Origin of the sequence: Achromobacter arsenitoxydans SY8, from assembly GCF_000236785.1 — a bacterium.
In the GTDB taxonomy this organism is placed as follows: domain Bacteria; phylum Pseudomonadota; class Gammaproteobacteria; order Burkholderiales; family Burkholderiaceae_B; genus Achromobacter; species Achromobacter arsenitoxydans.
Genome location: NZ_AGUF01000104.1, coordinates 1 through 53,475 on the forward strand (window position 1 = coordinate 1; position 53,475 = coordinate 53,475).

The 53,475-nt window shown below is 63.8% G+C and carries 64 protein-coding genes (1 of these 64 only partly in view); 49 read left to right on the forward strand and 15 right to left on the reverse strand.

Annotated features, from left to right (window positions below; genetic code table 11):
* The 13 genes from KYC_RS27925 to KYC_RS27985 all read left to right on the forward strand — a co-directional run.
* Positions 1-314 (forward strand): EF-Tu C-terminal domain-related protein (locus KYC_RS27925; protein ID WP_008157758.1); only part of this gene is annotated, 314 nt, incomplete at its 5' end.
* A gap of 74 nt (positions 315-388) precedes the next feature.
* Positions 389-700, forward strand: a complete 312-nt coding sequence (gene rpsJ, locus KYC_RS27930; protein ID WP_003806903.1) for a 30S ribosomal protein S10 — start codon at positions 389-391, stop codon at positions 698-700.
* Positions 701-1,111: 411 nt separating this feature from the next.
* Entirely contained in the window at positions 1,112-1,801 is a 690-nt protein-coding gene (gene rplC, locus KYC_RS27935) for a 50S ribosomal protein L3 (protein WP_008168945.1), read from the forward strand.
* A gap of 4 nt (positions 1,802-1,805) precedes the next feature.
* Entirely contained in the window at positions 1,806-2,426 is a 621-nt protein-coding gene (gene rplD, locus KYC_RS27940; RefSeq protein ID WP_008168948.1) for a 50S ribosomal protein L4, read from the forward strand.
* Positions 2,423-2,719 carry a 50S ribosomal protein L23 gene (rplW, locus tag KYC_RS27945; protein ID WP_006216557.1) on the forward strand — a complete coding sequence of 99 codons (297 nt, stop codon included), beginning with the start codon at positions 2,423-2,425 and terminating at the stop codon, positions 2,717-2,719. The genes rplD and rplW overlap by 4 nt, the downstream gene beginning before the upstream one ends.
* Positions 2,720-3,547 (forward strand): 50S ribosomal protein L2, encoded by an 828-nt coding sequence (gene rplB / locus KYC_RS27950; RefSeq protein WP_008168949.1) that lies wholly within the window; start codon positions 2,720-2,722, stop codon positions 3,545-3,547.
* Positions 3,548-3,559: 12 nt separating this feature from the next.
* Positions 3,560-3,835 carry a 30S ribosomal protein S19 gene (gene rpsS, locus KYC_RS27955; protein WP_006216555.1) on the forward strand — a complete coding sequence of 92 codons (276 nt, stop codon included), beginning with the start codon at positions 3,560-3,562 and terminating at the stop codon, positions 3,833-3,835.
* Between the two features lie 3 nt (positions 3,836-3,838).
* Complete coding sequence (rplV, locus tag KYC_RS27960) at positions 3,839-4,168, forward strand: 50S ribosomal protein L22 (RefSeq protein ID WP_006216554.1); 330 nt, start codon at positions 3,839-3,841, stop codon at positions 4,166-4,168.
* Between the two features lie 9 nt (positions 4,169-4,177).
* A complete protein-coding gene (gene rpsC / locus KYC_RS27965; RefSeq protein ID WP_008168950.1) occupies positions 4,178-4,969 on the forward strand; it encodes a 30S ribosomal protein S3 in 792 nt (263 codons plus the stop codon).
* A 2-nt stretch (positions 4,970-4,971) separates the two neighbouring features.
* Positions 4,972-5,388 carry a 50S ribosomal protein L16 gene (rplP, locus tag KYC_RS27970; protein ID WP_006389610.1) on the forward strand — a complete coding sequence of 139 codons (417 nt, stop codon included), beginning with the start codon at positions 4,972-4,974 and terminating at the stop codon, positions 5,386-5,388.
* Positions 5,389-5,399: 11 nt separating this feature from the next.
* On the forward strand, positions 5,400-5,591 hold the full coding sequence (gene rpmC, locus KYC_RS27975) for a 50S ribosomal protein L29 (RefSeq protein WP_003806912.1): 192 nt from the start codon (positions 5,400-5,402) through the stop codon (positions 5,589-5,591).
* 2 nt (positions 5,592-5,593) lie between these two features.
* Positions 5,594-5,875, forward strand: a complete 282-nt coding sequence (rpsQ, locus tag KYC_RS27980; RefSeq protein WP_006216549.1) for a 30S ribosomal protein S17 — start codon at positions 5,594-5,596, stop codon at positions 5,873-5,875.
* Between the two features lie 106 nt (positions 5,876-5,981).
* Positions 5,982-6,578 carry a hypothetical protein gene (locus KYC_RS27985; RefSeq protein WP_008168953.1) on the forward strand — a complete coding sequence of 199 codons (597 nt, stop codon included), beginning with the start codon at positions 5,982-5,984 and terminating at the stop codon, positions 6,576-6,578.
* On the opposite strand, the gene KYC_RS27990 is transcribed toward KYC_RS27985, so the two are convergent.
* From KYC_RS27990 to KYC_RS28015, 6 genes are read right to left on the reverse strand one after another with little or no spacing between them, the layout of a single operon-like run.
* Positions 6,575-7,681, reverse strand: coding sequence for a branched-chain amino acid ABC transporter permease (locus KYC_RS27990; RefSeq protein WP_008168954.1), 1,107 nt, complete (start codon positions 7,679-7,681; stop codon positions 6,575-6,577). The genes KYC_RS27985 and KYC_RS27990 overlap by 4 nt on opposite strands.
* 11 nt (positions 7,682-7,692) lie before the next feature.
* Positions 7,693-8,703, reverse strand: a complete 1,011-nt coding sequence (locus tag KYC_RS27995) for a branched-chain amino acid ABC transporter permease (RefSeq protein ID WP_008168955.1) — start codon at positions 8,701-8,703, stop codon at positions 7,693-7,695.
* A complete protein-coding gene (locus KYC_RS28000; RefSeq protein WP_008168956.1) occupies positions 8,700-9,452 on the reverse strand; it encodes an ABC transporter ATP-binding protein in 753 nt (250 codons plus the stop codon). Before KYC_RS28000 ends, KYC_RS27995 begins: the two co-directional genes overlap by 4 nt.
* Positions 9,449-10,219, reverse strand: a complete 771-nt coding sequence (locus KYC_RS28005; RefSeq protein ID WP_008168957.1) for an ABC transporter ATP-binding protein — start codon at positions 10,217-10,219, stop codon at positions 9,449-9,451. Before KYC_RS28005 ends, KYC_RS28000 begins: the two co-directional genes overlap by 4 nt.
* Positions 10,220-10,232: 13 nt before the next feature.
* Positions 10,233-11,405 (reverse strand): substrate-binding domain-containing protein, encoded by a 1,173-nt coding sequence (locus KYC_RS28010; protein ID WP_008168959.1) that lies wholly within the window; start codon positions 11,403-11,405, stop codon positions 10,233-10,235.
* Positions 11,406-11,420: 15 nt separating this feature from the next.
* A complete protein-coding gene (locus KYC_RS28015; protein WP_008168960.1) occupies positions 11,421-12,314 on the reverse strand; it encodes an alpha/beta fold hydrolase in 894 nt (297 codons plus the stop codon).
* Between the two features lie 159 nt (positions 12,315-12,473).
* On the opposite strand from KYC_RS28015, the gene KYC_RS28020 reads away from it, so the two are divergent.
* Entirely contained in the window at positions 12,474-13,448 is a 975-nt protein-coding gene (locus KYC_RS28020; RefSeq protein WP_008168969.1) for an AraC-like ligand-binding domain-containing protein, read from the forward strand.
* 133 nt (positions 13,449-13,581) lie between these two features.
* Here the strand turns inward: KYC_RS28020 and KYC_RS28025 are convergent, their stop codons facing one another.
* Entirely contained in the window at positions 13,582-15,009 is a 1,428-nt protein-coding gene (locus KYC_RS28025) for an NAD-dependent succinate-semialdehyde dehydrogenase (RefSeq protein ID WP_008168970.1), read from the reverse strand.
* A 191-nt stretch (positions 15,010-15,200) separates the two neighbouring features.
* On the opposite strand from KYC_RS28025, the gene KYC_RS28030 reads away from it, so the two are divergent.
* From KYC_RS28030 to rplQ, 19 genes are all read left to right on the forward strand, one after another.
* Complete coding sequence (locus KYC_RS28030; RefSeq protein ID WP_008168973.1) at positions 15,201-15,953, forward strand: aspartyl/asparaginyl beta-hydroxylase domain-containing protein; 753 nt, start codon at positions 15,201-15,203, stop codon at positions 15,951-15,953.
* Positions 15,954-16,289: 336 nt separating this feature from the next.
* Complete coding sequence (gene rplN, locus KYC_RS28035) at positions 16,290-16,658, forward strand: 50S ribosomal protein L14 (RefSeq protein WP_006216531.1); 369 nt, start codon at positions 16,290-16,292, stop codon at positions 16,656-16,658.
* 11 nt (positions 16,659-16,669) lie between these two features.
* Positions 16,670-16,990, forward strand: coding sequence for a 50S ribosomal protein L24 (rplX, locus tag KYC_RS28040; protein ID WP_008168975.1), 321 nt, complete (start codon positions 16,670-16,672; stop codon positions 16,988-16,990).
* Between the two features lie 12 nt (positions 16,991-17,002).
* Positions 17,003-17,542, forward strand: a complete 540-nt coding sequence (rplE, locus tag KYC_RS28045) for a 50S ribosomal protein L5 (RefSeq protein ID WP_008168978.1) — start codon at positions 17,003-17,005, stop codon at positions 17,540-17,542.
* A gap of 12 nt (positions 17,543-17,554) precedes the next feature.
* The gene (gene rpsN / locus KYC_RS28050) at positions 17,555-17,860 is read left to right on the forward strand and encodes a 30S ribosomal protein S14 (protein WP_006227037.1); all 306 of its coding nucleotides are present in this window, start codon (positions 17,555-17,557) and stop codon (positions 17,858-17,860) included.
* Between the two features lie 10 nt (positions 17,861-17,870).
* Positions 17,871-18,266, forward strand: coding sequence for a 30S ribosomal protein S8 (gene rpsH / locus KYC_RS28055; protein WP_008168981.1), 396 nt, complete (start codon positions 17,871-17,873; stop codon positions 18,264-18,266).
* 12 nt (positions 18,267-18,278) lie between these two features.
* A complete protein-coding gene (gene rplF / locus KYC_RS28060) occupies positions 18,279-18,812 on the forward strand; it encodes a 50S ribosomal protein L6 (protein ID WP_008168983.1) in 534 nt (177 codons plus the stop codon).
* A gap of 21 nt (positions 18,813-18,833) precedes the next feature.
* Entirely contained in the window at positions 18,834-19,199 is a 366-nt protein-coding gene (gene rplR / locus KYC_RS28065; protein WP_008168985.1) for a 50S ribosomal protein L18, read from the forward strand.
* 15 nt (positions 19,200-19,214) lie between these two features.
* Positions 19,215-19,736 carry a 30S ribosomal protein S5 gene (rpsE, locus tag KYC_RS28070; protein WP_008168987.1) on the forward strand — a complete coding sequence of 174 codons (522 nt, stop codon included), beginning with the start codon at positions 19,215-19,217 and terminating at the stop codon, positions 19,734-19,736.
* A gap of 3 nt (positions 19,737-19,739) precedes the next feature.
* The gene (rpmD, locus tag KYC_RS28075; RefSeq protein ID WP_006216520.1) at positions 19,740-19,925 is read left to right on the forward strand and encodes a 50S ribosomal protein L30; all 186 of its coding nucleotides are present in this window, start codon (positions 19,740-19,742) and stop codon (positions 19,923-19,925) included.
* 9 nt (positions 19,926-19,934) lie between these two features.
* Complete coding sequence (gene rplO / locus KYC_RS28080) at positions 19,935-20,375, forward strand: 50S ribosomal protein L15 (RefSeq protein ID WP_008168990.1); 441 nt, start codon at positions 19,935-19,937, stop codon at positions 20,373-20,375.
* Positions 20,376-20,388: 13 nt separating this feature from the next.
* Positions 20,389-21,714, forward strand: coding sequence for a preprotein translocase subunit SecY (gene secY / locus KYC_RS28085; protein ID WP_043519460.1), 1,326 nt, complete (start codon positions 20,389-20,391; stop codon positions 21,712-21,714).
* Positions 21,715-21,722: 8 nt separating this feature from the next.
* The gene (infA, locus tag KYC_RS28090) at positions 21,723-21,941 is read left to right on the forward strand and encodes a translation initiation factor IF-1 (protein WP_003806927.1); all 219 of its coding nucleotides are present in this window, start codon (positions 21,723-21,725) and stop codon (positions 21,939-21,941) included.
* A 34-nt stretch (positions 21,942-21,975) separates the two neighbouring features.
* On the forward strand, positions 21,976-22,089 hold the full coding sequence (rpmJ, locus tag KYC_RS29180; RefSeq protein ID WP_003806928.1) for a 50S ribosomal protein L36: 114 nt from the start codon (positions 21,976-21,978) through the stop codon (positions 22,087-22,089).
* A gap of 43 nt (positions 22,090-22,132) precedes the next feature.
* Positions 22,133-22,498 (forward strand): 30S ribosomal protein S13, encoded by a 366-nt coding sequence (gene rpsM, locus KYC_RS28095; protein WP_008168996.1) that lies wholly within the window; start codon positions 22,133-22,135, stop codon positions 22,496-22,498.
* A 15-nt stretch (positions 22,499-22,513) separates the two neighbouring features.
* Positions 22,514-22,915, forward strand: a complete 402-nt coding sequence (gene rpsK, locus KYC_RS28100; RefSeq protein WP_006216516.1) for a 30S ribosomal protein S11 — start codon at positions 22,514-22,516, stop codon at positions 22,913-22,915.
* Between the two features lie 11 nt (positions 22,916-22,926).
* On the forward strand, positions 22,927-23,550 hold the full coding sequence (gene rpsD, locus KYC_RS28105) for a 30S ribosomal protein S4 (protein ID WP_008169000.1): 624 nt from the start codon (positions 22,927-22,929) through the stop codon (positions 23,548-23,550).
* A gap of 214 nt (positions 23,551-23,764) precedes the next feature.
* A complete protein-coding gene (locus KYC_RS28110; RefSeq protein WP_008169002.1) occupies positions 23,765-24,751 on the forward strand; it encodes a DNA-directed RNA polymerase subunit alpha in 987 nt (328 codons plus the stop codon).
* Positions 24,752-24,937: 186 nt separating this feature from the next.
* A complete protein-coding gene (gene rplQ / locus KYC_RS28115; RefSeq protein WP_006216513.1) occupies positions 24,938-25,330 on the forward strand; it encodes a 50S ribosomal protein L17 in 393 nt (130 codons plus the stop codon).
* A 147-nt stretch (positions 25,331-25,477) separates the two neighbouring features.
* Here rplQ and KYC_RS28120 read toward each other — a convergent pair whose 3' ends face one another.
* The gene (locus KYC_RS28120; protein ID WP_008169004.1) at positions 25,478-25,915 is read right to left on the reverse strand and encodes an HIT family protein; all 438 of its coding nucleotides are present in this window, start codon (positions 25,913-25,915) and stop codon (positions 25,478-25,480) included.
* 122 nt (positions 25,916-26,037) lie between these two features.
* On the opposite strand from KYC_RS28120, the gene cutA reads away from it, so the two are divergent.
* The 3 genes from cutA to KYC_RS28135 all read left to right on the forward strand — a co-directional run bounded on the left by cutA (position 26,038) and on the right by KYC_RS28135 (position 29,345).
* Positions 26,038-26,385 (forward strand): divalent-cation tolerance protein CutA, encoded by a 348-nt coding sequence (gene cutA / locus KYC_RS28125; protein ID WP_008169007.1) that lies wholly within the window; start codon positions 26,038-26,040, stop codon positions 26,383-26,385.
* The gene (gene dsbD, locus KYC_RS28130) at positions 26,385-28,268 is read left to right on the forward strand and encodes a protein-disulfide reductase DsbD (protein ID WP_043519461.1); all 1,884 of its coding nucleotides are present in this window, start codon (positions 26,385-26,387) and stop codon (positions 28,266-28,268) included. Before cutA ends, dsbD begins: the two co-directional genes overlap by 1 nt.
* 198 nt (positions 28,269-28,466) lie before the next feature.
* Positions 28,467-29,345, forward strand: coding sequence for a DMT family transporter (locus KYC_RS28135; protein WP_008169010.1), 879 nt, complete (start codon positions 28,467-28,469; stop codon positions 29,343-29,345).
* 58 nt (positions 29,346-29,403) lie between these two features.
* Here the strand turns inward: KYC_RS28135 and hemB are convergent, their stop codons facing one another.
* Together hemB and yihA are read right to left on the reverse strand one after the other, a co-directional pair.
* Positions 29,404-30,420 (reverse strand): porphobilinogen synthase, encoded by a 1,017-nt coding sequence (hemB, locus tag KYC_RS28140; protein WP_008169012.1) that lies wholly within the window; start codon positions 30,418-30,420, stop codon positions 29,404-29,406.
* The gene (gene yihA, locus KYC_RS28145; RefSeq protein WP_008169015.1) at positions 30,417-31,040 is read right to left on the reverse strand and encodes a ribosome biogenesis GTP-binding protein YihA/YsxC; all 624 of its coding nucleotides are present in this window, start codon (positions 31,038-31,040) and stop codon (positions 30,417-30,419) included. Before yihA ends, hemB begins: the two co-directional genes overlap by 4 nt.
* Positions 31,041-31,302: 262 nt before the next feature.
* On the opposite strand from yihA, the gene KYC_RS28150 reads away from it, so the two are divergent.
* The 3 genes from KYC_RS28150 to ccsB all read left to right on the forward strand — a co-directional run bounded on the left by KYC_RS28150 (position 31,303) and on the right by ccsB (position 35,557).
* Complete coding sequence (locus KYC_RS28150; protein ID WP_043519477.1) at positions 31,303-32,004, forward strand: c-type cytochrome; 702 nt, start codon at positions 31,303-31,305, stop codon at positions 32,002-32,004.
* 119 nt (positions 32,005-32,123) lie between these two features.
* On the forward strand, positions 32,124-34,202 hold the full coding sequence (locus KYC_RS28155; protein WP_043519463.1) for a cytochrome c biogenesis protein ResB: 2,079 nt from the start codon (positions 32,124-32,126) through the stop codon (positions 34,200-34,202).
* 8 nt (positions 34,203-34,210) lie between these two features.
* On the forward strand, positions 34,211-35,557 hold the full coding sequence (gene ccsB / locus KYC_RS28160) for a c-type cytochrome biogenesis protein CcsB (RefSeq protein ID WP_008169021.1): 1,347 nt from the start codon (positions 34,211-34,213) through the stop codon (positions 35,555-35,557).
* Positions 35,558-35,575: 18 nt separating this feature from the next.
* On the opposite strand, the gene KYC_RS28165 is transcribed toward ccsB, so the two are convergent.
* Genes KYC_RS28165 through KYC_RS28185 form a run of 5 tightly spaced genes read right to left on the reverse strand, consistent with a single transcriptional unit; the run spans position 35,576 to position 42,483 of the window.
* Positions 35,576-35,959 (reverse strand): DUF4150 domain-containing protein, encoded by a 384-nt coding sequence (locus tag KYC_RS28165; protein ID WP_043519465.1) that lies wholly within the window; start codon positions 35,957-35,959, stop codon positions 35,576-35,578.
* Positions 35,960-36,003: 44 nt separating this feature from the next.
* The gene (locus KYC_RS28170; protein ID WP_008169025.1) at positions 36,004-37,062 is read right to left on the reverse strand and encodes a pentapeptide repeat-containing protein; all 1,059 of its coding nucleotides are present in this window, start codon (positions 37,060-37,062) and stop codon (positions 36,004-36,006) included.
* Positions 37,059-39,680 (reverse strand): DUF2169 family type VI secretion system accessory protein, encoded by a 2,622-nt coding sequence (locus KYC_RS28175; protein WP_008169026.1) that lies wholly within the window; start codon positions 39,678-39,680, stop codon positions 37,059-37,061. Before KYC_RS28175 ends, KYC_RS28170 begins: the two co-directional genes overlap by 4 nt.
* A 6-nt stretch (positions 39,681-39,686) precedes the next feature.
* A complete protein-coding gene (locus tag KYC_RS28180) occupies positions 39,687-40,088 on the reverse strand; it encodes a hypothetical protein (RefSeq protein ID WP_008169029.1) in 402 nt (133 codons plus the stop codon).
* Positions 40,089-40,095: 7 nt separating this feature from the next.
* The gene (locus KYC_RS28185; protein ID WP_008169030.1) at positions 40,096-42,483 is read right to left on the reverse strand and encodes a type VI secretion system Vgr family protein; all 2,388 of its coding nucleotides are present in this window, start codon (positions 42,481-42,483) and stop codon (positions 40,096-40,098) included.
* A 518-nt stretch (positions 42,484-43,001) separates the two neighbouring features.
* On the opposite strand from KYC_RS28185, the gene tssA reads away from it, so the two are divergent.
* The 10 genes in view from tssA to tssH are tightly spaced (at most 49 nt apart) and all read left to right on the forward strand, a layout consistent with a single transcriptional unit that may run on beyond the window.
* On the forward strand, positions 43,002-44,039 hold the full coding sequence (gene tssA / locus KYC_RS28190) for a type VI secretion system protein TssA (protein WP_008169032.1): 1,038 nt from the start codon (positions 43,002-43,004) through the stop codon (positions 44,037-44,039).
* Between the two features lie 40 nt (positions 44,040-44,079).
* Positions 44,080-44,619, forward strand: coding sequence for a type VI secretion system contractile sheath small subunit (gene tssB, locus KYC_RS28195; protein ID WP_043519467.1), 540 nt, complete (start codon positions 44,080-44,082; stop codon positions 44,617-44,619).
* 31 nt (positions 44,620-44,650) lie between these two features.
* Positions 44,651-46,153 carry a type VI secretion system contractile sheath large subunit gene (tssC, locus tag KYC_RS28200; protein WP_008169036.1) on the forward strand — a complete coding sequence of 501 codons (1,503 nt, stop codon included), beginning with the start codon at positions 44,651-44,653 and terminating at the stop codon, positions 46,151-46,153.
* Positions 46,154-46,202: 49 nt separating this feature from the next.
* Positions 46,203-46,688 (forward strand): Hcp family type VI secretion system effector, encoded by a 486-nt coding sequence (locus tag KYC_RS28205; RefSeq protein WP_008169038.1) that lies wholly within the window; start codon positions 46,203-46,205, stop codon positions 46,686-46,688.
* A 12-nt stretch (positions 46,689-46,700) separates the two neighbouring features.
* Entirely contained in the window at positions 46,701-47,516 is an 816-nt protein-coding gene (locus tag KYC_RS28210) for a type VI secretion system accessory protein TagJ (RefSeq protein ID WP_008169040.1), read from the forward strand.
* Positions 47,516-48,067, forward strand: a complete 552-nt coding sequence (gene tssE, locus KYC_RS28215) for a type VI secretion system baseplate subunit TssE (RefSeq protein WP_008169042.1) — start codon at positions 47,516-47,518, stop codon at positions 48,065-48,067. Before KYC_RS28210 ends, tssE begins: the two co-directional genes overlap by 1 nt.
* Complete coding sequence (gene tssF / locus KYC_RS28220) at positions 48,067-49,971, forward strand: type VI secretion system baseplate subunit TssF (RefSeq protein ID WP_008169044.1); 1,905 nt, start codon at positions 48,067-48,069, stop codon at positions 49,969-49,971. The genes tssE and tssF overlap by 1 nt, the downstream gene beginning before the upstream one ends.
* Before the next feature lie 31 nt (positions 49,972-50,002).
* Positions 50,003-50,659 carry a DUF3540 domain-containing protein gene (locus KYC_RS28225; protein WP_050814963.1) on the forward strand — a complete coding sequence of 219 codons (657 nt, stop codon included), beginning with the start codon at positions 50,003-50,005 and terminating at the stop codon, positions 50,657-50,659.
* Positions 50,634-51,770, forward strand: coding sequence for a type VI secretion system baseplate subunit TssG (gene tssG, locus KYC_RS28230; protein ID WP_081478129.1), 1,137 nt, complete (start codon positions 50,634-50,636; stop codon positions 51,768-51,770). The genes KYC_RS28225 and tssG overlap by 26 nt, the downstream gene beginning before the upstream one ends.
* Before the next feature lie 14 nt (positions 51,771-51,784).
* Positions 51,785-53,475: the 5' portion of a type VI secretion system ATPase TssH gene (gene tssH / locus KYC_RS28235; protein ID WP_043519479.1), read on the forward strand. Its footprint extends 925 nt past the window's final position; 1,691 of the gene's 2,616 nt are visible here — the first part of the coding sequence; the start codon lies at positions 51,785-51,787; its stop codon lies off the right edge, out of view.

Here is a 53,475-nt window from a genome sequence, read left to right on the forward strand (position 1 = left end):
AGGTTCTGGCCAAGCCGGGCTCGATCACCCCGCACACGGACTTCACGTCCGAGGTCTACATCCTGTCCAAGGAAGAAGGCGGCCGTCACACCCCGTTCTTCCAAGGCTATCGTCCCCAGTTCTACTTCCGCACGACGGACGTGACGGGCACGATCGAACTGCCGGCCGACAAGGAAATGGTCCTGCCGGGCGACAACGTTGCCATGACCGTCAAGCTGCTGGCTCCGATCGCCATGGAAGAAGGTCTGCGTTTCGCCATCCGTGAAGGCGGTCGTACCGTCGGCGCCGGCGTCGTCGCCAAGATCCTGAAGTAATTCGGATCTATTAAGCAGCACACAACCAGCGAGGGCGTGATCCCGCCCTCGCATCTCGTTCTTTAGGAAACGCCATGAAAAACCAGAAGATCCGTATCCGCTTGAAAGCCTTCGATTACAAGCTGATCGATCAATCGGCCGCTGAAATCGTCGACACCGCCAAGCGTACTGGCGCCGTCGTCCGCGGTCCGGTGCCGCTGCCCACGCGTATCCGTCGCTATGACGTCCTGCGTTCGCCGCACGTCAACAAGACCTCGCGCGACCAGTTCGAAATCCGTACCCATCAGCGCCTGATGGACATCGTTGATCCCACCGACAAGACCGTTGACGCCCTGATGCGTCTGGACCTGCCGGCCGGCGTCGACGTCGAGATCGCACTGCAGTAATGCCCCTCGAACCTGCTACCTTCGCCGGCAGGTTCGCAAAAGATGGCCGCACTCCCCAGGGATTGCGGCCATTTTGTTTTTTGGCCGAAACGTCTGAACTGGTTGAGTTAGCGGGCGCTCACTATTTGCGCAGTCGCGTGTACCAGGGCGTTGTTCGCTTTGGGCGCACGGACCGTGGCAAAAATGCGCACGCCAGACGCGCCCAATTGGGCTAAGTGCTTGTACTGGCTGGAAAAAACGTGCTAATATGCGAAGCTTGCCATTTTGTGGCAAGTCTGACCATGGACGAAACGCAATCCGTCTGCTTTTGGAACGGTTTGTTCAGTCCAGGTTGAACATAGTCGTAGGGCAAAGGCCGTTACCTTTTGCCTGATTAGCCCCGACCAATCGCAGTCGGGAATGGAGAAAACGATGTCGAATTCGACACCCACGCCCGCCGCTCACCGGCTGGGGCTGGTGGGTCGCAAGGTCGGCATGACCCGCATTTTTACCGAGGAAGGTGAATCCATCCCGGTAACCGTGCTGGACGTGTCGAACAACCGCGTGACCCAAGTTAAGTCGCTGGAAACCGACGGCTACGCCGCGATCCAGGTGGCTTATGGCACTCGTCGTGCCTCGCGTGTGGCGCAGCCGCAAACGGGCCACTACGCCAAGGCCGGCGCCGAAGCCGGTAGCATCCTCAAAGAATTCCGCCTTGATCCCGCTCGCGCCGCTGAATTTGCGGCCGGTTCCGTGATCGCCGTGGAATCCGTGTTCGAAGCCGGCCAACAGGTCGACGTGACGGGCACGACCATTGGTAAAGGCTTTGCCGGTACCATCAAGCGTCACAACTTCGGCTCGCAACGCGCTTCGCACGGTAACTCCCGTTCGCACCGCGTTCCCGGCTCGATCGGTCAAGCACAAGATCCGGGTCGTATTTTCCCGGGTAAGCGCATGGCTGGTCACCTGGGTGACGTCACCCGCACCGTTCAAAACCTCGACGTCGTTCGCGTTGACGTTGAGCGCGGCCTGCTGCTGGTCAAGGGCGCTGTCCCCGGCCACGCTGGCGCCGACATCGTTGTGCGCCCGGCCATCAAGGCCCCGGCCAAGAAGGGAGCGTAAGTAAATGGATCTCAAGCTCCTGAACGACCAAGGTCAGGCCGCTGCTACGTTCAGCGCGCCCGACACCATCTTCGGCCGTGACTTCAACGAAGCGCTGATTCACCAGATCGTGGTGGCTTTCCAAGCCAACGCCCGCTCGGGTAACCGCGCTCAGAAGGACCGTACGGAAGTCAAGCACTCCACCAAGAAGCCCTGGCGCCAAAAGGGTACCGGCCGCGCACGCGCCGGTATGACTTCGTCGCCGCTGTGGCGTGGCGGTGGTCGGACTTTCCCGAACTCGCCCGAAGAGAACTTCAGCCAGAAGGTCAACAAGAAGATGTACCGCGCCGGGATCCGCTCGATCCTGTCGCAGCTGGCTCGCGAAGACCGCATCGCCGTCGTCGAATCGTTTGATCTGGAATCGCCCAAGACCAAGGCTGCCGCTGCAAAGCTGAAGAGCCTGGGCCTGGACTCGGTCCTGATCATCACCGACAGCGTTGATGAAAATGTTTACCTCGCCACCCGCAACCTGCCGCACGTTGCTGTTGTCGAGCCCCGTTATGCCGATCCGTTGTCGCTGGTCCACTACAAGAAAGTGCTGATCACCAAGCCGGCCATCGCTCAACTCGAGGAGATGCTGGGATGAACGCTGAACGCTTGATGCAAGTCATTCTGGCTCCGATCGTGACCGAAAAGGCCACGTTCGTCGCTGAGAAGAATCAGCAAGTCGCTTTCCGTGTCGTGGCTGACGCTACCAAGCCGGAAATCAAGGCTGCCGTCGAACTGCTCTTCAAGGTGCAGGTCGAGTCCGTGCAGGTCCTCAACCGTAAGGGCAAAGTCAAGCGCTTTGGCCGATTCGTTGGCCGTCGCCGTAATGAGCGCAAGGCTTACGTGTCGCTCAAGGACGGCCAGGAAATCGACTTTGCGGAGGTGAAGTAAATGGCCCTCGTAAAAGTTAAGCCGACTTCGGCTGGCCGCCGTGGCATGGTGAAGGTTGTCAGCCCGAACCTGCACAAGGGTGAGCCCTACGCGCCGCTGCTCGAAAAGAAGACCCGTGGTTCTGGCCGTAACAACAACGGTCACATCACCATCCGTCACCGTGGCGGTGGTCACAAGCAGCACTACCGTGTCGTCGACTTCCGTCGCGACAAGGACGGCATCCCGGCAAAGGTCGAGCGTCTGGAATATGACCCCAACCGTACGGCGCACATCGCTCTGCTGTGCTACGCCGACGGCGAACGTCGTTACATCATCGCTCCCCGTGGCCTGGAAGTGGGTTCGACCGTGCTGTCGGGCACCGAAGCTCCGATCCGCGCTGGCAACACGCTGCCGATCCGCAACATCCCGGTGGGTACGACGATTCACTGCGTCGAAATGCTGCCTGGCAAGGGTGCCCAGATGGTCCGCTCGGCCGGCGCTTCCGCCGTCCTGCTGGCTCGCGAAGGCATCTACGCTCAAGTGCGTCTGCGCTCGGGTGAAGTCCGCCGTGTGCACATCGAATGCCGTGCCACCATCGGTGAAGTCGGTAACGAAGAACACAGCCTGCGCCAAATCGGCAAGGCCGGTGCAATGCGTTGGCGCGGTGTCCGCCCGACGGTTCGTGGCGTCGCCATGAACCCGGTGGATCACCCGCACGGTGGCGGCGAAGGCCGTACCGGTGAAGCACGCGAGCCGGTCAGCCCGTGGGGCACTCCGGCGAAGGGTTTCAAGACCCGTCGCAACAAGCGGACGAACAATATGATCGTCCAACGGCGCAAGCGCAAGTAAGAGGCGAACACTATGTCACGTTCGATCAAGAAAGGCCCGTTTGTCGATGCTCACCTGATCAAAAAGGTGGACACGGCCGTCGCGGGCAAAGACAAGAAGCCGATCAAGACCTGGTCGCGTCGTTCCACGATCCTGCCCGAGTTCATCGGTCTGACGATCGCTGTGCACAACGGCAAGCAGCATGTTCCCGTGTACATCAACGAGAACATGGTCGGTCACAAGCTGGGCGAGTTCGCGCTGACCCGTACGTTCAAGGGTCACGCCGCGGACAAGAAGGCGAAGAGGTAAGCGATGGAAACTACTGCCATTATCCGTGGGGTTCACATCTCCGCACAAAAGACCCGTCTGGTTGCGGACATGATCCGCGGTCAGAAGGTCGGCCGTGCGCTGGAAATCCTCACCTTCTCGCCGAAGAAGGCTGCCGTCATCCTGAAGAAGGCTGTCGAGTCCGCCATCGCCAACGCCGAGCACAACGACGGCGCCGATATCGACGAACTGAAGGTCACCACGATTTTCGTGGACAAGGCTCAGTCGATGAAGCGCTTCTCCGCTCGCGCCAAGGGCCGCGGCAACCGTATCGAGAAGCAGACCTGCCACATCACGGTCAAGGTCGGAGCTTAAGGAGTCACGATGGGTCAGAAAATTCACCCCACTGGGTTCCGTCTCGCGGTCACCCGTAATTGGTCCTCGCGTTGGTTCGCCGACGACAAGGCCTTCGGCTCGATGCTGGCCGAAGACATTCGCGTTCGCGAGTACCTGAAGAAGAAGCTCAAGAGCGCCTCCGTCGGTCGCGTGATCATCGAGCGTCCCGCCAAGAATGCCCGCATCACCGTCTACTCGGCTCGTCCGGGCGTGGTGATCGGCAAGCGCGGCGAAGACATCGAAAGCCTGAAGGCTGATCTGCAGCGCCTGATGGGCGTGCCCGTGCACGTCAACATCGAAGAAATCCGCAAGCCGGAAACCGATGCTCAACTGATCGCCGACTCGATCTCGCAACAGCTCGAGAAGCGCATCATGTTCCGCCGCGCCATGAAGCGCGCGATGCAGAACGCCATGCGTCTGGGTGCCCAAGGCATCAAGATCATGAGCTCGGGCCGTCTGAACGGTATCGAAATTGCCCGCACTGAGTGGTATCGCGAAGGCCGTGTGCCGCTGCACACCCTCAAGGCCAATATCGACTACGGCACCTCCGAAGCCCACACCACGTACGGCGTGATCGGCATCAAGGTCTGGGTCTACAAGGGCGACATGCTGGCCAACGGCGAATTGCCGCCGGAAACCGCAGCCCCGCGTGAAGAAGAACGTCGTCCGCGCCGCGCTCCGCGTGGTGATCGTCCGGACGGTGCTCGCACCGGTCGTCCGGGTGGTCGTGGCCGCGCTCCCCGCAAGGCGGATGCTGCTCCGGCGCCTGAAGGAGAATAACCATGCTGCAACCCTCTCGCAGAAAGTATCGCAAAGAGCAGAAGGGCCGCAACACCGGTCTGGCGACCCGTGGCACCCACGTGTCGTTCGGCGAGTTCGGCCTGAAGGCCACGGGCCGTGGCCGTCTGACCGCTCGTCAGATCGAAGCTGCTCGTCGCGCCATCAATCGTCACATCAAGCGTGGCGGCCGTATCTGGATCCGCATTTTCCCGGATAAGCCCATCTCGCAGAAGCCTGCCGAAGTCCGTATGGGTAACGGTAAGGGCAACCCGGAGTACTGGGTTGCTGAAATTCAGCCCGGCAAGGTGCTCTACGAAATGGAAGGGGTTAGCGAAGAGCTCGCGCGTGAAGCTTTCCGCCTGGCCGCTGCCAAGCTGCCGATTTCGACCACGTTCGTCGCGCGTCATATCGGTGCTTAAGGAGTACTAACATGAAAGCTAGCGAACTCCGTTCGAAAGACGCCGCCGAGCTCGGCAAAGAGCTCGAAAGCCTGCTGAAGGCACAATTCGGTCTGCGCATGCAGAAGGCCACGCAGCAACTGGCCAACACCAGCCAGCTGCGCAACGTGCGTCGCGACATCGCTCGCGTCCGCACCTTGCTGACCGAGAAGGCAGGGAAATAAAGATGAGCGAAACTCAAAACACCCAAGTGGCCAAGCGCCAGCGCACGCTGGTTGGCAAGGTCGTCAGCAACAAGATGGACAAGACTGTCGTGGTTCTGGTTGAACGCCGCGTCAAGCACCCCATCTTCGGCAAGATCATCATGCGCTCCGCGAAGTACAAGGCGCACGATGAATCGAACCAGTACAACGAAGGCGATACGGTTGAAATCGCTGAAGGCCGTCCCATCTCGCGCTCGAAGTCGTGGCGCGTGGTGCGTCTGGTTGAAGCCGCACGTATCATCTAAGTAAAAGCAGGACATCTGAACGGTTCGCCGTTCTGATATAAAACGGCAAGGGCTAATCCCCTTGCCGTTTTTTTTCGCCGCTTGGCTGCGGCGAAGCAGAGGAAGCATGCAGCGTTACATGAAATCCCGTCGATCAGCCTGGCTGGCGGCCGGCGCGCTTGCCATGGCAAGCGCCGCTGCGTTCGCCCAGAGCCAGGGGCGGTCGACGCCAGTCCCCGCCGTGTCCGGCACCAGCATTGCCGCGACGGCGCAAACGGATTCCGGCGTAGCGACGCCGAACCACGCCGCGCCGACGCCGGCGTCGGATCCGACGGCGATCGGCCATGCGGTGCTCAACGCCGGGCCGGACCCGCGCGTCAAGTTGGATGGACTGTCGCGTGATCACGCGGCGATCTTCGGCACCGACGATCCGGATGAACAGGCGTTGTTGGACCAGGAGCGTGCGCTGCAGGCGCAACGCGATCAGCTACGGGTGCTGGAGCGAGTGCTGAATGCGACGCCGCAGGGAGCCGATCCGCATCCCCCCGCCATGATTCCGCTGACCTCCGGCGGTCCGATGAATATGCCCAGGTTGGCGCCCACGCCTTCGGGCTCCCAACTGGATCGGGCGGGTGGCAATTCGCGTCAGAGCGTCGACGAGATGCAGCGCCGTGTCAACGCGCTGCGGCGCGATGCGGATGTGCTGAGCCAGGGCGGGCGCTAGCGCAGGCCACGGGATTTCGGAAGCGCGGTATGGCCCGTGGGGCGCCGCGCGAGTTCCCGCAGCCGTCCCGCGATACCCGTAGGAAAGTAATACACCGACAGCACGAACAGAATGCCCAGCCACAACAGCCAGCGGTCTGGTTCGAACAGCAAGGCTAATGGCGGGATGCCCGACACGACCTCGTGCACCGCGTGCAGCCCGTCCTGCAGGTAGCTCTGAGCGAACACGAACAGGGTGGCGCCGACGACCGCTCCGTACATGGTCCCCATCCCGCCGATCACGACCATCAGCAGGATGTTGAGCATGATCTCGAATGACAGGGTTGTGTCCGGGCCGTTGTAGCGCAGCCATAGCGCGTACATCGCTCCCGCCAGCGTTGCGAAAGCGGCCGCCAGCAGATTCGACAGGCTGCGGTACAGCACGGTCCGATAGCCGATGGCTTCGGCGCGGAACGGGTTTTCGCGGATCGCCTGCAGCACGCGGCCGAACGGGGAATTCACGATGCGCAACAGCATCAGGAAGAGCACCAGGCAGACCGCCGCAATCAGGTAGTAAGTGATGATCCGCCCATCCACGGCGACACCGAACAAGGGCTCCGAAAAGGGGCGAAACGCGGGCCGCAGCATTTGCGGCACCTTGAAGTTCAGGCCGTCTTCTCCGCCCGTCAGGTCCGACAGTTGCGACACCAGTGTCTGGAATGCGGCAGCCACGGCCAAGGTGATCATGGCGTAGAAGATGGCGCGCACGCGAAGGCTGGCAAGGCCGATCAGCAAGGCAAAGGCCAGCGAAACCGCCATTCCCCCCGCAACACCCGTAAACACCGCGGTCCACCCCGGCTCCATGCGTATGCTGGCGATCGCCACGCCATACGCGCCTATCCCGAAGAACATGGTGTGCGCGAAGCTCACGATGCCGGTGTACCCCAACAGCAGGTCATAGCTGGCGACCAGAATGATGAAGACAAGGATCTTCGCCGCCACGGCAAGCGCCTTCGGGCCCGGGAACAGGAACGGCGCAGCGGCCAACGCGGCCACAATCGCCATGAGCAGCAGCGCCAGGATCGCGCTGCGTGGAGGGTCGCCGGAAAGCAGGCGAAACGACATGTCGGCGGCTCCTAGCGGTTCGTGACGGGATACACGCCTTGCGGCCGCCACAGCAGGATGGCGACCATCAGCGCAATGTTCGAGAACAGGGCGGCCTTGGGCATCAGAAAGCCGGTGTAGTTCGCCATCAGCCCGACCAGCAGCGCGCCGATGAGACAACCCACGGTGGAGCCCAGGCCGCCGATCATGATGACAATGAAGATCAGCACATTCACCTGCGCGCCAAGCTGGGGAACGATCGACTGCTGATACATCCCCCACAACACGCCGCCCAGCCCTGCCAGCATCGACCCAGCGACGAACACGCCGACGAACAGGTGGCGGATCCGGTAGCCCAGGCTTTCGACCATCTCGCGGTCTTCGACGCCGGCGCGAATCAGGAGGCCGAGCTTGCTGCGATTGAGCACCCACAGCATGCCGCCAAGTACGGCCAATCCGACCAGCAGCGCGACGACACGGTACTTCTCGATGGCGGCATCGCCCAGCAGGAATGCGCCGCGCAGCGACTCCGGCAACGGCAGCGTGATCGTCTGCGGCCCCCACATCATCTTGATGATCTCTTCGCCGATGATCATGCCGCCCATGGTGATGAGAATCTGCTTGAGATGCTGGCCATAGACCGGGCGCACAATGACGCGTTCGAACGCAAGGCCCACCGCGCCCGCCACCAGCATGCCGACGATCATGGCGGGCAGTACTGCGAGCAGATTGGTCCAAAGGCTGCCGGATTGCGTCCAGTCCGCCATGGATCCCAGGACGGTTGCCGCCATATAGGCGCCGATCGCGATAAACAGCCCGTGCCCGAAATTCAGCACGTCCATCAGACCAAATACCAGCGTCATGCCTGACGCCACGATGAAAATGATCATGCCCATGGCCAGGCCCGCGAAGGTCAACGTCACCCAGGTGGAGAACGAGCCGACCAGAGGCAGCGCAATGGCCGCCAGCGCCACGACCAGGAGGGCGGGCAAAAGATCCGCGCGCGCCCGCGGCAGCGGGGCTTCGATGTCTAGCGTATTCATTGGTGGCTTCCCAGTGACAGGCCCAGCAGGCGTGTCTGCAGCGCGTCGTCCGCAGCCAGCTCTTCCATGGCGCCGGCGTGCACGACCTTGCCGTTGTCCATGACCGCGGCATAGTCGCCGACGCGGCGGGCGAAGTTGAAGTTCTGTTCAACCAGCAAGATGGTGGTAGACGCTTGCTTGAGTTCGATGAAAGCGTCGATCATGTTCTGGATGATGGCGGGCGCGAGGCCCTTGCTGGGTTCGTCCACCAGCAGCAGGCGGCGCGGCTCGATGATCGCGCGCGCCATGGCCAGCATCTGCTTCTGACCGCCCGACAGCTTGCCCGCGGGATGAAGCCAGAATTTCCTGAGCGCAGGGAAGAAGCCGAAAATCCACTCCAATCTTGCCGTGTCCAGCTGGCCGGCATTCCTGGCGCCACGCGCTGCCAGCAGGATGTTCTCTTTCACGGACAAGTCGCCGAAGATGCCCATGTTCTCGGGTACGTAAGCCATGCCCATGCGCGCCATGTCCGGCGGCGATGTGCGCGCGCCGGGCCCGCCGATCTGTGCGCCATCGAAGCTGACCTGCCCTTGCGAGGCGCGCCATAGTCCCATGATCGTGCGCAGCGTGGTGGTCTTGCCGGCGCCGTTTCGTCCAAGCAGCATGGTGACGGCAGAAGGCGGCACGCGGAGGTTCACGCCGTGCAGGATGTGATACGCGCCGATGTGCGTATGCACGTCCTTCATTTCAACAAGGGGCGTCGACGTCATGGGGCCGGCTCCGATGGGCTGACACCCAGATAGGCCTGCTGGACGATCGGCGAGGCGATGACAGTGGCGGGGTCGCCGTCCGCCATCAGCTGGCCGTTGTGCAGCACGACGATGCGGTCGGCAAGCTCGCGCACCACATCCATCTTGTGCTCCACGAGCAGTATGGTCTTAGAGGAATCGGTCTTCAGTTCGCGAATCAGGTCCAGCACGACAGGGACGTCGTCCACGCTCATGCCGGCAGTGGGCTCGTCAAACATGAACACCTGCGGCTCCAGGCCGATAAGCATGGCGATTTCCAGCTTGCGCTGGTCGCCATGAGGCAGGTCTGCCGCGGCCTGATCGCGGCGGGCCGTCAGCCGGGTGCGTTCGAGCAGGGCGTCGGCGCGCTCCATGAGGCGGCGGTCGTCATTCCAGGTGCGCCAGAAGCGGATCTGGCGCCAGCTCATGCCCTGTTGGCGCGACTGCAGGGCAAGCCGCAGGTTTTCGTGCACGCTCAGGCGCGGAAACAGTTGCGTGAGCTGAAACGCGCGTCCCAACCCGGCATGCATGCGGGCAGGCGCCCCTAGCGAGGTCAGGTCCCGTCCGTTCAGGCGCACCGTGCCGGCGCTGGCGCGCAGCTGGCCGGAGATGAGATTGAAGTACGTGGTCTTGCCGGCGCCGTTCGGGCCGACGATGGCGGTCAGGCTGCCGGGCGCATACGCGCAACTGACGTCGTTGACGGCCACGTGCCCGCCGAACCGGATCGTGAGCGATTGTGTTTCCAGCATGGACGACGCCGGATCAACGCTTGTTCTGGATCGGAACGGTCATCTGGTCGGGCGTGATCTCCTTGACCAGGTCCTGTACCGCCCATGGCACGGAGGGATCGTTCTTGATCCGGAAGTGGTACATGGACTGCATCGCCTGATGATCCTCGGGGCGGAACGTCATCTTGCCCTTGGGGGTGTCAAAGCTCATGCCTTCCATGGCCTTGATAAGCTTGTCGGTGTCGGAGTCGCCAGCGGTCTTGTTCAAGGCCGCCACGATGGCGATGCCTGACGCCATGCCCCCGGCGGTGAAGAAGTCGGGCGGCTGGCCGAAGCGTTTCTGGTGTTCCGCAACCAGCCATTCATTCACCGGATTCTTGGGTATTCCGTAGTAGTAATAGGTGGCGCCTTCCATGCCGGCCAGCGATTTCAGCGGCGTCATCGCGGTCAGCGTGTTGCCGCCCGTGGCGATCTCGATGCCGTAGCGCTTGGGATCCAGGTCGGCGATCTTGAACGGATTACCCGCGCCCGCCCAGAGGATGAAGATGATCTTGCGGCCCGGCTTGTCTTTCAGCGCGTCGAACAGGCGCTGCGCGCCGGCCGTGAAGTCGGTGGCGTTGGCGGGCAGGTATTCCTCGTGCACGATCTTGGCGTTCTTCAGAGCGCCCTTGAACGCCTTGACGCCATCGCGGCCGAATGCATAGTCCTGCGCAAGCATGGCGATCGACGTGCCGGCCTGGTCGAAGGCCACGGCGTTGGCGATCGCATCCTGCGAAGAGTTGCGGCCGGTGCGGAAGATGTACTTGTTCCACTTTTCGCCAGTGATCGAATCCGCGACCGCGGGCTCCACCAGCAGGATCTTTTCATATTCCTCCGCGATGGGCAGCATGGCCAGCGCCACGCCCGAAGACGTGGGGCCCACCGCGATGTCCGCGTTGTCGTCGGCATAGGCCGAAGCCAGCTGCGCGCGCGCGACGTCGGGCTTGCCCTGGTTGTCCTTTTCGATGACGCGAATCTTGCGTCCGGCGACCGTCATGGTGCCCTGGGTGGCGTATTCCAGGCCCAGCATCAGCCCGTTCTGGGTCTGTTTGGCGTAGGCCTCGAGAGGCCCCGTCTTGTCGTAGACATGCGCCACGACGAGGTCTTTCGCGGCAGCCCCGGAACTCAAGCACAGGCCGGCCAGCGCGGCGAGCAGAATGCGTTTCATGGAAATCTCCTGTTGTCAGTCGGCGCGCGCGGCCGAGTCGTCCGGCCTGGCGAGGAATTGGCGAATGGGTTCGATCTGGCCCGGCACGTTCAAGGCGGGGGCGTGGCCGCAGTCGGGAAAGTCGATGCGTTCAGCGCGGGGGCCGCGCTCCGTCATGGCGCAGGCCACCTCGGGCAGCAGCAGGTCGGAATCGGCGCCGCGCAGCAGCAGCAGCGGCATGCGCAGCGAGTCGTAGCCGCTCCAGCGGTCGTAGTCGTCGGGGTGGTGGCTGAACTGCCCCACGATGGCAGGGTCGTAGTGCGTGGTCACGCGGCCATCAGGCAGCCGGCGCACGGAGGTCTCGGCCATCCTGCGCCACTGCTCGTCGCTTTGCCAGCCGTAGGGTTTGTAAGCCGCGCGCAGCCAGGTCTCCAGCTCGGTAACCGTGTCGAACGCGGGCGGATTGCCGGCATAGGCGAGGATGCGCTCGATGGCCGGCTGCGGCAGCTCGGGTCCGATGTCGTTGACCACCAGATGCGATATCCGGCCGCGCAAGGTGGTGGCCGCAGCATGCATACCGGTGGCGCCGCCCATGGACGTCCCCACCCATCGCACGCGGGCGAGCGACAGGCCGTCCAGGAGGGCGCGCGCCAGCGTCGCGTAGAAGTCCAGCCGGTACTCTGCCTTGGGGTCCGGGCTCCATTGGGACAGCCCCCGTCCGATCGTGTCCGGACAGATGACGCGGTAGTCGCCGGCCAGCGCCTGCGCCAGCTCGTCGAAGTCGCGGCCCGTGCGGGCGAGGCCATGCCACATGACGATGGGGGGCGCATCCGCGGCGCCCCATTCCGTGTAGTGCAGCTCGCGGCCCGCGCAGCGCAGGTAGCGCGACGCCGGCGTGGGGCGGGCGGCCGCCGCGCTTGCCTGTGCCATGAGTCTCCTCCCGGGTTGTCCAGGTTGTGTGCTTATCTGGCTGAATATAGACTTGTGCCGGGCGCGTCCACAATGCGCCGTCCGCCCCGCAGCAGGGTGGGTCAAGAATATGTAGACGCAAGATCAATTTGCGCATCCCGTGCACCAGGAGACCGTGCCATGCCCGATACGGAATTCGCCATTTCGGCCAGCGCCGGCGCCGACCGGCGCGATCAGTGGCGCGAGGCGCTGTCCGATGCCTTCGGGCCGTTCGAGGTGCATGGCGGCAAGCCGGACGATTTCGCGGGCCACGTGCGCTACGCGCGCCGCGCCAGCCTTCAGTTCAATGATCTGCATTACCAGGGCCAGCGGCTGGAACGCACCGCGGGCAACGTGTCGCGTCTGGACCAGGAGTTCTACACCTTTGGCCTGCCGCTGGCGGGCCCGTTGGCGGTGCGCCAGCAGGGACGAGAATTCCAGGTAGAACCGGGTTGCGTGTACCTGATGAATCAAAGCCTGCCGTACCAGGCGACGGCGCAGGGCGCGTCGGGCTACCGCAGCCTGAGCGTGTCGTTCCCGCGCAGCGCGCTGTCGCAACGGGATTCACGCATTGGCGCCTTCTACAAGCTGCGGACCGACGACGGGTCTCCGCGGGGCACGCTGCTGGCAGGCTATATGGATCATCTTTTCAAGGGCATGGATGACTGGTCCGACACCGAGGCGGCCGAACTCGGCGAGCGGCTCATCGACCTGATCGTCCTGTTCCTGGTGCAGCCGGGGCAGGGGCAGGTATCGGAAGCCGACAGCAGCGTGACGGTCGCGCACCGGACGCGCGTTCTTGCCTATATCCGCCAGCATCTTGCAGATCCGGACTTGTCGCCCTTGCGGGTGGCGCAGGGTTGCGGCGTGTCGGTGGCCTATCTACACCGAATCCTGCGCGCAGGCGGGCTGTCGGTGGAGTCGTTCATTTTCGAGCAGCGGCTGGACAGGTGCCGCGAGCTCCTGCTGGACTCGCGGCATCGTCATCGCAGCATTGCCGAACTGGCCTACCAGGTCGGCTTTTCCCACCCCTCCCATTTCAGCCGGCTCTTCAAGCACCGCTTCGGCATGACGCCGCGGGACCTGCGCGCGGGCAGCCGGGCGGCTTCGGCCTGAACGGGGCCGCCCCGCCGCGCAAAGAGCGCGCAACGGCCCGCCTTGCGAGCGGATCGCCGGTGCCTTCGGCACAGACTGGCAAAAAAAAGCCCCGCGTTCTAGTGCGGGGCTTTGCAGTGCGGCAGGCGCGGGGTCAGATGTGCGTGATGAACTTCGTGACCAGATAGCCTTCGAACGTTTCCGTTCCGCCTTCGCTGCCGATGCCGCTGTCCTTGATGCCGCCGAACGGCGTTTCGGCCAGCGCGCTGCCGAAATGGTTGATGTTGACCATGCCGGCTTCCAGGCCGTTGGAGACCTTGGTTGCCGTCTTGAGCGAATTCGTGAACACGTAAGACGACAGGCCGAAGGGCAGGCTGTTTGCGCGGCGCAGCACTTCATCGGTATCGCTGAAGCGGACGACGGGCGCGACCGGACCAAAAGGCTCTTCGGTCATCAGCATGGAATTGTCGGGCAGATCCGTCACGACCGTCGGGGCGAAGAAGAAACCCTTGCGGTCCAGGGGGCCGCCGCCGACCACCACCTTGGCGCCGTGCTTGCGGGCGTCATCAATAAAGGCGCTCATGGCGGGAACGCGGCGCTCGTGCGCCAGCGGGCCCATTTCGGTGCCGGTTTCCAGGCCGTCGCCGACTTTGATGTTCTTCAGCACGTCCGAGAATTTCGCCAGGAACTGCTCGTATGCGCCATCCTGCACATAGAAGCGGGTGGGCGATACGCAGACCTGGCCCGCGTTGCGCACCTTGAACTTGGCCAGCATTTCGGCGGCGCGGTCGATGTCCGCGTCGTCGAACACGAGCACGGGCGAATGGCCGCCCAATTCCATGGTGACGCGCTTCATGTGGGCGCCGGCCAGCGCGGCCAGTTGTTTGCCCACCGGCACGGAGCCGGTGAAGGACACCTTGCGCACGATCGGCGAGCGGATCAGGTAGTCGGAGATCTTGGCGGGTTCGCCCCAGACGATGTTCAGGCAGCCCTTGGGCAGGCCTGCGTCGTGGAACATCCGCGCGATCGCCATGACCGCGCTGGGCGAGTCCTCGGGGCCCTTGAGCACCACGGTGCAGCCGGCGCCGATTGCCGCGGCGATCTTGCGGATCGCCTGGTTGTACGGGAAGTTCCAGGGCGTGAATGCCGCGCAGACGCCGATGGGTTCGCGCACCACGATCTGGCGGACATCGGGATTGCGCGGCTGGATAACGCGGCCATAGATCCGGCGGCATTCTTCGGCGTGCCAGTCGGCATGCTCTGCGCAGGACGTGACTTCACCCACGGCCTCTGCCAGGGGCTTGCCCTGGTCCAGGGTCATGTTGCGGCCAATTTCCTTGGCGCGTTCGCGCGACAGCGTGGCGACCTTGCGCAGGATGGCCGAGCGGTCCATGGGCGAGGATTTCTTCCACGATTCGAAGGCGCGCTGGGCAGCGGCAAGCGCGCGATCCAGGTCCGCTTCGGTGGCGTGGGGCAGCTGGCCGAGAACTTCGAGCGTGGCCGGGTTGATGACGTCCTGGGTGCGCCTGCCCTCGCCGGCGACGAATTCGCCGTCGATATACAGCGCCAACTGTTCATACATGCCTGTCGTTCCTTGCGAAATAGGAGTGGATTGCGACCGCGGTCGCCCACGGCAGTCTAAACCAGCTTCCCCCCAGCGGAGAGGACCACTCCCGGGCGCGGGCTTGGGGCCAATGCCGTGCGGAGCGCTTGCGCCAGCGCTCCGCCATGGACAAAATAGGAGGTCTCTGGCTGTCCTGTTCGATACCTATCGTGCAAACCGTCGACGCGCGCCCGGCCTCCAAGTCCAGTGTCTTCTCGCGGGTCTTCTTCCGCTTTATTGATTGGCTGCGCCAACGCATCGCGCAGGCCTCGCTGGTCGGGGACAAGCCCATTTTTGAAAACAGCCAGTTTCCCTGGGTCGCCGCCCTGGAATCCCAGGCGCCCGCGATCCGCGCCGAACTGTCGGAGTTGCTTGCCGACCGTCAGCTTCTGCCGGCGTTTCACGAGATATCCCCCGACGTGGGCATGATCACGTCCGACGACCAATGGAAGACCTTTGTCTTCATGGGCTACGGCTTGCGTTCCGAGCGCAACCTGGCGCGGTGTCCGGCTACCGCCCGGGCGCTCCGGGGCATTCCGGGCATCCGCACCGCCTTCTTCTCCATCCTGGAGCCGGGCAAGCGCATACCGCTGCATACCGGTCCGTACAACGGCGTGTTGCGCCTGCATCTGGGCCTGGTCGTGCCGGATCCCCCCGAGCGGTGCTGGATTGAGGTCGGGGGCGAACGCTACAACTGGCGGGAAGGGCAGGCCGTCGTTTTTGACGATCTTTACCCCCACCAGGTGCACAACGACACCCAGGGCTTGCGGGCCGTGTTGTTCGTCGACTTCGAACGCCCCTGCCGGGCTCCTGTAAAATGGCTCAATCGCCTGGTGCTCATGGCTGCGCCGTTCACGGACGAAATTCGTCGCGGCAAGGCAAATCATGATGCCTGGGAGAAGGGCTACTATCGCCAGAAATAGGGGCAGATAGCCCGTAAGTTGCCGCCTTTTCCGGGTGGTGTGGTGTTTTGTGCGCGATGCCAACAAAGTGCTTGCGCTCAAAGTTTAACCACGTTAGAATTATCAGCTTTCCCAGATTGTCGATTCATCTATCAAATTAGCTGAGCGCGTCGGGGGGAATACCCGCAGGATTTCAACCCAGGGTCGTTGCGTTGCCAACCAGTTGCTGGTCCAGAAGTTGTGGACTTGCCGACAAAAAGCAGGGCGGCTGACCTGACGGGACCAAAACTGGCAGGAATTGCAGTGTTCCCTTGTTGGGAAAACCGTATTTCCAGTTAAGTTGGAACAGGAAAAATCATGATCCAAATGCAGACCACGCTGGACGTGGCCGACAACACTGGTGCGCGTCATGTGATGTGCATTAAGGTGCTCGGTGGCTCCAAGCGCCGTTATGCCGGTATCGGCGACATCATCAAGGTGAGCGTCAAAGATGCGGCTCCGCGCGGACGCGTCAAAAAAGGCGAAATTTACAACGCTGTGGTGGTTCGTACCGCCAAGGGCGTGCGCCGTAAAGACGGTTCGCTGATTCGTTTCGGTGGCAATGCCGCCGTGTTGCTCAACGCCAAGCTGGAGCCCATCGGCACCCGCATCTTCGGACCCGTTACGCGCGAACTGCGTACCGAGAAGTTCATGAAGATCGTGTCGCTGGCCCCGGAAGTGCTGTAAGGAGCCCTACGATGAACAACATCCGTAAAGGCGACGAAGTCATCGTCCTGACCGGCCGCGACAAGAAGCGTCGCGGCACCGTGCTGGCTCGCGTTGGCGCCGACCACGTCCTGGTCGAAGGCGTCAATGTTGCCAAGAAGCACGTGAAAGCCAACCCGATGGCTAACAACCCGGGCGGGATTGTCGAAAAGACCATGCCGATCCACATCTCGAATGTGGCGCTCTTCAACCCCGCAACCGGTCGTGGCGACCGCGTGGGCGTTCAAGAAGTCGAAGGTCGCAAGGTCCGCGTGTTCCGTTCCAATGGTGCCGTTGTCGGCGCCAAGGCGTAAGGGGCGATAGACATGTCTCGTTTGCAAGATTTCTACAAGAGCAAGGTCGCTGGCGACCTGCAGGCCAAGTTTGGCTACAAGAGCGCAATGGAAGTGCCGCGCATCACCAAGATCACCCTGAACATGGGTGTCTCGGAAGCGGTCTCCGACAAGAAAGTCATCGAACACGCTGTGTCGGATCTGACCAAGATCGCCGGCCAGAAGCCTGTCGTGACGAAGACCAAGAAGGCTATCGCCGGTTTCAAGATCCGCGAAAACTACCCGATTGGTTGCATGGTCACGCTGCGTGGTCAACGCATGTACGAATTCCTGGATCGCCTGGTGGCGGTTGCGCTGCCTCGCGTGCGCGACTTCCGCGGTATCTCGGGTCGTGCGTTCGACGGCCGTGGCAACTACAACATCGGGGTGAAAGAGCAGATCATTTTCCCCGAAATCGAGTACGACAAGATCGACGCGCTGCGTGGGCTGAACATCAGCATCACCACCTCCGCGAAGACCGACGAAGAAGCCAAGGCGCTGTTGACGGCCTTCAGCTTCCCGTTCCGTAACTAAGGGGCTGATGACGTGGCTAAACTTTCCCTCATCAATCGCGACATCAAGCGCGCCAAGCTGGCTGACAAGTTCGCTGCCAAGCGCGCTGAGTTGAAGTCGATCATTGACGACCAGTCGAAGACCGACGAAGAACGTTACCAAGCTCGGCTCAAGCTGCAACAGCTGCCGCGCAATGCCAACCCGACGCGTCAACGCAACCGTTGCGTGGTCACCGGTCGTCCTCGCGGCGTGTTCCGCAAGTTCGGTCTGACGCGCCACAAACTGCGTGAAATGGCGATGAAGGGCGAAATCCCCGGCATCACCAAGGCCAGCTGGTAGGAGAAACAATATGAGCATGAGCGATCCCATCGCCGATATGCTGACCCGCATTCGCAATGCGCAGCAAGTGGACAAAGTTACGGTGAGCATGCCCTCCTCGAAGCTGAAGGCGGCCATTGCCGCTGTGCTGAAGGACGAAGGCTACATCGACAGCTTTGAAATCAAGGGCAGCCAGGCCAAGCCTGAGCTCGAGATCACCCTGAAGTACTACGCTGGCCGTCCGGTCATCGAGCGCATCGAGCGCGTTTCGCGTCCCGGTCTGCGTATCTACAAGGGCCGTACCAGCATTCCTCAGGTCATGAACGGCCTGGGCGTGGCTATCGTTTCGACCTCGCGCGGCGTCATGACCGACCGTAAGGCTCGCGCCAACGGCGTCGGCGGCGAAGTGCTGTGCTACGTGGCCTAAGGAGAAATTCGAATGTCACGTATCGCTAAGTATCCGGTCGAACTGCCCAAGGGTGTCGAAGCCGACATCAAGCAGGATCAGATCACCGTCAAGGGCCCGCTGGGTTCCCTGACCCAAGCCCTGACTGGCGACGTCACGATTTCGCTGGACGGAAGCAAGCTCACGTTTGCCGCCGCCAACGAAACCCGTCACGCCAACGCCATGTCGGGTACCGTGCGCGCCTTGGTTGCCAATATGGTCACCGGCGTGAGCAAGGGCTTCGAGCGCAAGCTGACCCTGGTCGGCGTGGGTTACCGCGCCTCGATCCAAGGCGATGCCGTTAAGCTGCAGCTCGGTTTCTCGCACGATGTCTTGCATCAGTTGCCGGCCGGTATCAAGGCCGAATGCCCCACCCAGACGGAAATCGTCATCAAGGGCGCCAACAAGCAAGTCGTCGGTCAGATGGCCGCTGAAATCCGCGCGTACCGCGAACCTGAACCCTACAAGGGCAAGGGTGTGCGTTACTCGGACGAACGCGTCGTCATCAAAGAAACCAAGAAGAAATAACGGCGCACGCAAGGACGAATCATGGACAAAAAAGTTTCCCGTTTGCGTCGTGCGGTTCCGACCCGCCGGAAAATCAACGAGCTGCGCGTTCACCGCCTCTCGATTTTCCGCTCGAACCAGCACATCTACGCCAACATCATTTCGCCGGAAGGCGATCGCGTTCTGGTCAGCGCCTCGACGGTGGAAGCCGAAGTGCGTGCGCAACTGGCCGGCCAAACCGGCCAGGGCGGCAACAAGGCCGCTGCTACGCTGGTTGGCAAGCGCGTGGCCGAAAAGGCCAAGGCTGCCGGTATCGAACTGGTCGCTTTCGATCGCTCGGGCTTTCGTTACCATGGCCGCGTGAAAGCGCTGGCCGATGCCGCGCGTGAAGCCGGCCTGAAGTTCTAAGCGAGGATCTGTCAAATGGCTAAAGTACAAGGCAAGAACGCCGCGGAAAAAGAGAACGATGACGGCCTCCGCGAAAAGATGATCGCGGTCAACCGCGTGAGCAAAGTGGTCAAGGGTGGTCGCACCATGAGCTTTGCCGCGCTGACCGTGGTTGGCGATGGCGATGGCCGCATCGGCATGGGTAAGGGCAAGGCGCGTGAAGTGCCGGTGTCCGTTCAGAAGGCCATGGAACAAGCCCGTCGCGGCATGTTCAAGGTCGCTCTGAAGAACGGCACGCTGCACCACACCGTGGTTGGCAAGCATGGCGCCGCTACCGTGCTGATCTCGCCCGCTGCTGAAGGTACTGGCGTTATCGCCGGCGGCCCGATGCGCGCTATTTTCGAAGTGATGGGTGTGCGTAACGTGGTTGCCAAGAGCCTGGGCTCGAGCAACCCCTACAACATGGTTCGCGCCACGTTGAACGGCCTGCGCGCCTCCCTGACCCCGGCCGATGTTGCTGCCAAGCGCGGCAAGACGGTCGAAGAAATCCTGGGGTAAATCATGGCTCAGAAGCAGATCAAAGTGACCCTCGTGCGCTCGGTGATCGGTACCAAGCAATCGCACCGTGATACGGTTCGCGGTTTGGGCTTGGGCCGTATCAACAGCAGCCGCGTGCTGGTCGATACGCCCGAGGTGCGTGGGATGATCCGTAAGGTGGATTATCTCGTTTCCGTCTCGGAAGCCTAAGGAATCACCATGTCGGATATGCAACTTAATACGCTGAAGCCCGCCGAGGGCAGCAAGCACGCCAAGCGCCGCGTCGGCCGTGGCATCGGTTCGGGTCTGGGTAAGACCGCCGGCCGTGGTCACAAGGGTCAGAAGTCGCGCTCGGGCGGTTTCCACAAGGTTGGCTTCGAAGGCGGTCAAATGCCGCTGCAACGTCGCCTGCCCAAGCGTGGTTTCACCCCGCTGGGTCAACACCTGTATGCCCAAGTTCTTCTGTCGGACCTGCAGGCCCTGCCCATCGACGAAATCGATGTGCAAGTGCTGAAGGCTGCCGGCGTGATCGGCCAGGCGGTTCGTTTCGCCAAGGTTATCAAGTCGGGTGAACTCTCGCGCAAGGTCGTGCTCAAGGGCATTACCGCGACGGCCGGCGCTCGCGCCGCCATCGAAGCCGCGGGCGGCTCGCTTGCCTGATCAGAGGTGACGAGTGGCTAACGCGCAGGCATTGGGCAAATCCGGAGCACGATACGGCGATCTGAAGCGCCGTCTTGTGTTCCTGGTGCTCGCCCTGGTGGTTTACCGTTTGGGTACACACATCCCGGTTCCGGGTATTAACCCGGACGCGCTGGCGGACTTGTTCCGTCAGAACCAGGGCGGGATCCTGGGCCTGTTCAACATGTTCTCGGGCGGGGCGCTCTCGCGTTTCTCGATTTTTGCCCTGGGGATCATGCCGTACATTTCGGCATCCATCATCATGCAGTTGATGTCGGTGGTGGTGCCGTCGCTGGAAGCGCTCAAGAAAGAGGGCGAGGCCGGACGTCGGAAGATTACCCAATACACCCGCTACGGCACGGTCGTGCTGGCGCTGGTGCAGGCTGTGGGCATTTCGGTGGCGCTGGAGTCCCAGCAGGGACTGGTGATCGATCCGGGCATGCTGTTCCGCTTCACGACCGTCGTGACTCTGGTCACTGGCACCATGTTCGTCATGTGGCTGGGTGAGCAGATTACCGAACGCGGTCTGGGCAACGGGATTTCCATCCTGATCTTCGCAGGTATCGTGGCGGGTCTTCCCGCGGCGCTGGCTGCTCTGTTGGACCTGGTCCGCACCAACGCGATGTCCGTGCTTTCGGCGCTGTTCATCGTGGCTCTGGTGGTGCTGGTTACCGCTTTTGTGGTGTTCGTGGAACGCGGACAGCGCAAGATCACGGTGAACTACGCCAAGCGTCAGGTCGGCAACAAGGTCTACGGTGGTCAAAGCTCGCATTTGCCGCTGAAGCTGAACATGGCAGGGGTGATTCCGCCGATCTTCGCGTCGTCGATCATTCTGTTCCCGGCCACGATCACGAGCTGGTTCTCCAGCAGCGAGAACATGCGCTGGCTTAGCGACCTGGCTGCGGCCCTGTCGCCTCGTCAACCGCTCTACATCACGCTGTACTCGGTCGCGATTATTTTCTTCTGCTTTTTCTACACGGCTCTGGTTTTCAACAGCCGCGAAACGGCGGACAACCTGAAGAAGAGTGGTGCGTTTGTTCCGGGCATCCGTCCGGGCGAGCAAACGGCGCGCTACATCGACAAGATCCTGATGCGTTTGACGCTCGCAGGTGCCATCTACATCACGTTGGTGTGCCTGTTGCCGGAATTCTTGGTGATGCGCTGGAACGTTCCCTTCTACTTCGGTGGTACGTCTCTGTTGATCATTGTGGTGGTGACGATGGATTTCATGGCGCAGGTTCAGGCCTACATGATGTCTCACCAGTACGACTCGTTGCTCAAGAAGGCTAACTTCAAGGGCGCGGGTTTGCCGATGCGGTAAGCAAAAGAATGTCCAAGGACGACGTCATTCAGATGCAAGGCGAGGTTCTTGAGAACCTCCCGAACGCGACATTTCGCGTCAAGCTCGAAAACGGCCACGTGGTGTTGGGCCATATTTCCGGCAAGATGCGTATGCATTACATCCGGATCCTGCCGGGTGACAAGGTCACAGTGGAGCTCACGCCCTATGACCTGACGCGAGCCAGGATAGTTTTCCGCTCCAAATGAGCGGAACCGGATTACGGAAAATTAGGAGTCAACCATGAAAGTAATGGCATCGGTTAAGCGGATCTGCCGCAACTGCAAAGTTATCAAACGTCACGGCGTGGTGCGCGTTATCTGCACCGACCCGCGTCACAAGCAGCGTCAAGGCTAACTCGGGTTAGCGACTACGCAACGGATTTATTCAAGGAACAGTCATGGCCCGTATTGCTGGCATTAACATTCCGCCGCAACAGCACGCCGAGATCGGCCTGACCGCCATTTTTGGCATCGGTCGTACGCGCGCTCGCAAGATTTGCGAAGCGGCAAACGTACCCTTTGACAAAAAGGTCAAGGATCTGAGCGACGCTGAATTGGAACGCGTCCGCGAACATGTTGGTTTGTTCACGGTTGAAGGCGACCTGCGTCGTGAAGTACAGCTCTCGATCAAGCGTTTGATCGACCTGGGAACCTACCGCGGTATGCGTCACAAGCGCGGTTTGCCCGTGCGCGGCCAGCGCACTCGCACCAACGCCCGGACCCGCAAGGGCCCGCGTCGTGCTGCTGCGTCCCTGAAGAAATAATCGAGGAACAGGATTATGGCGAAAGCTTCCACCAGCGGCGCTTCGCGCGTGCGCAAAAAGGTCAAGAAGAACGTCTCGGACGGCATCGCGCACGTTCACGCTTCGTTCAACAACACCATCATCACCATCACCGATCGTCAGGGCAACGCGCTGTCGTGGGCCACGTCGGGCGGTGCTGGCTTCAAGGGTTCGCGTAAGTCGACCCCGTTCGCCGCGCAGGTTGCCGCTGAAACGGCCGGCCGCGTTGCTCTCGAGTACGGCATCAAGACGCTGGAAGTTCGCATCAAGGGCCCCGGCCCCGGCCGCGAATCGTCGGTGCGCGCTCTGAACGCGCTGGGCATCAAGATTTCGTCCATCGCCGACATCACGCCCGTTCCGCACAACGGCTGCCGTCCGCCGAAGCGTCGTCGTATCTAAAGGGAATCCACATGGCACGTTATATTGGACCCAAATGCAAGCTCTCGCGCCGCGAGGGTACTGACCTGTTCCTGAAGAGCGCCCGCCGCTCGCTGGATTCCAAGTGCAAGCTGGATTCCAAGCCTGGCCAACACGGCCGCACTTCGGGTGCCCGCACTTCCGACTACGGCCTGCAGCTGCGCGAAAAGCAAAAGCTGAAGCGCATGTACGGCGTGCTGGAAAAGCAATTCCGCAAGTACTTCGCTGAAGCCGAGCGTCGCCGTGGCAACACCGGCGAAACGCTGATCCAGCTGCTGGAATCGCGCCTGGACAACGTCGTCTACCGCATGGGCTTCGGCTCGACGCGCGCCGAAGCTCGCCAGCTGGTGAGCCACCGCGCCATCGAACTGAACGGCCACACGGCTGACATCGCTTCGATGCTGGTCAAGGCTGGCGACGTTATCTCGGTCCGCGAAAAGGCCAAGAAGCAAGGCCGCATCAAGGAATCGCTCGACCTGGCCACCAGCATCGGCATCCCCCAGTGGGTGGAAGTCGACACGACCAAGTTGACCGGTACGTTCAAGTCGGCCCCCGACCGCGCTGATGTCGCTCGCGACATCAACGAGTCGATGGTCGTCGAACTGTACTCGCGTTAATCACGCCTGCCGGCGCCTCCTTCGCGGAAGCGCTGGCAAGCTGGTCCCGCGACCTGTTTGCACGTCCCGCAGCAGCCCGCTTTCCGCCTTTCGGCGGGGCGGGCTTTGCGGTAAGTATCGGACGATGATTTTCGTTGTCCGCGATTCAAGTTTCACCCTGTCCATCAGCCTTATCGGTGTAACGAGCCGAGGGTATTGAAAAGGAACACAGTACATGTCCACTCAAGGTTTCCTGAAGCCGCGCTCCATTGAAGTCGAACCGGTCGGCACGCACCATGCCAAGATCGTGATGGAGCCGTTCGAGCGTGGCTACGGTCACACGCTGGGCAACGCCCTGCGCCGCATCCTGCTGTCTTCGATGACCGGCTACGCGCCGACCGAAGTCCAGATGACGGGCGTGGTGCACGAATACTCGACCATCCCGGGCGTTCGCGAAGATGTCGTCGACATCCTGCTGAACCTGAAGGGCGTGGTCTTTAAGCTGCACAACCGCGACGAAGTGACGCTGGTTCTGCGCAAGTCCGGCGCCGGCACCGTGCTGGCCAGCGACATCGAGCTGCCGCACGACGTCGAAATCATCAACCCCGGCCACGCCATCTGCAACCTGACGGAAGCGGGCAAGCTGGAAATGCAGATCAAGGTCGAGAAGGGCCGCGGCTACGTGCCGGGCAACGTGCGTGCGCTGTCGGAAGACCGTACCCACACCATCGGCCGCATCGTCCTGGACGCTTCGTTCAGCCCGGTCCGCCGCGTGAGCTACGCTGTCGAAAGCGCCCGTGTGGAACAGCGCACCGACCTGGACAAGCTGGTGCTGGACATCGAAACCAACGGCGTCATTTCGCCCGAGGAAGCGGTGCGCCAGTCGGCCCGCATCCTGATGGACCAGATCTCGGTCTTCGCCGCCCTGGAAGGCGCTGGCGATTCGTACGAAGCCCCGGTCCGCGGCACGCCGCAAATCGACCCGGTGCTGCTGCGTCCGGTCGACGACCTGGAGCTGACGGTGCGTTCGGCCAACTGCCTGAAGGCCGAAAACATCTACTACATCGGCGACCTGATCCAGCGTACCGAAAACGAGCTGCTCAAGACCCCGAACCTGGGCCGCAAGTCGCTCAACGAGATCAAGGAAGTCCTGGCTGCACGTGGCCTGACGCTCGGCATGAAGCTCGAGAACTGGCCGCCCCTGGGCCTGGAGCGTCCCTAAGTCTTGAAAGGGTGCCGCCCCTGAAAAGGGGCGTCTCCCGCAGCGCCCGGCCTCGCCGCCGGGCGGTTTGCGAAACCGTCGTAAAATGCACCGTTTTCTACCGGACCGCGGCCTGATTGCAGGCTGATAGAAGAGCCGGCAACCCGATGGCGGAAACGCCGTCTTTAGATTCAAAGGAAACTTATCATGCGTCACGGTAATGGCTTGCGTAAGCTCAACCGCACCAGCAGTCACCGTCTTGCCATGTTCCGCAACATGGCCGTTTCGTTGATCACCCACGAAGCAATCAAGACCACGCTGCCGAAGGCGAAAGAATTGCGCCGCGTCATCGAACCCCTGATCACGCTGGGCAAGGAGCCCACGCTCGCGAACAAGCGTCTGGCATTTGCCCGTCTGCGCGATCGCGATGCGGTTGTGAAGCTGTTTGCCGAAATCGGCCCGCGCTACGCGGCCCGTAACGGCGGCTACACCCGCGTGCTGAAGATGGGCTTCCGTCAGGGCGACAACGCTCCCATGGCTTTCATGGAGCTGGTCGACCGTCCGGAAGTCGATGAAGCCGCTGCGGACAGCGCCGAGTAAATCTCGGTAGCTCGATAAGCGACAAGGGCGGGTCTTCGGACCCGCCCTTGTTTTTTTGCCGCTCGGTATCTTGGCCCGTCACGCGTGGGTCGCGCTACGCCGCTAGATCCGTCCTGGTCGCGCCAAAACGGTGCAGGACGGCATGCATCAGGATGAGTGCAGTTCGTCGCGCAGTTGCGCCGCGGTCGCCGCCAGCGCCTCCTGCGGCGGTTGGGGCGGCATTCTGAAGGTGAGGTCCTGTTGTTCGATGTACTGCGTTGAGGTGACGTCCTGCGGGTGATGCATGGGAATGACGTGCGCATGCGCGTGCGCCACGTGGATGCCCGTGAAGGCGAAACCCACGCGTTCGACGCCGTACAGGCGTTTCATGTGGCGTCCCAGTTTCTGCCCCAGGTTGAGGATGCGCCCGGCCAGGTCCGCCGGCATGTCCTCGTAGTAGGGATAGTGCTGCTTGGGAATGATGAGCGCGTGGCCCGGCCGCACGGGCTGGATGTCCAGGAAGGCCAGCAGGCGGTCGTCCTCGTGGATGATGTGCGCGGGGATCTCATGGCGGGCGATGCGGCAGAACAGACAGTTGTCGGACATGCTTGCCTCGGCGATTGGAATGGCGGCGCGGCTCGTCCGGGCCCGGTAGGGGCCGGGGTGCGGCCGCAATACCGATAAAATACCCCGAGTTACATCCCACGCGGGTATCCCAAGGAGGCTCCATGTTGCGCGATGACGACGTCGTGCTGGTCATCAGCAATGCGCCGGACCTGTTGCTGGCCAAGCGCATTGCGCATGTGCTCGTCGAGGACGGGTTGGCCGCCTGCGTGAACCTTGGCGCTGCCGGGCTGTCCATCTACATGTGGAACGGCGAGGTCGAAGGGGCCGAGGAAATCCCCATCCACATCAAGACCACCTACGCGCGCCATGCCGCCGTCGTGCAGGCGTTGGCGCAGATGCATCCCTACGATGTGCCCGAAATCATCGTGCTGCCGGTCATCGGCGGCGCGGCGCCATACCTCGAATGGGTGCGCGAGCAGACGGCCACTACGCAGAACAAGAGAGACTGATGTTGCAACTAGCCGGTACCGGCATCGCGCCAAGGCGCGCCGCCAGCGCGACTTCCGCCTTTTTGAGGCAATGCCTGGCGTTTCTGGCGATGCTGCTCCTGCTGATGTCCTGGCAGACGGCCGCGCGCGCCGAGGCGGATTTCCTGGAACCCGAGAAGGCCTTTGTCTTCAGCGCCCAGATGACCGCGCCGGACATGCTGGAATTGCGCTTCAAGGTTGCCCCAGGCTATTACATGTACCGCGAGCGCTTCGCCATCGCCATCACCCCGGCGGACGCGACGACGCTGGGCGAGCCTGTCTTTCCCAAGGGCGAGGTCAAGTACGACCCGACCTTCGAGAAAGACATGGAAGTCTTCCACAAGGACGTGGCCATACGCGTGCCGGTGGCGGCGGGGGGCAAACCCTTCACCCTGACGCTGACGGGCCAGGGCTGTGCGGATGCCGGCCTCTGCTATCCCCCGATGGACAGCAGCGTGAAGCTGACGCCGGTGGCCGGCGGCTATGCCTTGGCTGGGGCCGCTCCGGCTTCGTCCGCGGCGTCAGGCGGCCTGGGCGCGCTGATCAATGCGGGCGACACCAGCCTGGCTGACGCGCTGGGCGGGCTGGGCTGGCTCAAGACGGCCGGCGTGTTCCTGGTGCTGGGCCTGCTGCTGGCCTTTACGCCCTGCGTGCTGCCCATGATTCCCATCCTGTCTTCCATCGTACTGGGCGGCGCCGCGCAGCAACGGCCATCGCGCGGGCGCGGACTGGCGCTGGCGGCCACCTATGTGCTGGGCATGTCGGTGGTCTACACGGCGCTGGGCGTGGCGGCGGGACTGAGCGGAGCCGGGCTGGCCGCCTGGCTGCAGACCCCGTGGATCCTGAGCCTGTTCGCCATTCTGCTGGCCGTGCTGGCGCTGGCGATGTTCGACGTGTTCACTTTCCAGATGCCATCGGGTATCCAGGCCATGCTGTCGGAAAGGTCTTCGCGCATTCCTGGCGGGCGCTACACGGGCGCGCTGGTGATGGGCGCGCTGTCGGCGCTGATCGTGGGCCCCTGCGTGGCCGCGCCGCTGGCAGGCGCCCTGCTGTATATCTCGCAGACCGGAGATGTGGTCCTGGGCGGTTCCGCGCTGTTCGCGATGGCCTGGGGCATGGGCGTGCCGCTGCTGATCGTGGGAGCGTCGTCGGGCGCCTTGCTGCCCAAGGCGGGGCCATGGATGGACGGCGTGAAGCGCCTGTTCGGCATGTTGCTGCTGGCGACCGCGTGGTGGATGCTGATCCCTGTGGTGCCGACCTGGGTGCAGATGACAGGCTGGGCCTTCCTGGCCGTGGTGTCCGCGGTGATGCTGCGGGCGTTCGATGCCCTGCCCGAGGGCGCGGGCGCCGCGCGCATGTTCGGCAAGGGCCTGGGCCTGCTGCTGGCCCTGGCGGCGGCTGCGTGGCTGGTGGGCGCGGCCAGCGGCGGACGCGATGTGCTGCAGCCCCTGTCGCATCTGGCTGCGCGCAGCGATGCGCCGGCGGGCGCTGTGAACGCCAGCGGCGAGGTCCATTTCACGCGCGTGCGCACCAACGCCGAACTGGACGCGATGCTGGCGCAAAGCCGCCAGCCCGTGATGCTGGATTTTTATGCCGACTGGTGCGTCTCCTGCCGCGAAATGGAACGCTTCACCTTCACCGATCCGGGCGTCGCGCAGCGCATGGCGGGAATGGTGCTGGTGCAGGTGGACGTCACCGCCAACAATGCCGACGACCGGGCGCTGCTCAAGCGCTTCCGCCTGTTCGGTCCGCCGGGGATCATGTTCTTCGAACCGGGCGGCAAGGAGATCCAGGATGCGCGGGTCGTGGGATTCCAGGACGCCAAGCGCTTTACGGAATCGCTGGATCGGGTGCTGGTCCGCTGACCACGCCGGGCGCCAGGCGCCCGCTCGCGTCTGATGCGCGCAACGCGCGGGGACGCGCATTGAACCGGGGAACGGGGCGATATACCATGTCCGCTGCGCCGCGTGGGCGGCGCGTCCAACCCCACCAGGCCGGCGCCCGTGACGTCCCCAACAGTTGATGCAAGCCAGGACCGCAACGGTCTTATCTACCTTCAATTGATGTTCGTCATGGCCACCTGGGGCCTGAACATCGTCTCCATCAAGTACCTGACGCAGCACATGGACATCCAGGCGCTGGCCGCCATACGGATCGTCATTGCGTTCGCCACCGTCACGCTCATCATCAAGGCGCGCGGCGGCCGCATCCCGAAGCTGGGGGCGGCTCAACTGGGCTGGGTGGCGCTGGCCGGATTCCTGGTGGTGTACGCGCACCAGGTGGCGCTGGTGTCGGGATTGCGGTTTTCGTCGGCCGCCAACGGCACGCTCATCATGGCCACCAGCCCGCTGCTTTCCGCCTTGCTGGCCGCGATCTTCTACCGCGAAAAACTGACCCTGGTGCGCATTTCCGGCGCGCTGCTGGGACTGCTGGGCGTGGGCATGGTGGTTGCCGGCGGCGGCGCGCAGCTCGGCCTCACCGGGTGGGGCGACGCGGTGGTCTTCGTGGCCGTGCTGGTGTTCGTATTCGGCGGTTTGGTCATCCAGCGCATGTCGCGGATGATGGATCCGCTGGGGATGCTCTGGTACATGTACCTGGCCGGGGGCTTGATGCTGGTGGCGCATGCGGCGCTGACGCCGGCCGCGTACGAGTCCGGCGCCTGGCAGATGCCATGGTGGCCCTGGGCAGTGCTGCTGTTCTCGGCCGTGATCGCCTCGGGCGTGAGCAACATCGTGTGGAACGCGGGCATCGCCCGACTGGGCATCAGCCGCGCGGCGCTGTTCGTGAACTGGCTGCCGATTTTCGGGCTGCTGTTCGCGGCGCTGTTCCTGGATGAACACGTCACGCCTACGCACGTCGCGGGGCTGGCGTGCGTATTGGGCGGGACCTGGCTGGGGCTGCGGCGCGGCCCGCAGGCCCGGCAGGCAGCCGTGAAGGCCTGAGCTTGCGCCGGTGCCGCCGGCGCGGCCAAAGGCCGCGCGTGGCGCCCGGCGCGCCTTTCTACCGCTGGCTCTTGAGCAGCTTTGCGGCTTCGATCGCGAAGTACGTCAGGATGCCGTCGGCGCCGGCGCGCTTGAAGGCCAGCAGCGCTTCCATCATGACCTTGTCGTGGTCCAGCCAGCCGTTCGCCGCGGCGGCCTTGATCATGGCGTATTCGCCGCTGACCTGGTAGGCGAAGGTGGGCACGCGGAACGCGTCCTTGACCCGGCGCAGCACGTCCAGGTAGGGCATGCCGGGCTTGACCATGACCATGTCCGCGCCTTCCTGGAGGTCGCCGGCCACTTCGCGCAGGGCTTCGTCGATGTTGCCCGGGTCCATCTGGTAAGCCATTTTGTTGGACTTGCCCAGGTTGGTGGCCGAGCCCACCGCGTCGCGGAACGGGCCATAGAAGGCGCTGGCGTATTTGGCCGAGTAGGCCATGATGCGCGTGTGGATGTAGCCGTTGGCTTCCAGCGCGCGGCGCACGGCGCCGATGCGGCCGTCCATCATGTCGCTGGGGGCCACCATGTCGACGCCGGCGGCCGCTTGCGTAAGCGCCTGCTTGACCAGGATTTCCACGGTGGGCTCGTTGATGACGTAGCCGTCGGCGTCGATGACGCCGTCCTGGCCATGGCTGGTGTAGGGATCCAGCGCCACGTCGCACAGGACGCCCAGTTCCGGGAAGCGCGATTTCAGTTCTCGCACCACGCGCGGGATCAGGCCATCGGGATTGGCGGCTTCGATGCCGTCCGGCGTCTTCAGGGCGGGATCAATGGCGGGAAAGAGGGACAGCACGGGAATGCCGAGCGCCACGCATTCTTCCGCCACGGGCAGCAGGGTATCCAGGGAATAGCGGACAACGCCCGGCAGGGACGGGACGGCTTGCCGCAGGCCGGAGCCTTCAGCCACGAAAACCGGATAGATCAGGTCATTGACCGTTAGGGCGTTCTCGCGCACCAGGCGGCGGGTGAAGTCGTCGCGGCGCAGGCGGCGGGGGCGGGAAACCGGAAAGTCAGGGGTGATGATCTGCGGGTTCATGGTACGACCTTGGGAGAAATCCAATTTTCGATATGCGCGCCGGCTTCTTCCAGACCGATGCGCTCGGGCGCCGAGAACGGAATGGTGTGCAGCGCGCCGATATCGGCCAGGTCCTTGCGGACCGAGAAGACGGTGCGCATGCGCTGGCCATAAGGCAGCTTGTCGGCTTTGGTGAGCAGCGCCAGCACCGGGCGTCCGGTGGGGGCGATGAAGTTGGCGAGGCGGCGGTCCAGTTCGGTCACGCCGCGGCGGATGTCGATGAGCAGCACAATGCCTACCAGCGATTCGCGGTCGCGCAGGTAGCCGCCAAGAATGTCCGCCCATTTTTCTTTCTCGTTGCGGGCCACGGATGCATAGCCGTAGCCGGGCAAGTCGACGAGATAGCCAATGTGGCCTTCCGGATCCAGGGGGTCCGGCAAGCCGAACATGTTGATCAGCCGCGTGCGGCCCGGCGTCTTGCTGGAGAACGCAAGACGGCGCTGGTTGCACAGCACGTTGATGGCCGTGGACTTGCCGGCGTTGGAGCGGCCGACAAAGCAGACCTCGGGAGCGCCGGCGGCCGGCAACTGGTCGAGGCGAGCTGCGGAAGTGAGGAAAGAGGCGCGGTGTAGGAGGGACACGGATGGCTTTGGATACGGTTGGTTTCGAGCCCTATTGTATAATCCGGCGTTTGCTACAGTGGTCCCCGTGCGCGGAGCCGTCTTTTTTGCTTACTGTTTAGCTGCTTTTACCGGTGTCAGGCCCCTTGCGGGAAGCACCGAAGCAGTGTCGCAGCAAGATCGCAAGCAGGACAAGCAAAACAGGTTCGATACGGTTTACTGCGAGTGCGGGCAGGCGTAGGCGCCTTTTTGCGCCTTGATCGATGTGATCGTCGAGGTCTTCATGAAGCGTGTGCTGTCCCGGATGTTGGTCGCGAGCGGGCTGTTGCTCGGCGCCTCCGCCTTCTCTGCTACGAGTTTCGCCGCCGATGGCGCTGCGGGCCCGGCCAAACCAGACGCCGCCAAGGGCGGTCAGCTGTTTGACCAGGGAGACGCGTCTCGAGGCATCATTGCCTGTGCATCCTGTCACGGCGCGGCGGGTAATAGCACCATCCCGGTGAACCCGAACCTGGCCGCGCAGCCCCACGAATATCTGGCCAAGCAGTTGGCCGATTTTCAGCTGAAGCAGGGCGCCAAAGCCCCGGTTCGCGGCGGCCCGGACGGCAATCCGAGCCCCATGTCGGCCATGGTTCAGAACCTGACGCCGGCCGATATGCAGAACATCGCGCTCTACCTGGCGCAGCAGCCGCTCAAGGAGCCCGCCACGGCAGGCCACGAGAAACTGGTTGAGCTAGGTCAAAAGATCTGGCGTGGCGGTTTGCCTGATCGCAACGTTCCTGCGTGCGCGGCATGCCATTCTGCCAATGGCGCCGGTATTCCCGGCCAGTACCCCCGCTTGTCGGGGCAGTTCCCCATTTACATCGAAGAACAGCTGAAGCTCTTCCGCAGCGGCGATCGCAAGAACGACGTCATGCACGCCATTGCGGACCGCATGTCTGATGCCGACATCAAGGCGGTGTCGGACTACGCAGCTGGCCTTCGGTAGGCGATCGGCCGCAACGTGCGCGGCTGGTCCGCGTTGACGCAACTTGAGCGTGACGGAACCTGGTTCCGTCGCGCGCTGTCTATGAGGGGGGTAGCCAATCGCGCGGCCCCCCTTTTTTCATGAATTCGACCCGAACCCACTCCCGTCCCTCTTTGCGCAGCCTGCCACGCGACCTCTTCGAGCTCCTGGGGTCGATGCGCTTCGCCGTCAGCCTGCTGATGTTCATCTGCGTGGCCAGCCTGGTGGGGACGGTTCTGCAGCAGAACCGCTCATCCAACAACTACATCGACCAGTTCGGCCCGTTCTGGTTCGAAGTGTTCGACAAGTTCTCGATCTGGCACGTGTACAACAGCTGGTGGTTCCTGCTGATCATGGGCTTTCTGGTCGTTTCCACGTCGGTGTGCCTGATCCGCAATGCGCCCAAGATGCTGCGCGACGCGCGTTCGTTCCGCGAGCACGTGCGCGAGGGCAGCCTGCGCGCCTTTCCGCACCGCGTGGAAACCCTGGAACCCACCGACGTGCCGCAAACGGCGGCGGGCCTGAAGGCCTTGCTGGGCCGGCTGGGCTATGCGGTGCGCGAACGCCAGGATCGCGACGGCGTGCTGCTGGCGGCCAAAAAGGGCAGCGCCAACCGGCTGGGCTACGTGTTCGCCCACGCCGCCATGGTCATCATCTGTATCGGCGGCCTGCTGGATAGCGAACTGCCGACGCGCCTGCAGGTCATGTTCGGCGGCAAGCAGCCCATCGTCGACAACATGCTGATCTCCGAGGTGCCCGAAAGCGGACGCCTGTCGGTCAATAACCCGAGCTTCCGCGCCAGCGTGCTGGTGCCCGAGGGCGGCCAGGCCAGCACGGCCGTCGTCATGGTGGGGGATGGCGCGCTGGTGCAGCCCATGCCTTTCACGCTGAAGCTCAAGAAATTCATCGTCGATTACTACTCCACCGGCATGCCCAGCCGCTTCGCCAGCGAAGTCGAGGTGACAGATCCCGATACGGGCAAGACCTTCGATTCCACCATCGAAGTAAACGAGCCGCTGCGCTTCAAGGGCATGACGGTCTACCAGTCCAGCTTCGATGACGGCGGCAGCACCGTCGTGCTCAAGGGCTATCCGCTGGTGGGCGCCAACGACGCGGTGTTCGCCGTCGACGGCACGGTGGGCAAGACCAGCGAGCTGACCGCCCAGACGGCGAAAGGCCCCCGCAGCATGGGCATCGAGATCACGGCCATGCGCCCGATCAACGTGGAAGACCTGACCCGCGGCGACCCCAAGGGCGCCAACCAGAGCTTCGCCGAGCACGTGGCGTCGGTGTCCGGCAGCGCGGCGGGCAAGAAGAACGAAAACCTGCGCAACGTGGGGCCCAGCGTCGAGTACAAGCTGATTGACGACGCCGGCCAGGCCCACGAGTTCCAGAACTACATGCTGCCCGTCGAACTGGACGGCGCCGCCGTGTTCCTGGCCGGCGTGCGCAACAATGCGTCCGAACCCTTCCGCTATCTGCGCATCCCCGCGGATGACGACAGCTCGATCGCCGAATTCATGCGCCTGCGCGCCACCCTGGCCGATCCTGCGGCGCGCCAGGAAGCCGCGCGCCGCTTCGCCGAACGCAACAGCCCGTCGGGCGCGGATCGCCAACCTCTTCAAACCGCCGCCGAGCGCGCGCTGGACACCTTTGCCTCCGGCGGCCTGCAGGCCGTGGCGGCCTTCCTGCAGGCCAACACGCCCGCGGCGGACCTGGAGCGCGCGGCCGACGTCGTGATACGCCTGATCGGCGCCAGCATGAACGAGCTGCGCGCCATCGCCCGCGAGCGTGCCGGACAGCCTGCTGTCGCGGTGGAGGGCCCGGAAGGCGAGCGCGCGGCGACGTGGTCCAGGCTGGCCGTGGCCGCGCTGTCCGACCTGACCGTCTACCCGGCGCCGGTGTTCCTGTCGCTGGCCGACTTCAACCATGTGCAGGCCAGCGTGTTCCAGGTCAGCCGCACGCCGGGCAAGAACACGGTCTACCTGGGCAGCCTGCTGCTGGTCCTGGGTGTTTTCTCGATGTTCTATATCCGGGACCGCCGCGTCTGGATCTGGATCAAGCCGCAAGGCGGCGGCAGCAGCGTCCTGGCCGCCATGACGTCACAGAAGCGTACACTCGACTTCAATCAGGAGTTCGAACGCTTCAAGCAGGCGCTGCTGCGCCAGAAGAGGTCCTAAGGTTTTTTATGTCCACTACGACCACCACGCATCCTTCGTCGCCCGAAACGCTCTGGCAGGACGCCTTGTCCGAAACTGGCGACAGCCGCGCGCAGCGCGGCAAACCCGACTGGACCGACGTCGTCTTTTTCCTGTTGCTTGCCGTTGGCGCCGGGTTCGCGCTGACCCGCTATGGCAACGCGATGGACTACTACGAAAAAATCATCCTGTGCGGGACCGTGCCCGCGCTGGCCTGGCTGGGCTGGCTGTGGCGGCCCTTGCGCCGGCTGATGATCGCCTGTGCGATCTCGGCGGGGCTGGCGCTGATGCTGTACGGCACGGACCTGGCCCGCGCCGAGCAGGTGTTCTTCCTGAAGTATCTGTTTTCCTCGCAGTCCGCCATTCTCTGGATGAGCGCGCTGTTCGCGCTGGCCATGGTCTGCTACTGGATCGGCGTATTCAGCCCCACTGCCGCATGGCTGGGCACGGCGCTGACCTGGGGGGCGGTGTTCGCAGGCGTCACGGGCCTGCTGGTCCGCTGGCGCGAAGGGCACCTGATGGGGCCTGACCTGGGCCACATTCCGGTCAGCAACCTGTACGAAGTGTTCGTGCTGTTCTCGCTGATCACGGCGCTGTTCTATCTGTACTACGAACGCAAATACGCGACGCGCGCGTTGGGCGGCTTCGTGCTCCTGGTGGTGACGTCGGCCGTCGTGTTCCTGCTGTGGTATTCGTTCACGCGCGATGCGGGTCAGATCCAGCCGCTGGTGCCGGCGCTCAAGAGCTGGTGGATGAAGCTGCACGTTCCCGCCAACTTCATCGGGTACGGCACGTTCTCGCTGGCGGCCATGGTGGGCTTCGCCTATCTGGTCAAGCAGCACGGGCAGACCACGTCCTGGGCCAAGCTTGCGCCGCTATTCATCCTGGGCGTGCTGCTGTGCGCCGAGCCCATGGTGTTCCGCACCGATGGCCTGTCGGCGACCTGGATGCTGTATTTCGGCGTGGGCGCCGTGATTGTGGGCGCCATCCTGCTGGGCCGCCGCCGCATTGCCGAGGCGCTGCCCTCGCTCGAGGTGCTGGACGACATCATGTATCGCGCCATCGCGATCGGCTTCGCGTTCTTTACGGTCGCAACCATCCTGGGCGCGCTGTGGGCGGCGGACGCCTGGGGCGCCTACTGGCAGTGGGACCCCAAGGAAACCTGGGCGCTGATCGTCTGGCTGAACTACGCGGCATGGTTGCACATGCGCCTGATCAAGGGCCTGCGCGGCACGATGGCGGCCTACTGGGCGCTGATGGGCCTTTTGATCACCGGCTTCGCCTTCCTGGGTGTGAATATGTTCCTGTCGGGCTTGCACTCGTACGGCCAGTTGTGACCATCGGCGCGCGGGCGGTTACGCCGCCAGCGCGAACATGGATTTTTGCGGCGTGGCTGCCTTGAAGCCCGGTGCATTGATGGTGTTCTGCAGCGTCAGGCTGGTTACGCGCACCATCGGCGCGCCGCGCACCAGGACAGTGAACGCCCCTGTCATGTAGCGCGCCCGGCCCATGAAGGTCTGGGAAATCAGCCCGCCGCCCACGCCGGCGGTGTCACCCAGCGTGACAGGAATCACCGTCGCCATGTTGTGCATCGGCGCGCAGCAGAGCCACACGTTCCAGACAACCGGGATGCCCATGGACGACGTCGAGACGTCGATATGCGGCACTGGCGGAACGGGCGTCTTGCACACATCCGGAAATCCAAGACCGACGCTGGGCAGTTGACAGAGGACTTGCATGTAGACGGCTCCTGATGCGTTGGGGGGGCGCGGCTGCGCCGGGTTCAGATGGATTCGCGTCCGGCAGACCACAGCTCGGCTTCGAGCAAGGGCGCGTCGTTCTCGATGATGCCGTGGCGGTGGGTCCATCGGGCGCCATGCGTCAGCGCGCGGTGCATGCGCGTGCGCAGGAAAGTCGCGTTGCGCAGATCGGCGTGGTCCAGGTCAGCCAGCGAGAAATCCGCATCGACCAGATGGGCGTCGCGAAAGTCCGTCCTGGCGCAACGCGCGCGTTGGAAGATGCACAGGCTCAGGCTGGCGCCTTGAAGGAGGGCGTCGTCCAGCGTCGCCTCGACCCAGATGGCGCCGTCGAAGCGGCCCTGGCGCAGGTCGGCGCCGCTCAGATCGGCCGAGGGGAACAGGCACTGCGGCGCGGATGCGCCGGAAAAGCGCGCCCCGCGCAGCGTGGAACCCTTGAAGCCGGCTTGGCGCAGGTCTGACTGCCGGAAGTCCGCAGCGTCAAGCTGGCAATCCGTGAAATGGCATAAGGGATAGGCCCGGCCGGAAAAATCCTGTCCGGCCAGATTGCATTCAATGAACATCGTGCTGGCCGCGTTGGCGCCTGAGAGCGCCACGCCACGCAGGTCCAGCTGATGGAACAGGGTATGGCTGATCCGGGCGTCCGACAAATCGGCATGCGCCATCGCGCCGCGCGAGAATACGGCGCGCTCCAGCAGCGCGGAACGCAAGGAGGCGCCTTCGAGCGAGGTGGCCGTAAAAGACGACTCGTAGAGTTCGGCGTCGTTCAGCGCGGCCCCGCCCAGGTCGCATTCCGTGAAGCTGGCGCCGCGCAATCGGCTGCCGTTGAATACGGCGCCCGGGGCCCTGCAGCGAATGAGCCGCGACAGGCTGAGGTCGACACCGCTGGCGTCCCAACGCGCCATGATGCAGTTGGTGAACTGGCTATCCTGCAGCTGGCAACCGTCCATGCGCGTGCCGTTGAAATCCACGTGATCGAAAAACGCGCCGGCCAGGTCCAGGCCGCGCAGGTCGCATCCCGCAAGGCTGAGATGTTGTATCGGTTCGCCATGCTGAATGCGGTCCCGCAGCTGATCCACATTCATGCTGGCGTCTCCGGCTGTCGGACGGGCCAGCGCTTTGCGCCTTGCGTATAAGCATTGTCCAGGCTCGTACTATCGTCCATCCGCGTCTGTGCGACATCGGCGCGAAAGAGGTTCGCGCCCGTCAGATCCGCGCGCAGGAAAATGGCCTTGCCGAGCAGGCTATTGATCAGATTGGCGTTGCGCAGCCGCGCGCCGGTAAAGTCGGCGCGCACGAAGTGCGTGTCGGGCGCGGACATGTCGCTCAGGTCGGCATCCTGCAGCTGGCATTCGGAGAAGTCGCTTGCGCTCAATCGGGCGCCGCGCATGTCCGCCCCGGTAAGAATGGCGCCACGCGCGCTGCCCTGGTTGAACCGCAAGCCTTGCAGGCGGGCGCCCGTCAGTTCGACGCGCCCCGCGAACGCGCAGCCGTCCAGTGCGGCGTTTTCCATGCTGAAGCGGCCCGGGAACCCGACATCCATGAAGCTCACGCGCATCAGCGTCGCGCCGTCGAATCGGGCATTTTCCAGTGTGCCTTGCATGAATACGCATTGGTCCAGGCTCGACTCGCGAAAATCGCAGTCCTCGAGGGTGGCGTTCATGCTCGTCCATTGACTGAACGTGGCGCGACGCAGATCGCAGTGCAGGAGACGCGCCTTGTGCAGGCGGCCAAGCCGCCACGCACTGCCTGAAAAGTTGCAGTCCTCGCAGAATGCATCGTCCCACGTAGTTTCGGTGATCTGGCTCAGGGAAAAATCGGTACGCAGGCAGTGCGCGTTGCCCAGGTTGGCGCGCGTGAGGGTGGCGCCACGCATGCAGGCGCCGGTCAGGTCCGCGCCTGTCAGCACCGCGTCGGTCAGGTCGCTGCCGTCCAGCCGGGCGTCTACGAGCCGGGCGCCGGCCAGGATCGCGCGCTGGAAATCCACATTGGACAGATCCATGCCGGACAGGTCCGCGCCGGTGAGATTCATGTCCCTGCAGTCGCGGTTGCCCTTCAGGCGTGCCTCCAGTTTGCGGCGTGTGCGTTGCGCGCGCAGCGGCGGCATGGGCGGGGGCGGAGCGAAGTGGTGCGCGGACTGTTGGTAGGCCTGATGAACCTGCGCGCCCAGTGTCTCGGACAGGGGAGGCGAAGCGTCGCCTGCGCCAGGCGCATGGCGCCGCGCCTGCGCATGCGGACTGGTGTCGAACTCGGCAATGTGCCGCTTGAGCTTGCGAGGATCGAAAGCCGCCGCAGGCTTGCCGGCGCCGTCCAGCCGCCGCAGCGCGTCGAGGTCCACGCCGGCCACCTGGGCCATGCCGGGCAGGTTGGGATCTTCCAGGGCGCGGGCCGCGGTGGCGCCCGACAGGCGCTTGGCGTCTTCCATTTCCCGTTGCAAGCGCAGAATCGTTTGTGGCAGGTCGGCGAGCCTGGGCGCGGCCGGGGGCGGATCGAGCGGCGCCATGTACAGGTCTGGATCCAACCCCTGGGCCAGCAGCGATTCGCGTTCGCGCGCATGGCGGCGCGCCGCGCCCGCATGCACGTTACGGTTCGACGGACGGGCGTCCGGCGCTTCGGGTTCCGCCAGCTCGCCGCAGATGTCTTCCGGTACGAGTTGGGCGTCCAGCAATGCGTATACGGGGCCCAATTCAGGGTCCAGGCGTTGCCGCAGCACCTCTTCGTAATGCGCCATGTCCCGCGGCAGCTGCGCGTGCTCCAGAGCGGGCATGATGTGCCGCACATCGGCCGCGTCGTCCTCGCGCACGTGCGCGGCGCCGTGCCAGATCAGCGCCATCTGCGCGCGTTCGGGAAAGAACCAGGCAGTGCTCAGGCGCAGGTCCAGTTCCTGAAGCGCGGCGCCGTCGGCCTCGCGGCTGAAGAAGCAGCGCGCGCGCCATGACGGCAGGCGGCCTCGCAGCACTGGGTGCGCCGGATGCATGTTCCACAGTTCATACTCGGCGCCGCCAGTGAACGACGTATTCGGCGGTCCCCACTGGTCCGGCTGCGCCGCGTTGAAGAAACGCCAATCCATGTCTGACGCGAACCCGGGGAAATCGTGCTCCAGCCATTCCTGCCCGTAATCGCGGCCCATGTGCGCGGCCCGCTGTGGCCATTCGGCCGGCAACGGGGCAAAGCAGACCGGTGCAACGCGTTGCGCCGGGGAGCCGAGTCGCTGTAGCGGATGTTCGATATTAGGCAACCGGCGCGTGCGCACGCCGTGAATGTCTTCGTCCTGCGCCCCGATCCCCAACGGATTCTCGGCGACGCCGGGCCCCCCGTATGCGCGGCTCCAGTCCAGGCGCATGCGTTCGAACGGCTGGGGCGCGGTAACCTTGCCGTCCAGCCAATAACGGTCGCCGAACACCAGCAGCGACTTGTCTATGGATCCGAGCTTCATTCGCACGGCGCAGGCGCCGGGGCTGCCGGAATCATGGGGATAGGCGTGGCCGCTGACGAGCGCCTCCGGGTGCAGCTTGGGCGTGGCGAGGTCCAGCGCGCCGATGCCTTCGGCGGCGGCAATCTGCCACAATTCCTGATCCGTCAGCAGCGTTGGCGACCGCGCGATATCCACCAGCGCGAATACGGCCACGCCCAGCATGTCGCGGCGTTGCCGACGGTAGGGTCGGGTCAGGATGCCAAGGCGCAGCGGCTTGATGGTTTTCATGGGATGTCAGGTCGGCTGGTCCACGGCAAGTTCACGCGTTGACGGATCCACTCGCACTTGAATGGTCTTGCCCACGCCGAAGTTGGCCAGGTTCAATGGCGACAGCGGGACTTCGAGCGTGCGGGTGAAGGCCGGTGTGCACGAAGTCGCGGCGACGTCCACGGTCAGTTCGATGACGTAATACAGCGTCTCGCCGATGCGCTTGTTCGTGTCGCGCGCCGCAGTAATGCGCGCGGTGCTCGATTGCCCGCTGACCCGTATGGCCTCGCGGCGCCGCGCGTCCCTGCGGCCCGCCTCCCGGCGCCTGCTTTCGCGACGCAGCATGAAGGCGGCCTGCGCCAATGACAGCAACAGGCCCAGCAGTACCCACTTTCCCCAATCCGGCCAGGCATCCGAAAAATCCGACATGGCAGGCTCAGATGATCGTCCAGAGACCCACCATCGAGGCGCCCAAGCCCACTTTCTCGGCCTTGGCGCCATCGAACGCGTAGCTGGAGCCTGTGGTGCGGTAGGACACCAGCTGGCCGATGTTGCTTACCAGGGCATAGTTGGTGAACGACCCGTTCAGCATGACCGTGGTGCGGAACAAGGCCACGCGATGCATGCCGAATTCCGCCTTGGCGACCGCCAGGCCGATGGAGAACGGTGTGGCCTGCAGCCAGCTTTCCTTGGACAGGTCCTTGACGTTGGCCGCATCCATCACGACGTCGGCGGGTGTTTCCAGGGTGATGTTGCCCTTGGCCTTGATCAGCACGGTGGCGTCCTCGGACTCCATGTGCATCTTGTCCTTGGCCTTCAGATCCATCTTGGCGGTTTCCGACTGCACGAGCATGGCGGTCTTGGCCTTCACGTCCATGTTCTCATCGGTGGATCGCACTTCGACCTTGCCTTTGGCCTTCTCGGTCAGCGTGCCGGTCTGGACGTGATGCAGCGAGTCGCCCTCTGTCACATACACTTCCTGGCCGGTCTTCAGCGTCTCCTTGAATAGTCCCTTGACCTCGCGCTCTTCGCCCTTCGCGGCCACGGTGGTCTTCAGGCCGTTGTCGAACTTCTCGTCCATGAGGCCGTCTTTCACGTGCACGGTGCGAGAGGCCTTGACGGTGTATTCCTCGTGCCCCGTGACGTAGACGTCGCGCCGTTCTCCGACCTTCAGGTAATCGGTGCCGGTAATCCGGATGTCGCGATTGCCGCAGATCGTCGTGGTGTCGTTCTCGCCGATATGGGTCGTGCGGTTCAGGTCGGTGGTGTGGGTCTCGTTGGCCTCGACCTCGGTGCAGAGTTCTCGTTCCGCGTGCAGCCAGATGAGTTCACTGCCGGTCTTGTCTTCGAACATCAGCGCATTCGCGGTGGCCGGGGTGCCGCTTTTGGATCGGCTCAGGAAGCCGCTCTGCGTTGCGTTGTCGGGCAGATCCCAAGGCGGCAGGTTGTTGGCGTTGAAGACGCGTCCGATCACGATAGGGCGGTCAGGCTGGCCGCCGATGAAGTCGACGATCACTTCGTCGCGCACGCGCGGCAGCTGGATGCCGCCAAAGCCGCCGCCGGCCCATGGACTGGAAACGCGCACCCAGCATGAACTGTTCTCGTCCTTCTTGCCGTAGCGGTCCCAGTGGAACTGGACCTTGACGCGTCCCATCTTGTCCGTCCAGATTTCCTCTCCCTCTTTGCCCACCACCGTCGCCGTCTGGGGGCCATGCGTGCGCGGAATCGGCGTGATGCGCGGCGCGCGGAACTGCGTGCTGGAGGGCACCACCACGAACTCCAGGTCAAAGCTGCCCGGATCAGCCTGGCCGCTGGCGTAGCCAGATTCGCGGATGCGATAGTAGGTGCTGACGACGAGGTACTCGCGGTTTTCGGCCTGTCGGGGATGATTGCGCAGGGTGAATAGATGGCCGGTGGAAAGCCCGCGCGCGTTGGACGAGCCGGAGCTTTGCTCCTGTCTGCACTGCAGGTCCTCAAGACGCACGCGGGTGTAGTGGTCCGCATCATCGGGATTGGTATAGCCGCCTTGCCATTCGTACATCTCCAGGTCGCCGTGGTCATGTGCGCCGGGATTGTTGCGTCGCGCCTCGAGGCTCGCGGCGGGCGTCAGCGGGTGATAGTCGGTAGTGGCGAACGCGCCTGGCGTGATCTGCTCGGCGACTTCCCATTTAGCGATGTAGTCCTCGCGGGGAATCGTGATGCGATCCGGACCGTAATAGGGAATCTGTTCGTAGTCGGCGACGGGCTCGTGCTGCGTTATGTCATCGGTCAGCACGAGCGTGTGCTTGCCGTTGTCGTGCTTGAACCAGAAGTAGATGCCTTCGTGCTCCATCAGCCGGCAGATGAACGCGTAGTCGGTTTCCTGGTACTGCACGCAGTATTCCCAGCTGCGGTAGGTGTCCACCAGCTTGAACTCTACGGGATAGTTGTAGTCCTTGAGAACCTCGCGGATGACGTCGGGAACGTTCTTGTTCTGGAAGATCTTGTTGTCCGAGGTCTGCGTCAGGTACCAGAGCCAGGGGCGCACCGTGGCGCGGTAGATGGTGTAGCGCGACGTGTTGTTTTCGCGTCCGATGAGCACACAGCGCGTGATGTGTCCGCTCAGGTAGCGGGGCGTGTCGGCGGACGTCTCGATCTCGAGTGTCAGCGGCTTGCCCAGCAGGGATTTCATGTCCAGTGAATAGGTTTCCGACACCAGCTCGACTTCCAGCTCGAATAGCTGAGAGAGGCTTTCGGCGCCGTGCATCGCCCGGAACTTGAGCTGGTCCGGGGGCAGGGGCGTATGCGCCCTGACGACACGTTCGCTTGGCACGTTGCGGTCCATCTCACCGTCTCCTTATGAGAATTCACCTGCTGCTGCTGCGTTTGCTGCTCTGGGTTCCGCACGGCCGCGAAACCGCGCGTGCCGTGATAAAGCAAAGGGATGGCGGCCGCTCAAGGGGCCGCCTGGAAATGGAGCGACGCCGGAAAAAAAGGGGGCGGGCCAGGGGGAAGATTGTCTCTGATCGGGATGCGCGCCGGTCTGCCGCCAGCGTGAGCGCCGATTGTAGGCATCGCGCAAAGCGCCCGAATAGCGGGATCACATGCTTTTGTGCTTTTTACGCTTTAGTAACAATGCCTACGGACTTCACGTAACTGCGTAAGGTCTATGTCAAAACGTCAGAACAGCCGGGCAAGAAGTGTTCAATTGTTTAGTAGCTGTTAGTTGTCTGTAAGAAAAATCTGAAGGTGTGAGTTGTTAGTTTCATAAAGAAAGACGTGCATAGAATTCACCCTTCCGTTGAGCAGCGCGGAGCGTAGTAGCGGTAGCAGGCAGCATCCCCAGCCATTTAAGCAATGACTATGGAATTCGCCGATATCCTAAATACCCTCGATTCACGTCTGCCCTGCGGGGAGGACCTCGAATACGACCCCGACTTCCTGCTGCTTCAGCAGGCCGCGGCCGGACGGGACGAACAGCAGTTCGGCTCCACCATCATCGCCGCGCAGCCGCCCGATTGGCGCGAGGTCGAACGCCTGGCCCGCGCGCTGCTGGAGCGCACCCGGGACCTGCGCGTGCTCGGACTGTTGACCTGCGCCTGGACCGAGATCCGTGGATTGCCGGGGTACAGCGATGGACTTGCGCTGGCGGTCGATGCGCTGGAGCGCTATTGGGAACCCCTGCATCCTCGTCTGGATAGTGTCGGCGAAGATGATCCGATGCCGCGCATGAATGCGCTGGCGGCGTTTGGCGACGTGCAGAGCTGTGCGCGCAGCGTGCGTTCCGCCAGCCTGGTCAACGGCGTGCACGGGCAGCTGTCCCTGCGGGACACGGAGGCGCTGCTCGACGGCAGCCGCCAGGACGCCGAATGCTACCCGGGCGGCCGGCCGCGCGTCGTCGCGCGCCTGAGACAGGCATGGACGCAACGCGAGCCCGATGTGCTGGCGCTGGCCTCGGCCGCAGATGCGCTGCGCCGCATACGGAAACTGGTGACGGACAAGCTGGGCGGCGCATGGACGCCCGATTACGCCGCCGTCCTGCGCACGCTGGACCTGGTGCTGGACGCAGCCCGCGATGTGCCCCCCACCGCTTCAGAACCTTCCGCAATCGCTTCGGCAGATGAGCCGGCTCCCGCGGCAGCCATGCGCGCCCACGATGCCGGCACGCGCTGGCAGGACGCATCCGTCCAGTCGCGCGACGAGGCGGCGGCGCTGCTGGAAAAGGTGTGCGCGTACTTCGAGGCCAACGAACCCGGCCATCCCGCGCCTTACCTCATCCGCCGCGCGCAGCAACTGATACCCATGAGCTTTCACGACATCATCAAAAACCTGGCGCCACAGGGCCTGGAGCAATTCGAGGCCTGGCTGCCGCGGGACGCGGGGAGCCGGCCGGATACGTAGGGCAGGCCAGCCCCGAGAACCCACCAGAGGAGACGACACCATGGCGACCAGCCTGAGAGGAAGCGGCCAGAAGTTCATTGCAAGAAACCGAGCGCCGCGGGTGCAGATCGAGTACGACGTCGAGATTTACGGCGCGGAGCGCAAGATCCAGCTTCCGTTCGTGATGGGCGTGCTGGCGGACCTTGCCGGCAAGTCCGAGACGCCCCAGCCGGACGTGGGCGAGCGCAAGTTCATGGACATCGACATCGACAACTTCGATGAGCGCATGCGGTCGGTCCAGCCGCGTGCCGCATTCCGGGTGCCCAACACGTTGACCGGCGAAGGAGACTTGAACGTGGATATCACGTTCGAGAGCATCGACGATTTTTCGCCGGCGACTGTCGCAAGAAAAGTCGGCGCGCTGAACGAGCTGCTGAGCGCCCGGACCCAGCTTGCGAATCTGCTGACCTACATGGACGGCAAGACCGGCGCCGAGGAACTGATCGGCAACGTGCTCAAGAATCCCGCGCTGATGAACGCGCTGGCGGCCGCGCCCAAGCTCGATGCGCAGCCTGCGTCCGACACCGCCTCCACGGACTAGTTTCCGCTTGAACCGCTTTTCGGAGAATGCCATGACCGCAGTGGCCAAACGCGCTGACGCGCGCGCTGTCGAGACTTTAGGGGCGGACGACCTGTCCGCGCTCCTGAAGAAGGAGTTCAAGCCCAAGACCGAGCAGGCGCGCGAAGCGGTCGAACATGCCGTGCGCACGCTGGCGCATCAGGCGCTTGAAAACAGCGGCGTCGGATTGTCCTCGGACGCCTATCGGACCATCCAGGCAATCATCGCCGAGATCGACCGCAAGCTGTCGGAGCAGATCAATGGCGTCATGCACCACCCCGACTTCCAGCAACTGGAGGGCGCGTGGCGCGGCTTGCACTACCTGGTCACCAACACCGAGACCGACGAGCTTCTGAAGATACGGGTGATGAACCTGTCGAAGTCGGAACTCGGCCGCACGCTGAAGCGCCACAAGGGCGTCGGCTGGGATCAGAGTCCTATCTTCAAGCGCGTGTACGAGGAAGAGTACGGACAGTTCGGCGGAGAACCCATAGGCTGCCTGGTGGGCGACTATCACTTCGATCACAGCCCGCCCGACGTGGAGCTCCTGGGAGAGATTGCGAAGATCTCGTCCGCCGCCCATTGCCCGTTTATCGCGGGTGCGTCCCCCAACGTGATGCAGATGGATTCCTGGCAGGAGCTGGCCAATCCGCGCGACCTGACCAAGATATTCACCAATACTGAATACGCCGCATGGCGCAGCCTGCGCGAATCCGAAGACTCGCGCTATATCGGCCTGGCGATGCCGCGCTTTCTGGCGCGCCTGCCGTACGGCGCGCGCACCAATCCGGTCGACGAGTTCGACTTCGAGGAAGACACCGACGGCGCAAATCACGACCGCTACACCTGGGCCAATTCCGCCTATGCGATGGCGGCCAACGTAAATCGTTCATTCAAGCTGTACGGCTGGTGCACGTCGATCCGAGGCGTCGAGTCGGGGGGGGCGGTCGAGAACCTGCCGTGCCACAGCTTTCCGACGGATGACGGCGGGGTGGACATGAAGTGCCCGACCGAGATCGCGATCAGCGACCGGCGCGAGGCTGAATTGGCCAAGAACGGCTTCATGCCGCTGGTGCATCGCAAAAATTCGGATTTCGCTGCCTTCATCGGCGCCCAGTCGCTGCAGAAGCCGCATGAGTATTACGAAGCGGACGCGTCCGCCAACGCCAAGCTGGCGGCGCGGCTGCCGTATCTGTTCGCCTGCTGCCGCTTCGCTCACTACCTTAAGTGCATCGTGCGCGACAAGATCGGCTCGTTTCGCGAGCGCGACGACATGGAGCGCTGGCTGAATGACTGGATCATGAACTACGTGGACGGGGACCCCGTGAACTCGTCCCAGGAAACCAAGGCGCGCAAGCCGCTGGCGGCGGCCGAGGTGCAGGTGCAGGAGATCGAGGACAACCCGGGCTATTACTCGGCCAAGTTTTTCCTGCGGCCGCACTATCAGCTTGAAGGGCTGACGGTGTCGCTGCGACTGGTGTCCAAGTTGCCATCGCTCAAGCAGAGCGAAGGCTAAGTGTCAGAAAGACGGGCGCATCCGCGCCCGATAACTCCAGGAGACAGATGTGGCTGTGGATATGTTCATGAAAATTGATGGCGCCAACGGCGAGTCGAAGGACGCCAACCACAAGGACTGGACCGATATCGTGTCGTTCTCGTGGGGCGCCACGCAGCCAGGCAATATGGCCAGCGGGGGCGGCCTGGGAGCGGGCAAGGCGAGCTTTAACGACCTGCACGTCGTCGCGCGCATCGACAAGGCGGCCCCTGCGGTGATGAAGCACTGCGCCAGCGGCAAGCATCTGGGCAGGATCGAACTGTCCATGTGCAAGGCGGGCGGAGAGCAGATCGAGTATTCGAAGATCACGCTGGAGGACGTTCTGGTGTCGTCGGTGCAGATATCCGGAGACCGCAGCGCCGAAGGCGTGGTGGTGAACTTCGCGTTTCAGGCCGCCAAGGTCAAGCAGCAGTATTGGGAGCAGACAGAAAAGGGAGGCAAGGGCGCGGAAAGCCTGGTGGCCTGGGATATCAAGCAGAACAAGGAAGTGGGCTAGGGGGGATCACCCATGTCCATCGCCGCGGTTCCCTATGGCGTCATCAGCCTGCATGGCCAGCTGGACGAAGTGCAGTCGCATATCCGCCGCAGTCCCGTCGACGCGGACCTGCGTGCACAGCTGTTCCAGTTGCTCGTCGCGCAGGGAGACTGGACACGCGCCAGCGAGCAGCTCAACCTGTGTGCGCAACTCAGCGAGCAGGCCCGTCCAATGGCCGCGCTTTACGCAAGCGCGATCGCCGCCGAGCGCGAGCGGGAGGCCGTGCTCGCCGGCAGCGGCGATCCGGTCTTGCTGGACGAACCCGAGGATTGGATGCGGGCGCTGATGTCGGCGCTGCATGTCGAGGGCCAATCCGCCGCCAAGGCTGCCGAGCTGCGCGCACAGGCTTTCGACGCGGCCGGCACGCGCGCAGGCCGCGTTGGCGGCGCCATGCAGCCCGCGCCTATGCCGTTCCAGTGGATCTGCGACGGCGATAGCCGGCTGGGTCCGGTGTTCGAGTTCTTCGCGGCGGGCAGGTATGTCTGGCTGCCGTTCTCGGCGCTTCGGCAGGTGCGCCTGCTTGCCCCGGACGGACTGTGCGACGTGGTGTGGGCGCAGGCCGAAGTCGAACTGGAAGGGGGGCGGACGCTTCAAGGTCTGGTCCCGGCGCGCTACCCGCCAATGCCGGGTGAACGCATGGTCGATCTGCCTGATCCGGTCAAGCTGGGGAGGATGTCGGACTGGCGTTTGCTGCATGGCGACACCTACGCAGGGGTGGGCCAGAAGATGTGGCTGACGGATGCGGATGAATTCGCCCTGCTCGATATCCGCAGTCTGGAGATGGCGTAATGGGCCATGCCGACGACGCCCACAACTGGGAGCCGCTGGCGCGCAGCCAGCGCGCCGCCCGCGACCGGCTGCAGCCGTCGCTGTTGGATCGACTGATGGACAACGATCCCGCCAAGCGCGAGGAGCCGCGCGACAGCGCCATGCTGACGCATGAGGAGCTGCGCGCGGCGGTGCTGCGAGATCTGCGCTGGCTGCTCAACACGGTCAACCTGCAGACATCCCAGGACCTGTCCCCTTACCAGCGCGCGGTGGTTTCGACGGTCAACTTCGGCGTGCGCGCCATGGCCGGAAAACGCATGTCCGAGATCGACTGGATCGACGTGGAAGAGTCCATCAGGAATGCGATCTCGGCATTCGAGCCGCGCATCCTCGATTCCTCGGTCGAGGTGCGCTGCGTAACCGACACAGGTTCACTGGAACATCACAACGTGCTGAGCCTGGAGATCAGGGGCATGCTGTGGTGCGTGCCGCATCCTCTCGAGTTCCTGTTTCGCACGGACATCGACCTGGAGAACGGACATATGGACCTGCATGACCTGGGCGGAATCTGATGGACGCCCGGCTGCTGGACTACTACAACCGCGAGTTGGTGTATCTGCGCGAGCTGGGCGCGGAATTTGCGCAGGCCCATCCCAAGGTTGCCGGGCGCCTGGGCATGAACGCCACCGAGGTGGCGGACCCCTATGTCGAGCGTTTGCTTGAGGGGTTCAGCTTCCTCACCGCGCGCATACAGATGAAGATGGATGCGGAGTTCCCGCGCTTTTCCCAGCGCCTGCTGGAAGTGGTGTATCCGAACTATCTCGCGCCCACGCCCGCGATGGCCATCGTGCAGTTTTCCCCCAGCATGAACGAGGGCACTCTGGCCAAGGGTTTCGAATTGCCGCGCGGCACGCTGCTGCGCGGCCGCGTGCCACGCGGAGAGCAGACGCCGTGCGAGTTCACGACAGGTCATGCTGTTCGGCTGTGGCCCCTGCAGGTGACGCAGGCGGAATTCACCGCTGCTCCGCAGGACTTGCCGCTGGCGCGATTGGGGCTCGGGGGACGCGCCGCGCGTGTACTGAGCGCGTTGCGCATACGGCTGCAGGTGGGCGGCGGTCAGCGGCTGGAAGATCTGAATCTCGATCAGCTGGTTTTTCACCTGAGCGGCCAGGACCTGCAGATGCAGCGCCTGCTGGAAGTGATTATGGGGCACACGGTGGCGGTGCTGGGACACGACGCGGCGCGTCCTGTCGGGTGGATCAGCCGCTTGCCGGCCAGTGCGATCCGCCATGAGGGTTTCGCGGACGATCAGGCGCTCTTGCCGGGCGATGCGCGGGTGTTCCAAGGGTATCGGCTGCTGCAGGAGTACTTTGCGTTTGCGCAGCGTTACCTGTTCTTCAGCATCAACGGACTGAAGACGGGATTGCGCAGCCGCACCCAAGCGTCGGGGCCGCAAGGCGACACGCGCGAGTTCGAGTTGACCCTGCTGTTCTCGGCGGCGGCGCCGGAACTGGAGGGGGCGATTGAGGCGAGCAACCTCGCCCTGCATTGTGCGCCGGTGATCAATCTTTTCCCCAAGCTGGCCGACCGTGTTGCGGTGACGCCGCGGACATCGGAGTATCACGTGGTGGTGGACCGCAGCCGTCCGCTGGACTACGAGGTGTTCGGAGTGACCCGCGTGACCGGTCACGCAAGCGCGCAGCGGCAGGAGCAGGAGTTTCGCCCTTTCTACGGATCGCTGGGCAGCGATCCGGATGACTACGGCGCGTATTTCTCGGTGCGCCGCGAGCCGCGCCTGATTTCCGATACGGCGCAGCGAAACGGCACGCGGACGGGCTATACGGGCAGCGAGGTCTTTGTGTCGCTGGTGGACAGGCAGGAGGCGCCATTTTCCGGCCAGTTGCGCCACCTGACGCTGGAAACGTTGTGCTCGAACCGGGACATGGCGATGCTGCTGCCCCTGGGAACCGAGACGGATATGACGTTGCGCGTGTCGGCGCCGGTGCGTGCGGTAAAGGTCCTGCATGGACCCACGCGCCCCAGTCCCGCATTGGCCGAGAACGCCGCGACCTGGCATTTGATCAGCCACCTCGGGCTGAACTATCTGAGCCTGACGGATCTGGATGCAGAGGAGGGCGCGCAGACGCTGCGCGAGATGCTGCACGTGTACGGCAGTCTTGCGGATCCCGCGTTGCGCAAGCATATCTCCGGATTGCGGCACGTCAGCGCCGTGCCCGTGCACCACCGCCTTCCGGTTCCGGGCCCCATTGTGCATGGCCGTGGCGTGCGCATCTCGCTGCAAGTGGACGAGGCGGCATTCTCGGGCATCAGCCCTTATCTGTTTGGCGCAGTGCTTGAGCAGTTCTTTGCGCGCCACGTATCCATAAACATGATGTCGGAGCTGGTCCTGTCGACCCTGCAGCGCGGCGAAGTCGCCCGCTACAAGCCCCGCATGGGGCGCCGGCCCGCAGTCTAGCCCGCATCCCGCCACGACCAGGAGATTGACCATGACGTCCGCCGCAAGCTTGAGCCGAATGAGCTACGACCCGGTGCACCTGCTGGGCGAGGTGCTGCGCCGCGAACCCGACGGAGGGTATGCCGTGGCGTGCGATGGCCGGACGTGGTCCGCGCGTCCGGCTGCCAGCTGCCTGCTCGTTCCCCAGCCGGGCGACGAGGTGCTGATCAGCGGACCGGATCCGTCGCGGGTGTATCTGATCGCGGTCACCGTGCAGGCGGATCCCGGCCGCGCGACGCTGGAGACGCGAGGGGAGCTGGTCCTGCGCTCGCACGGCGCAAGCGTGCTGTTGCAGGGCGCGGACGAGGTCAGGTTGCAGGGAGGCGGCGCCGTGCGCGTGGAAGCGCCCGAGTACACGGTCGAGGCGCAAGACGAGCGCCATGTCTGCAAGCGCGTGCACGTGGTTGCGGAAAGCCTGCACGCCACCGTGGGAGAAACGAGGCTGACCGGCAGGACCTACGAAGCGGCGCTGGACAGGTTGACGGTCATGGCGCGCTTGTCGATGCGCAGCGTCGCCGAGGTGGAGCAGGTGCGCGCCGGGACCATCGACTACCAGGCCGGTCAGAGCGCACGCCTGCACGCGTCCTACACGCTGGTGACAGGTTCCGACCTGGTGAAGGTGGATGCCAAGCAGATCCACGTGGGGTGACGCGGTGGACGCCGTCGAACCCGTTGCCGATCCGCAAGTTCGGAATGCCGCAGAGTCTTCCGACGCGTATGCGCGCTGGTGGCGGGCGTTGGAGCGCGAACCTTACGGGCACGACCTGTTTCATGCCCTGCGCTGGATGGACGCGCACTCGGGCGCGCGCAAGCCGCTGGGGCGCGATACCGTGGCGCGGCATGAGCCCGTGCGGCTGCGGCAGGAGCCGTCGCTGGCGTTCGCGCCGTCCACCGTGGCGCGCGCCCAGGCAGCGCGCGGCGGCCGACCGGCCCAGCTGTCGATTTACGGCTTCGGGCTGTTCGGTCCCAATGGTCCGTTGCCGCTGCACCTGACCGAGTTCGCCCATGAACGCATGGCGCACTATGGCGACCGCACCCTTGCGGCGTTCGCGGACATTTTTCACCATCGGCTGATTCTGCTGTTCTATCGGGCGTGGGCCGACGCGCAGAGCACGGTCAGCCTGGATCGCAAGGAAGCGTCCTTCAGCCGATACATCGCCAGCCTGCTGCACATGGGCGAGCCGTCGATGCGTCGTCGCGATGCCGTGCTCGACCACGCGAAGTACTACATGGCTGGCCATTTGGTGCGCCAGACGCGCAACCCGGAAGGCCTCAAGCACATCCTGCAATCGTTCTTTGGATTGCCCGTGAACATTTGCGAATTCGTGCCGCAGTGGATCCGCCTGGATCCGGACCAGCGGCTGGGTCTGGGCAATGCGGCCGGGCTGGGACGCGACACGGTGCTGGGTGTTGCGGTGCGCGACGCGCAGCACAAGTTCCGCATCGAGATCGGCCCGTTGACGCAGGAGGACTATGCCAGCTTCCTGCCCGGGGGCACGAGAGCTCGCCAATTGACGCATTGGGTCCGGCAATACATCGGCGTGGAGCTGGCGTGGGAATTGCGGCCGGTCTTGAGCGCGGAACACGCTTGCGGATTGAAGCTGGGCGCATCCAGCCCGCTGGGCCTGTCGGCATGGCTTGGGCAGCGCAGACCGTCGCAAGGCGATGCGCGCGATCTGCTGCTGGACTATGAACGCCGGGAACGAACTCCGGCGCGTGGCCGCGTGCCGGCCCAACCCTCTGGAACTTCACACGCGTGAACGCGCCCAAAGCCATGTCGGATATCGGCCGCCTCGACCTCTTCGGAAAGCTCAACCCGCTGCTTTACCAGACGCTGGAAGGCGCCACGGCCTTCTGCAAGCTGCGGGGCAATCCCTATGTGGAGCTGGTCCATTGGCTGCATCAGATCCTGCAGGCGCAGGACAGCGACCTGCACCGCATCGCGCGCCGCTTCGAGATGGACTTTTCCCGGCTGCAGGCGGAACTGGTCGCCGAACTTGATCGCCTGCCGGCCGGCGCGGGGTCGGTATCCGATCTGTCCGAACATATCGACCATGCGGTTGAACGGGCTTGGGTTCTGGGGTCGCTGCGCTACGGCGCGGCCCGCATCCGCAGCGGCCATCTGCTGGCGGGCCTCGTCCGCACCTACGCCTTGCGTCATGTGCTGCTGGGCATGTCTGCGCAGTTTTCGCGTATCGCGCCGGACACGCTGCTCGAACATATGGGCGACATTTTGCGGGGGTCGCCCGAGGAGCCGGCCTCGACGGGCCTGTCGGACGACGGAGCGCCGGCAACGGCGCAGGATCGGGGCGGCGCGCTAGCCAGGTTCGCGGTAGACCTGACGGCCAAGGCGCGCGAGGGGGGGATCGATCCAGTTTCCGGCCGGGACGAAGAGATTCGCCAGCTTGTCGACGTGCTGATGCGGCGCAGGCAGAACAATCCGCTGCTTGCGGGGGAAGCCGGTGTCGGCAAGACCGCCGTGGTGGAAGGCTTGGCGCTGCGCCTGGCGTCGGGCGACGTGCCGCCGCCCTTGCGCGAGGTGTCGCTCTACCTGCTGGACATCGGCCTGCTGCAGGCGGGCGCGGGAATGAAAGGGGAGTTCGAGCAGCGGCTGCGCGGCGTGATCGACGAGGTGCAGTCCAGCGAACGTCCCATCGTGCTGTTCATCGACGAGATTCACACGCTGGTGGGGGCCGGCGGCGAGGCGGGAACGGGCGATGCGGCCAACCTGCTCAAGCCCGCGCTGGCGCGCGGCCAGTTGCGCACGATAGGCGCGACCACGTGGTCCGAATACAAGAAATACATTGAGAAGGATCCGGCGCTGAGCCGCCGCTTCCAGCTGGTGCAGGTCCACGAACCGGACGAGGCGCGCGCGTTCGACATGTTGCGCGGCCTGGCGGACACCTTGCAGTCGCATCACGGCGTGGTGCTGCTGGACGAGGCCATCAACGCCGCGGTGACCCTGTCGCACCGCTATATTCCTGCCCGCCAGTTGCCCGACAAGGCGGTGGCGTTGCTGGACACCGCCTGCGCCCGCGTCGCGATCAGTCAGCATGCCGTGCCACCGGCCCTGGAGGATGCGCGCCGGCGCATTCAGGCACTCGAAATCACGCAGCGCATTGCCGGGCGCGAGCTCCGCCTGGGAGCGGGCGATGCTCAGCGTGTCGAGCGTCTGGCCATGGAGCGCGCCGAGGCCATTGAGGCAGAGCAGGCGCTGGCGGCGCAGTGGGAAGGCGAGCGGGAGCTTGCCGCGCGGGTCTTCGCGTTGCGTGCGGCGCTTGACCAGCAGGCGGGGCCAGATCAGGAGGAGACGCGGCAATCGCTTGCGCAGGCGGGAGCCGCGTTGGCGCGGAGCCAGTGCGAGACGGCGATGATCCATGCGTCCGTCGACGCCGCGGCTGTGGCCTCGGTCGTGGCGGACTGGACCGGCATTCCCGTGGGGCGCATGGTTCGCGACGAAGCGCA

What these genes read in the sequence shown, in the direction of transcription:
- rpsJ (WP_003806903.1), top strand. Translation starts at nt 389, where the DNA reads ATGAAAAACCAGAAGATCCGTATCCGCTTGAAAGCCTTCGATTACAAG.
- rplC (WP_008168945.1), top strand. Translation starts at nt 1,112, where the DNA reads ATGTCGAATTCGACACCCACGCCCGCCGCTCACCGGCTGGGGCTGGTG.
- rplD (WP_008168948.1), top strand. Translation starts at nt 1,806, where the DNA reads ATGGATCTCAAGCTCCTGAACGACCAAGGTCAGGCCGCTGCTACGTTC.
- rplW (WP_006216557.1), top strand. Translation starts at nt 2,423, where the DNA reads ATGAACGCTGAACGCTTGATGCAAGTCATTCTGGCTCCGATCGTGACC.
- rplB (WP_008168949.1), top strand. Translation starts at nt 2,720, where the DNA reads ATGGCCCTCGTAAAAGTTAAGCCGACTTCGGCTGGCCGCCGTGGCATG.
- rpsS (WP_006216555.1), top strand. Translation starts at nt 3,560, where the DNA reads ATGTCACGTTCGATCAAGAAAGGCCCGTTTGTCGATGCTCACCTGATC.
- rplV (WP_006216554.1), top strand. Translation starts at nt 3,839, where the DNA reads ATGGAAACTACTGCCATTATCCGTGGGGTTCACATCTCCGCACAAAAG.
- rpsC (WP_008168950.1), top strand. Translation starts at nt 4,178, where the DNA reads ATGGGTCAGAAAATTCACCCCACTGGGTTCCGTCTCGCGGTCACCCGT.
- rplP (WP_006389610.1), top strand. Translation starts at nt 4,972, where the DNA reads ATGCTGCAACCCTCTCGCAGAAAGTATCGCAAAGAGCAGAAGGGCCGC.
- rpmC (WP_003806912.1), top strand. Translation starts at nt 5,400, where the DNA reads ATGAAAGCTAGCGAACTCCGTTCGAAAGACGCCGCCGAGCTCGGCAAA.
- rpsQ (WP_006216549.1), top strand. Translation starts at nt 5,594, where the DNA reads ATGAGCGAAACTCAAAACACCCAAGTGGCCAAGCGCCAGCGCACGCTG.
- KYC_RS27985 (WP_008168953.1), top strand. Translation starts at nt 5,982, where the DNA reads ATGCAGCGTTACATGAAATCCCGTCGATCAGCCTGGCTGGCGGCCGGC.
- KYC_RS27990 (WP_008168954.1), bottom strand. Translation starts at nt 7,681, where the DNA reads ATGTCGTTTCGCCTGCTTTCCGGCGACCCTCCACGCAGCGCGATCCTG.
- KYC_RS27995 (WP_008168955.1), bottom strand. Translation starts at nt 8,703, where the DNA reads ATGAATACGCTAGACATCGAAGCCCCGCTGCCGCGGGCGCGCGCGGAT.
- KYC_RS28000 (WP_008168956.1), bottom strand. Translation starts at nt 9,452, where the DNA reads ATGACGTCGACGCCCCTTGTTGAAATGAAGGACGTGCATACGCACATC.
- KYC_RS28005 (WP_008168957.1), bottom strand. Translation starts at nt 10,219, where the DNA reads ATGCTGGAAACACAATCGCTCACGATCCGGTTCGGCGGGCACGTGGCC.
- KYC_RS28010 (WP_008168959.1), bottom strand. Translation starts at nt 11,405, where the DNA reads ATGAAACGCATTCTGCTCGCCGCGCTGGCCGGCCTGTGCTTGAGTTCC.
- KYC_RS28015 (WP_008168960.1), bottom strand. Translation starts at nt 12,314, where the DNA reads ATGGCACAGGCAAGCGCGGCGGCCGCCCGCCCCACGCCGGCGTCGCGC.
- KYC_RS28020 (WP_008168969.1), top strand. Translation starts at nt 12,474, where the DNA reads ATGCCCGATACGGAATTCGCCATTTCGGCCAGCGCCGGCGCCGACCGG.
- KYC_RS28025 (WP_008168970.1), bottom strand. Translation starts at nt 15,009, where the DNA reads ATGTATGAACAGTTGGCGCTGTATATCGACGGCGAATTCGTCGCCGGC.
- rplN (WP_006216531.1), top strand. Translation starts at nt 16,290, where the DNA reads ATGATCCAAATGCAGACCACGCTGGACGTGGCCGACAACACTGGTGCG.
- rplX (WP_008168975.1), top strand. Translation starts at nt 16,670, where the DNA reads ATGAACAACATCCGTAAAGGCGACGAAGTCATCGTCCTGACCGGCCGC.
- rplE (WP_008168978.1), top strand. Translation starts at nt 17,003, where the DNA reads ATGTCTCGTTTGCAAGATTTCTACAAGAGCAAGGTCGCTGGCGACCTG.
- rpsH (WP_008168981.1), top strand. Translation starts at nt 17,871, where the DNA reads ATGAGCATGAGCGATCCCATCGCCGATATGCTGACCCGCATTCGCAAT.
- rplF (WP_008168983.1), top strand. Translation starts at nt 18,279, where the DNA reads ATGTCACGTATCGCTAAGTATCCGGTCGAACTGCCCAAGGGTGTCGAA.
- rplR (WP_008168985.1), top strand. Translation starts at nt 18,834, where the DNA reads ATGGACAAAAAAGTTTCCCGTTTGCGTCGTGCGGTTCCGACCCGCCGG.
- rpsE (WP_008168987.1), top strand. Translation starts at nt 19,215, where the DNA reads ATGGCTAAAGTACAAGGCAAGAACGCCGCGGAAAAAGAGAACGATGAC.
- rpmD (WP_006216520.1), top strand. Translation starts at nt 19,740, where the DNA reads ATGGCTCAGAAGCAGATCAAAGTGACCCTCGTGCGCTCGGTGATCGGT.
- rplO (WP_008168990.1), top strand. Translation starts at nt 19,935, where the DNA reads ATGTCGGATATGCAACTTAATACGCTGAAGCCCGCCGAGGGCAGCAAG.
- infA (WP_003806927.1), top strand. Translation starts at nt 21,723, where the DNA reads ATGTCCAAGGACGACGTCATTCAGATGCAAGGCGAGGTTCTTGAGAAC.
- rpmJ (WP_003806928.1), top strand. Translation starts at nt 21,976, where the DNA reads ATGAAAGTAATGGCATCGGTTAAGCGGATCTGCCGCAACTGCAAAGTT.
- rpsM (WP_008168996.1), top strand. Translation starts at nt 22,133, where the DNA reads ATGGCCCGTATTGCTGGCATTAACATTCCGCCGCAACAGCACGCCGAG.
- rpsK (WP_006216516.1), top strand. Translation starts at nt 22,514, where the DNA reads ATGGCGAAAGCTTCCACCAGCGGCGCTTCGCGCGTGCGCAAAAAGGTC.
- rpsD (WP_008169000.1), top strand. Translation starts at nt 22,927, where the DNA reads ATGGCACGTTATATTGGACCCAAATGCAAGCTCTCGCGCCGCGAGGGT.
- KYC_RS28110 (WP_008169002.1), top strand. Translation starts at nt 23,765, where the DNA reads ATGTCCACTCAAGGTTTCCTGAAGCCGCGCTCCATTGAAGTCGAACCG.
- rplQ (WP_006216513.1), top strand. Translation starts at nt 24,938, where the DNA reads ATGCGTCACGGTAATGGCTTGCGTAAGCTCAACCGCACCAGCAGTCAC.
- KYC_RS28120 (WP_008169004.1), bottom strand. Translation starts at nt 25,915, where the DNA reads ATGTCCGACAACTGTCTGTTCTGCCGCATCGCCCGCCATGAGATCCCC.
- cutA (WP_008169007.1), top strand. Translation starts at nt 26,038, where the DNA reads ATGTTGCGCGATGACGACGTCGTGCTGGTCATCAGCAATGCGCCGGAC.
- dsbD (WP_043519461.1), top strand. Translation starts at nt 26,385, where the DNA reads ATGTTGCAACTAGCCGGTACCGGCATCGCGCCAAGGCGCGCCGCCAGC.
- KYC_RS28135 (WP_008169010.1), top strand. Translation starts at nt 28,467, where the DNA reads ATGTTCGTCATGGCCACCTGGGGCCTGAACATCGTCTCCATCAAGTAC.
- hemB (WP_008169012.1), bottom strand. Translation starts at nt 30,420, where the DNA reads ATGAACCCGCAGATCATCACCCCTGACTTTCCGGTTTCCCGCCCCCGC.
- KYC_RS28150 (WP_043519477.1), top strand. Translation starts at nt 31,303, where the DNA reads ATGAAGCGTGTGCTGTCCCGGATGTTGGTCGCGAGCGGGCTGTTGCTC.
- KYC_RS28155 (WP_043519463.1), top strand. Translation starts at nt 32,124, where the DNA reads ATGAATTCGACCCGAACCCACTCCCGTCCCTCTTTGCGCAGCCTGCCA.
- ccsB (WP_008169021.1), top strand. Translation starts at nt 34,211, where the DNA reads ATGTCCACTACGACCACCACGCATCCTTCGTCGCCCGAAACGCTCTGG.
- KYC_RS28165 (WP_043519465.1), bottom strand. Translation starts at nt 35,959, where the DNA reads ATGCAAGTCCTCTGTCAACTGCCCAGCGTCGGTCTTGGATTTCCGGAT.
- KYC_RS28170 (WP_008169025.1), bottom strand. Translation starts at nt 37,062, where the DNA reads ATGAATGTGGATCAGCTGCGGGACCGCATTCAGCATGGCGAACCGATA.
- KYC_RS28175 (WP_008169026.1), bottom strand. Translation starts at nt 39,680, where the DNA reads ATGAAAACCATCAAGCCGCTGCGCCTTGGCATCCTGACCCGACCCTAC.
- KYC_RS28180 (WP_008169029.1), bottom strand. Translation starts at nt 40,088, where the DNA reads ATGTCGGATTTTTCGGATGCCTGGCCGGATTGGGGAAAGTGGGTACTG.
- KYC_RS28185 (WP_008169030.1), bottom strand. Translation starts at nt 42,483, where the DNA reads ATGGACCGCAACGTGCCAAGCGAACGTGTCGTCAGGGCGCATACGCCC.
- tssA (WP_008169032.1), top strand. Translation starts at nt 43,002, where the DNA reads ATGGAATTCGCCGATATCCTAAATACCCTCGATTCACGTCTGCCCTGC.
- tssB (WP_043519467.1), top strand. Translation starts at nt 44,080, where the DNA reads ATGGCGACCAGCCTGAGAGGAAGCGGCCAGAAGTTCATTGCAAGAAAC.
- tssC (WP_008169036.1), top strand. Translation starts at nt 44,651, where the DNA reads ATGACCGCAGTGGCCAAACGCGCTGACGCGCGCGCTGTCGAGACTTTA.
- KYC_RS28210 (WP_008169040.1), top strand. Translation starts at nt 46,701, where the DNA reads ATGTCCATCGCCGCGGTTCCCTATGGCGTCATCAGCCTGCATGGCCAG.
- tssE (WP_008169042.1), top strand. Translation starts at nt 47,516, where the DNA reads ATGGGCCATGCCGACGACGCCCACAACTGGGAGCCGCTGGCGCGCAGC.
- tssF (WP_008169044.1), top strand. Translation starts at nt 48,067, where the DNA reads ATGGACGCCCGGCTGCTGGACTACTACAACCGCGAGTTGGTGTATCTG.
- KYC_RS28225 (WP_050814963.1), top strand. Translation starts at nt 50,003, where the DNA reads ATGACGTCCGCCGCAAGCTTGAGCCGAATGAGCTACGACCCGGTGCAC.
- tssG (WP_081478129.1), top strand. Translation starts at nt 50,634, where the DNA reads ATGCCAAGCAGATCCACGTGGGGTGACGCGGTGGACGCCGTCGAACCC.